41 protein-coding genes, 1 tRNA gene, 2 rRNA genes and 1 other RNA gene are annotated in these 42,654 nt (G+C 43.4%); 31 read left to right on the top strand and 14 right to left on the bottom strand.

Annotated features, from left to right (window positions below; translation table 11 throughout):
* Positions 1–66 precede the first annotated feature (66 nt).
* From rrf (CAG58_RS02025) to rrf (CAG58_RS02015), 3 genes are all read left to right on the top strand, one after another.
* Positions 67–182 (top strand): 5S ribosomal RNA (gene rrf, locus CAG58_RS02025).
* 79 nt (positions 183–261) lie between these two features.
* A tRNA-Thr gene (locus CAG58_RS02020) sits at positions 262–337 on the top strand.
* A gap of 31 nt (positions 338–368) precedes the next feature.
* Positions 369–484: ribosomal RNA gene (gene rrf, locus CAG58_RS02015) — 5S ribosomal RNA — on the top strand.
* A gap of 41 nt (positions 485–525) precedes the next feature.
* On the opposite strand, the gene CAG58_RS02010 is transcribed toward rrf (CAG58_RS02015), so the two are convergent.
* The 5 genes from CAG58_RS02010 to leuA all read right to left on the bottom strand — a co-directional run bounded on the left by CAG58_RS02010 (position 526) and on the right by leuA (position 6,231).
* Positions 526–1,278 (bottom strand): DUF547 domain-containing protein, encoded by a 753-nt coding sequence (locus CAG58_RS02010; protein WP_237665961.1) that lies wholly within the window; start codon positions 1,276–1,278, stop codon positions 526–528.
* Positions 1,279–1,435: 157 nt separating this feature from the next.
* Positions 1,436–2,038 (bottom strand): 3-isopropylmalate dehydratase small subunit, encoded by a 603-nt coding sequence (gene leuD, locus CAG58_RS02005; protein ID WP_158138910.1) that lies wholly within the window; start codon positions 2,036–2,038, stop codon positions 1,436–1,438.
* A 15-nt stretch (positions 2,039–2,053) separates the two neighbouring features.
* A complete protein-coding gene (gene leuC / locus CAG58_RS02000) occupies positions 2,054–3,460 on the bottom strand; it encodes a 3-isopropylmalate dehydratase large subunit (protein ID WP_161426604.1) in 1,407 nt (468 codons plus the stop codon).
* Between the two features lie 63 nt (positions 3,461–3,523).
* Positions 3,524–4,615 (bottom strand): 3-isopropylmalate dehydrogenase, encoded by a 1,092-nt coding sequence (gene leuB, locus CAG58_RS01995; protein WP_158138908.1) that lies wholly within the window; start codon positions 4,613–4,615, stop codon positions 3,524–3,526.
* Between the two features lie 65 nt (positions 4,616–4,680).
* The gene (gene leuA, locus CAG58_RS01990) at positions 4,681–6,231 is read right to left on the bottom strand and encodes a 2-isopropylmalate synthase (RefSeq protein ID WP_158138907.1); all 1,551 of its coding nucleotides are present in this window, start codon (positions 6,229–6,231) and stop codon (positions 4,681–4,683) included.
* A gap of 450 nt (positions 6,232–6,681) precedes the next feature.
* Between leuA and CAG58_RS01985 the strand changes: the two genes are divergently transcribed.
* From CAG58_RS01985 to ilvN, 6 genes are all read left to right on the top strand, one after another.
* Positions 6,682–7,218: a phosphatase PAP2 family protein gene (locus CAG58_RS01985; protein WP_161426605.1), complete on the top strand. Its 537-nt coding sequence runs from the start codon at positions 6,682–6,684 to the stop codon at positions 7,216–7,218.
* Positions 7,215–8,261, top strand: a complete 1,047-nt coding sequence (locus CAG58_RS01980; RefSeq protein WP_161429636.1) for an MJ1255/VC2487 family glycosyltransferase — start codon at positions 7,215–7,217, stop codon at positions 8,259–8,261. Before CAG58_RS01985 ends, CAG58_RS01980 begins: the two co-directional genes overlap by 4 nt.
* 353 nt (positions 8,262–8,614) lie before the next feature.
* Positions 8,615–9,574, top strand: a complete 960-nt coding sequence (gene leuO, locus CAG58_RS01975; RefSeq protein WP_161426011.1) for a transcriptional regulator LeuO — start codon at positions 8,615–8,617, stop codon at positions 9,572–9,574.
* Between the two features lie 177 nt (positions 9,575–9,751).
* Positions 9,752–11,557, top strand: a complete 1,806-nt coding sequence (locus CAG58_RS01970) for an AMP-dependent synthetase/ligase (RefSeq protein ID WP_161426010.1) — start codon at positions 9,752–9,754, stop codon at positions 11,555–11,557.
* Positions 11,558–12,075: 518 nt separating this feature from the next.
* A complete protein-coding gene (locus CAG58_RS01965; RefSeq protein WP_040903847.1) occupies positions 12,076–13,815 on the top strand; it encodes an acetolactate synthase 3 large subunit in 1,740 nt (579 codons plus the stop codon).
* Position 13,816: 1 nt separating this feature from the next.
* Complete coding sequence (gene ilvN / locus CAG58_RS01960; protein ID WP_004394349.1) at positions 13,817–14,311, top strand: acetolactate synthase small subunit; 495 nt, start codon at positions 13,817–13,819, stop codon at positions 14,309–14,311.
* Between the two features lie 58 nt (positions 14,312–14,369).
* On the opposite strand, the gene serA is transcribed toward ilvN, so the two are convergent.
* The 5 genes from serA to zapA all read right to left on the bottom strand — a co-directional run bounded on the left by serA (position 14,370) and on the right by zapA (position 17,863).
* The gene (gene serA / locus CAG58_RS01955; protein ID WP_004394348.1) at positions 14,370–15,599 is read right to left on the bottom strand and encodes a phosphoglycerate dehydrogenase; all 1,230 of its coding nucleotides are present in this window, start codon (positions 15,597–15,599) and stop codon (positions 14,370–14,372) included.
* A gap of 343 nt (positions 15,600–15,942) precedes the next feature.
* Positions 15,943–16,599 (bottom strand): ribose-5-phosphate isomerase RpiA, encoded by a 657-nt coding sequence (gene rpiA, locus CAG58_RS01950; protein WP_004394347.1) that lies wholly within the window; start codon positions 16,597–16,599, stop codon positions 15,943–15,945.
* Between the two features lie 163 nt (positions 16,600–16,762).
* Positions 16,763–17,353 carry a 5-formyltetrahydrofolate cyclo-ligase gene (locus CAG58_RS01945; RefSeq protein ID WP_154170107.1) on the bottom strand — a complete coding sequence of 197 codons (591 nt, stop codon included), beginning with the start codon at positions 17,351–17,353 and terminating at the stop codon, positions 16,763–16,765.
* A 1-nt stretch (position 17,354) separates the two neighbouring features.
* Positions 17,355–17,538: non-coding RNA, 6S RNA (gene ssrS / locus CAG58_RS01940), on the bottom strand.
* Positions 17,539–17,560: 22 nt separating this feature from the next.
* Entirely contained in the window at positions 17,561–17,863 is a 303-nt protein-coding gene (zapA, locus tag CAG58_RS01935; RefSeq protein ID WP_040903846.1) for a cell division protein ZapA, read from the bottom strand.
* 240 nt (positions 17,864–18,103) lie between these two features.
* Between zapA and CAG58_RS01930 the strand changes: the two genes are divergently transcribed.
* The 3 genes from CAG58_RS01930 to CAG58_RS01920 are packed head-to-tail and all read left to right on the top strand — an operon-like array spanning position 18,104 to position 21,128.
* The gene (locus CAG58_RS01930) at positions 18,104–18,679 is read left to right on the top strand and encodes a YecA/YgfB family protein (RefSeq protein WP_040903869.1); all 576 of its coding nucleotides are present in this window, start codon (positions 18,104–18,106) and stop codon (positions 18,677–18,679) included.
* A gap of 11 nt (positions 18,680–18,690) precedes the next feature.
* Positions 18,691–19,869: a 2-octaprenyl-6-methoxyphenyl hydroxylase gene (gene ubiH, locus CAG58_RS01925; protein WP_161426009.1), complete on the top strand. Its 1,179-nt coding sequence runs from the start codon at positions 18,691–18,693 to the stop codon at positions 19,867–19,869.
* An 11-nt stretch (positions 19,870–19,880) separates the two neighbouring features.
* Complete coding sequence (locus CAG58_RS01920; RefSeq protein WP_154170734.1) at positions 19,881–21,128, top strand: FAD-dependent 2-octaprenylphenol hydroxylase; 1,248 nt, start codon at positions 19,881–19,883, stop codon at positions 21,126–21,128.
* A 100-nt stretch (positions 21,129–21,228) separates the two neighbouring features.
* Here the strand turns inward: CAG58_RS01920 and CAG58_RS01915 are convergent, their stop codons facing one another.
* The 3 genes from CAG58_RS01915 to ygfZ form a co-directional block, all read right to left on the bottom strand.
* Positions 21,229–21,435, bottom strand: coding sequence for a DUF1107 domain-containing protein (locus tag CAG58_RS01915; RefSeq protein WP_040903845.1), 207 nt, complete (start codon positions 21,433–21,435; stop codon positions 21,229–21,231).
* Between the two features lie 559 nt (positions 21,436–21,994).
* Positions 21,995–22,471 (bottom strand): aminoacyl-tRNA deacylase, encoded by a 477-nt coding sequence (locus CAG58_RS01910; RefSeq protein WP_158144672.1) that lies wholly within the window; start codon positions 22,469–22,471, stop codon positions 21,995–21,997.
* Positions 22,464–23,435 (bottom strand): tRNA-modifying protein YgfZ, encoded by a 972-nt coding sequence (ygfZ, locus tag CAG58_RS01905; protein WP_161426008.1) that lies wholly within the window; start codon positions 23,433–23,435, stop codon positions 22,464–22,466. Before ygfZ ends, CAG58_RS01910 begins: the two co-directional genes overlap by 8 nt.
* Positions 23,436–23,582: 147 nt before the next feature.
* On the opposite strand from ygfZ, the gene CAG58_RS01900 reads away from it, so the two are divergent.
* A complete protein-coding gene (locus tag CAG58_RS01900) occupies positions 23,583–23,843 on the top strand; it encodes an FAD assembly factor SdhE (RefSeq protein WP_004394337.1) in 261 nt (86 codons plus the stop codon).
* On the top strand, positions 23,812–24,216 hold the full coding sequence (locus CAG58_RS01895) for a protein YgfX (protein ID WP_332396535.1): 405 nt from the start codon (positions 23,812–23,814) through the stop codon (positions 24,214–24,216). The genes CAG58_RS01900 and CAG58_RS01895 overlap by 32 nt, the downstream gene beginning before the upstream one ends.
* 5 nt (positions 24,217–24,221) lie before the next feature.
* Here the strand turns inward: CAG58_RS01895 and nadB are convergent, their stop codons facing one another.
* Complete coding sequence (gene nadB / locus CAG58_RS01890; protein ID WP_004394336.1) at positions 24,222–25,826, bottom strand: L-aspartate oxidase; 1,605 nt, start codon at positions 25,824–25,826, stop codon at positions 24,222–24,224.
* Between the two features lie 327 nt (positions 25,827–26,153).
* Here nadB and rpoE point away from each other — a divergent pair, with 327 nt between their 5' ends.
* From rpoE to CAG58_RS01810, 17 genes are all read left to right on the top strand, one after another.
* On the top strand, positions 26,154–26,726 hold the full coding sequence (gene rpoE / locus CAG58_RS01885; RefSeq protein ID WP_040903842.1) for an RNA polymerase sigma factor RpoE: 573 nt from the start codon (positions 26,154–26,156) through the stop codon (positions 26,724–26,726).
* A 31-nt stretch (positions 26,727–26,757) separates the two neighbouring features.
* Positions 26,758–27,384: a sigma-E factor negative regulatory protein gene (locus CAG58_RS01880; RefSeq protein ID WP_161426007.1), complete on the top strand. Its 627-nt coding sequence runs from the start codon at positions 26,758–26,760 to the stop codon at positions 27,382–27,384.
* Positions 27,381–28,343, top strand: a complete 963-nt coding sequence (gene rseB / locus CAG58_RS01875; RefSeq protein WP_154170117.1) for a sigma-E factor regulatory protein RseB — start codon at positions 27,381–27,383, stop codon at positions 28,341–28,343. Before CAG58_RS01880 ends, rseB begins: the two co-directional genes overlap by 4 nt.
* Entirely contained in the window at positions 28,340–28,810 is a 471-nt protein-coding gene (locus tag CAG58_RS01870; RefSeq protein ID WP_040903838.1) for a SoxR reducing system RseC family protein, read from the top strand. The genes rseB and CAG58_RS01870 overlap by 4 nt, the downstream gene beginning before the upstream one ends.
* A gap of 113 nt (positions 28,811–28,923) precedes the next feature.
* A complete protein-coding gene (lepA, locus tag CAG58_RS01865; protein ID WP_154170735.1) occupies positions 28,924–30,717 on the top strand; it encodes a translation elongation factor 4 in 1,794 nt (597 codons plus the stop codon).
* Between the two features lie 84 nt (positions 30,718–30,801).
* Positions 30,802–31,698 carry a signal peptidase I gene (lepB, locus tag CAG58_RS01860; RefSeq protein ID WP_004394329.1) on the top strand — a complete coding sequence of 299 codons (897 nt, stop codon included), beginning with the start codon at positions 30,802–30,804 and terminating at the stop codon, positions 31,696–31,698.
* A 37-nt stretch (positions 31,699–31,735) separates the two neighbouring features.
* Positions 31,736–32,413 carry a ribonuclease III gene (gene rnc / locus CAG58_RS01855; protein WP_154170121.1) on the top strand — a complete coding sequence of 226 codons (678 nt, stop codon included), beginning with the start codon at positions 31,736–31,738 and terminating at the stop codon, positions 32,411–32,413.
* Positions 32,406–33,371, top strand: a complete 966-nt coding sequence (gene era / locus CAG58_RS01850; protein ID WP_161426006.1) for a GTPase Era — start codon at positions 32,406–32,408, stop codon at positions 33,369–33,371. Before rnc ends, era begins: the two co-directional genes overlap by 8 nt.
* Positions 33,372–33,513: 142 nt before the next feature.
* Positions 33,514–34,239: a DNA repair protein RecO gene (gene recO / locus CAG58_RS01845; protein ID WP_004394321.1), complete on the top strand. Its 726-nt coding sequence runs from the start codon at positions 33,514–33,516 to the stop codon at positions 34,237–34,239.
* Positions 34,236–34,967 (top strand): pyridoxine 5'-phosphate synthase, encoded by a 732-nt coding sequence (gene pdxJ, locus CAG58_RS01840; protein WP_161426005.1) that lies wholly within the window; start codon positions 34,236–34,238, stop codon positions 34,965–34,967. The genes recO and pdxJ overlap by 4 nt, the downstream gene beginning before the upstream one ends.
* A 6-nt stretch (positions 34,968–34,973) precedes the next feature.
* The gene (acpS, locus tag CAG58_RS01835; protein ID WP_161426004.1) at positions 34,974–35,351 is read left to right on the top strand and encodes a holo-ACP synthase; all 378 of its coding nucleotides are present in this window, start codon (positions 34,974–34,976) and stop codon (positions 35,349–35,351) included.
* Between the two features lie 291 nt (positions 35,352–35,642).
* A complete protein-coding gene (gene kdpF / locus CAG58_RS17120; RefSeq protein ID WP_083797734.1) occupies positions 35,643–35,723 on the top strand; it encodes a K(+)-transporting ATPase subunit F in 81 nt (26 codons plus the stop codon).
* An 11-nt stretch (positions 35,724–35,734) separates the two neighbouring features.
* Positions 35,735–36,532, top strand: a complete 798-nt coding sequence (locus CAG58_RS16890) for a potassium-transporting ATPase subunit KdpA (RefSeq protein WP_237665960.1) — start codon at positions 35,735–35,737, stop codon at positions 36,530–36,532.
* A 14-nt stretch (positions 36,533–36,546) separates the two neighbouring features.
* Positions 36,547–37,488, top strand: a complete 942-nt coding sequence (locus CAG58_RS16885; RefSeq protein WP_337247257.1) for a potassium-transporting ATPase subunit KdpA — start codon at positions 36,547–36,549, stop codon at positions 37,486–37,488.
* Positions 37,489–37,490: 2 nt separating this feature from the next.
* Entirely contained in the window at positions 37,491–39,512 is a 2,022-nt protein-coding gene (gene kdpB, locus CAG58_RS01820; RefSeq protein WP_161429634.1) for a potassium-transporting ATPase subunit KdpB, read from the top strand.
* 11 nt (positions 39,513–39,523) lie between these two features.
* Complete coding sequence (gene kdpC / locus CAG58_RS01815; RefSeq protein WP_161429633.1) at positions 39,524–40,180, top strand: potassium-transporting ATPase subunit KdpC; 657 nt, start codon at positions 39,524–39,526, stop codon at positions 40,178–40,180.
* A gap of 84 nt (positions 40,181–40,264) precedes the next feature.
* Positions 40,265–42,654 (top strand): DUF4118 domain-containing protein (locus CAG58_RS01810; protein ID WP_161439690.1); only part of this gene is annotated, 2,390 nt, incomplete at its 3' end.

Here is a 42,654-nt window from a genome sequence, read left to right as displayed (position 1 = left end):
TGGACTCAAAGAAGTGCATTGAATGTGTAGAGAATGAAAAACAGCTTTCCGAATTAACCAAATTTGCTTGGCGACCATAGCGTTTTGGACCCACCTGACTCCATGCCGAACTCAGAAGTGAAACGAAACAGCGTCGATGGTAGTGTGGGGTCTCCCCATGTGAGAGTAGAACATCGCCAGGCTTTAATTTCTACTTCTTCTTACGAGAAGAAGTCACTCTAGCGCTGATAATAAGCGGACTAGCAGTTTAAAAATAGATCTGCTGATATAGCTCAGGCGGTAGAGCGCATCCTTGGTAAGGATGAGGTCCCCAGTTCGATTCTGGGTATCAGCACCAGTGATTCAATAGCATTAGCTATAAAAATTCACTTGGCGACCATAGCGTTTTGGACCCACCTGATTCCATGCCGAACTCAGAAGTGAAACGAAACAGCGTCGATGGTAGTGTGGGGTCTCCCCATGTGAGAGTAGAACATCGCCAGGTACTCATTTAAAAAGCCTCTGTAGCAATACAGAGGCTTTTTGCTATTTGCTATTTAGTCGCCAGTCATACTCATAACGGATTGTTCCACGATAGGTGGTAAGTTCTGGACGATACAGCGAAAGATGAGCCATCAACTCTGCTTGAGAACCAAAATCATCGGCATACCATTGATAGATGGAAGATAGAATAAGCTGGTCTTTGGTTATCTTGGCACCTTTCTCGCTGTTGATAAATTCATGGGTAGATTTCTCAAGTAATCGATCGATATTCTGTGCCGTAAAGGCTTCACTTTGCAGGTTTGGGCAACCGAGACTAGCACAATTAACGACGTAGTGAATTCTAGGATCTTGCCATATTGGTCTTAAAATTCGATGTTCAATATCATTAAGAGTGAGTTTTTGACTGGCGATCTCTAATAATGGTAGGTTCCAAGGACCAAACCGAAACCACCCTCCAATTTTAGTGATTGACGAGACTGGATAGTGCTCAAGAATGATATTAACGGTTAAGGCGTTGTACAAGTTTATCCAGTAAGCATATTGCTGCTGCTTGTTTAATGTTCTCGGATCCAATCTTGCCAATTGGTTAATATAAGTCTGTAATTTTTCTCGGTCGGAGATTTCTACATTGGCGTAATCGAAAAGGGTGTGCATACCTTGTTGATAAAGATAGCGATCGAGAAGTTGTTGCCATGCTTGATGAGATACCTCTTGTGTATTAGCTTCATTACTTTGATTCCAGAAATCCCATAATTCTGATTTAGGCGCAGCACTAATCGATAATGACCAGGACAAGGATCAGAGTGATAGTAAAAATTTCATAGGTTCCTTGGTGAAAGTGAAATAAGTAGGATGATGTTGGAAAATAGTGTCGGTGATATTCGAAGATAGCCATGGATATTGAACAATAAAATTAGGGCTGTATGATCAGCCCTAATTTTAGTTGTCGGATTTAAGCTAGAAAATGCGGTATCTTGGCTTCATATTCGGCGATTTTAGCTTCATGTTGCAGCGTTAAACCAATATTGTCTAATCCATTGAGTAAGCAGTGTCGACGAAAATCATCGATTTCAAAGCAGTAGGTTTTGTTGTTGGCGACGACATTGAGCGTTTGCAAATCGACGTCAATCGTTGCTCCTGGTGTGTTCTGAACATAGTGAAACAGCTCCTCTACCTCATGATCGGATAAGCGGACAGGGAGCATCTGATTATTTATTGCATTACCATAAAAAATATCGGCAAAGCTTGGAGCAATGATGACTTTTATCCCGTAATCAGCGAGTGCCCAAGGGGCGTGTTCTCTTGACGAACCACAACCAAAGTTTTCACGTGCGAGTAAGATGCTTGCTCCCTGATAACGAGGTTGATTCATGACAAAATCAGGGTTAGGGGTTAATCCTGCATCATCTAAAAACCGCCAATCATGGAAGAGGTGTTGTCCAAAGCCGATACGATTGACCTTTTGCAAAAACTGCTTTGGGATAATCGCATCAGTATCAATATTGGCTGCATCAAGAGCAACAGCTAAACCAGTGTGTTGTTGAAAACCTGACATATCACTTGCTCCTTATTAGCTAAATTGACGAATGTCGACAAAGTGTCCGGCAATCGCTGCGGCGGCTGCCATCGCAGGGCTGACTAAGTGAGTTCTTCCCGCTCGCCCTTGTCTGCCTTCAAAGTTTCGATTGGATGTCGAAGCACAACGCTCTTCTGGCCCTAAGCGGTCATTATTCATTGCGAGACACATCGAACAGCCGGGTAAACGCCATTCAAACCCTGCATCGAGGAAGATTTTATCGAGACCTTCTGCTTCAGCTTGTGCTTTTACTTGCTCGGAGCCAGGGACTATCAATGCTTGTACATGAGGGGCGACTTTTTTACCTTTTGCAACGGCTGCGGCAGCACGAATGTCTTCGATTCGTGAATTAGTACACGATCCAACAAATACTTTATCGACTTTGTATTCAGATAGTGAGCGGCCTGCTTCTAAGCCCATATAAGCCAGCGCTTTTTCAGCGGATGTTTTTTCGACCGGATCACTAAAGCTCTCTGGTGATGGGATTACCTCATCAACAGCGATAACCTGTCCTGGATTGGTTCCCCAAGTGATTTGTGGTTTTATTTCTGAGGCATCTAAAGTGACGATTGCATCGTATTGTGCATTGGGATCGGTCGTCAGTGTTTTCCAATACTCGACAGCGGCATCAAAATCAGCGCCTTTCGGTGCGAATTTACGTTGTTTAATATAATTAAAGGTTGTTTCATCAGGAGCGATCAGTCCTGCCTTTGCCCCTAATTCAATCGCCATGTTACACACGGTCATGCGTCCTTCCATAGAAAGATCGCGAATTGCTTCACCACAGAATTCTACGACATAACCAGTACCTCCGGCAGCGGTTGTTTTGCCGATGATTGCTAGAACAATATCTTTGGCGGTGATGCCAGGAGCCACTTTACCTCGTACTTCGATTTTCATTGTCTTAGCACGGCCTTGCTTCAAGGTTTGGGTTGCTAATACATGTTCAACTTCAGAGGTACCAATACCAAACGCGAGTGAGCCAAAAGCGCCATGTGTCGCGGTGTGTGAATCCCCACAAACAATCGTCATGCCAGGTAGCGTGATACCAAGTTCTGGGCCCATAACATGGACAATGCCTTGATATTTATGGTTTAAATCGTAGAGAGTTACCCCAAATTCAGCGCAGTTTTTTGAGAGGGTTTCCATTTGAATCCGCGCCATTTCCCCTGACGCATTAATATCTTTGGTGGTGGTAGAGACGTTGTGGTCCATGGTCGCGAAGGTTTTGCTGACTTGGCGTACTGGACGACCTTTTTCTCTTAATCCATCAAAGGCTTGTGGTGAGGTTACTTCATGGACCAAATGGCGATCGATGTACAAAATAGGCGTTTCACCGGGGGCGGCAACCACCACATGCGCATCATAAATTTTTTCATATAACGTTTTTGCTGATGACATTGCTTCTTCCTTGAGCTCTTTGAGCTGCATAGTGTGCTCGTATCGTTAACCGAGCACGACTTATTATGAGTGTAAAATATAACCAGCGATTTTATCGCCCATTTCTGAGGTAGAGAGTGCCGGTTTGTTGCCTGCAAGATCCGCTGTCAGTTCTCCGGCGGATAGTGCTTTTGATACGGCATTTTCAATATCTTGTGCTGCTTGTTCTTCACCTAAGCTATAACGTAACATTAATGCAGCAGAAAGAATTTGTGCTACGGGATTGGCAATATTTTTACCGGCAATATCCGGTGCTGATCCACCGGCTGGTTCATAAAGGCCAAAGTTACTCTCATTCAGGCTTGCAGAAGGCAGCATCCCCATTGAACCGGTGATCATTGCACACTCATCGGAGATGATGTCGCCAAAAATATTCGAGCACAACATCACATCAAACTGAGCAGGATCTTTGATAAGTTGCATAGTCGCGTTATCTATATAGAGATGAGAAAGTTCAATATCTGGGTAGTCTTGAGCTACCTGTTCAACCACTTCACGCCATAAAATAGAGCTTTGTAAAACGTTAGCTTTATCTACCGAACAGACTTTTTTACGACGTAAGCGAGCCGATTCAAAAGCAATTTTTGCGATACGTTCGATTTCATAACGATGATAGACTTCAGTATCAAAGGCTTTTTCATTGGCGCCTTCTCCTTCACGTCCTTTCGGCTGTCCAAAATAAATACCGCCAGTCAGCTCACGAACGACCACAATATCAAAGCCTCGCTCAGAAATATCGGCACGCAAAGGTGAAAAGCTCTCTAATCCAGGATGAATTTGTGCAGGGCGCAAATTACAAAATAGCTGGAAATGTTTACGTAAAGGCAGTAATGCACCACGCTCTGGTTGTTCGTTTGGTGGCAGATGCTCCCATTTGGGGCCGCCAACAGAACCAAAAAGTACCGCATCAGCTTCTTCACAGGCATCTAAGGTACTTTGGGGTAATGGGCATCCATGATTATCAATGGCAATTCCGCCGACATCATGATATTCGCGGCTAAAGGTGAATGAGTACTTTTGTTCAATAGCATCAAGCACTTTGTCGGCTTGTTGCATTACTTCTGGTCCAATGCCATCACCGGGTAAAACAGCAATGCGGTAGTGTTTGTCTGTCATGGTCGTCCTTTATCTATTTGTCTAATTTTTATTGATCTGTGTTTGCGAATCCGTCGTTGCGGGATTTATACCGTGACGACGTTTTTCTTTTGTTTAATTTGGTCAATCTGGTTTGCACGATGAATGCTATTGATCACATGCAGTAGTGCTTGACCTGATGCTTCAACGATATCCGTAGAAACCCCTGTGCCGTGGTATTTTCTATTTTTATAGTTGGCAATAATGTCGGCTTGGCCAAGGCCATCCTCTCCTTCGCCTTTTGCGGTTAAATCGAATTTATCCAAGACGATGTCATAACCTGTGAGACGATAAATACATTGATAGAGCGCATCAACCGGACCATTACCGACGGCGGCTTCGCAATGTTCTTCATCACCACACTTAAGTTTAATTGTGGTGGTGGCCATGACACTACCAGATTGCACACTAAGATAATTCAACTTATAGAAATCGTCTTCTTCACGTAAATTCGAAAAGTGCATTAAGGCTTCTAAGTCGTAGTCGAATACCTGACCTTTACGATCAGCCAATTTGAGGAAGTCTTCATATAACGCATCTAAATTATACTCATGTTCATGATAGCCCATCGATTCCATATGACTTTTCACGGCCGCCCGACCACTACGACTGGTCAAATTCAGCGCTTGGTTTTTCAAACCAATCGATTCAGGGGTAATGATTTCGTAGGTATTCTTATTTTTTAATACCCCATCTTGATGAATACCCGATGAGTGGCTAAATGCATTCGCTCCAACAATCGCTTTATTGCTTTGGATAGGCATATTACACAGTTGGCTGACTAATTTACTTGTCCGACTGATTTCTTCATGACGAATATTGGTTTTAACGCCTAATAGGTCGTGACGAGTTTTCAATATCATGGCGATTTCTTCTAGGGCACAGTTACCAGCACGTTCACCGATACCATTGATCGTGCCTTCTATCTGCCTTGCACCGGCTTGAACCGCTGCAATCGAGTTGGCAACCGACATGCCTAAGTCATCATGACAATGAACGGAAATTATCGCCTTGTCGATGTTGGGAACACGATTAAATAAGGTTTGAATGATGCTACCAAACTCGCTAGGTACGGTATAGCCAACCGTATCGGGAATATTAATGGTACGTGCTCCAGCATTGATCGCTGCTTCTACCATGCGACAAAGGTTATCTATGGGAGTGCGTCCAGCATCTTCACAGGAAAATTCGACGTCATCGGTATAGTTTCTGGCATGTTTGACGGCTTGCACCGCCATGTCCACCACATCATCGTAACTGCGGCGCAATTTATCTTGTACGTGAATCGTGGATGTTGAAATGAAGGTGTGAATACGAAAAGCGTCGGCGACTTTTAATGCTTCGGCGGCAGCATCGATATCTTTCGCAACGGCACGCGAAAGGGCACAGACTCGGCTATTTTTGATGTGTTTAGCAATGGTTTGGACCGATTCAAAATCACCAGGAGAGGAGACAGGAAATCCGGCTTCGATTATATCAACGCCTAAGCGCTCAAGAGCATAAGCGATTTGTAGCTTTTCTTTGACGGTTAGACTCGCTGATAACGCCTGTTCGCCATCACGTAATGTGGTATCGAAGATAATGACCTGATCACTCATGTTTGCTCCCTGATAGTTGTTGTGCCTGTCGGTTTAATTTAGCTAGACTGATATTTTTGGGGTCTTAGCACTGGATTAAGCCGATGGTTTCTGGTTGACTTCCTGAATATTGATATAAAAAAACCCGCATCTCTGTGCGGGTTCTATGTAATCAGTGTGTTATTTTTCTTCCACAAGCTACCCGCGCGATTGGTTCACGATCAGAAGTAGGCCTAGCAGAAGAGAAATACGTAATATCATTATTAACATTCCACACGATTAAGTTAACAAATTAGTACCGCACTCCACTGAACTCGTCAACCCCTAAATCTATTTTTATTGATTAACGGTGATATTAAGCGATTAGAGTGAGGTCGGTCTGTCATCTATTTTCAAACAAAGGATCACGGTGTTGTCATTTGCCTTACCTATGCTCAATAAACATTGAGTAGATTAAGCAAGGAATAGAGCATGCGCACCATTGAACCACTGATTAAGTTAGATTTAGCTTTATCGACCTATTGTTTACGACATCAAGCGACTTCATCCTTAACGAATGTAAGTAAGGCGGTCTCTCATACGGGAGATGGCCATCTTTATTTAATATTAGGCTTATTGGCTTGGGGGCTTGATAGGAATCATGGTAGTCAATTTCTCATTATTGGTATGGCGGCTTTTGCCATCGAATTACCGGTTTATTGGGTGGTGAAAAATGCGGTTCAGCGACGTAGACCACAAGACTATTCGCCTTGTTTTACCGCCTCTATTACTCCCTCTGATCGTTACAGCTTACCCTCAGGCCACACCGCCGCCGCTTTTTTAATGGCGACATTGATAGGGCAGTTTTACCCGAGTCTTTATCCTGCTGCTCTGATTTGGGCAGGATTGATCGGTAGTTCGCGTATTGTATTAGGCGTTCATTTTTTTACAGATGTCGTCGCTGGTGCGTTGTTGGGGTATTGCTCGGCTGTGATAGCGATGATTATTCTCGAGGGGGCATTATTATGAAAATACTTTATGGTGTCCAAGGAACGGGAAATGGGCATATTGCTCGCGCACGCGCGATGAGCAATGCCTTTAAGCAACGCCATATCGAAGTCGACTTCTTGTTTTCTGGTCGAGATGCCCAACACTATTTTTCGATGGAGTGTTTTGGTCATTATCAGACACGGCATGGTTTGACTTTTATTTCTCAGCGAGGAAAGGTGAGTTACTTAAAGACGCTTTGCGCGAATCGTCTTGGACGATATTACCAAGAGGTAACAAACCTTGATTTAAGTGGCTATGATTTAGTGATCAACGATTTTGAACCAGTGACGGCTTGGGCGGCGAAACAACAAGGGATTACGTCTATTAGCTTAAGTCACCAGAATGCGTTTCGTTATTCAGTACCTATTAAAGGAGCCAGTTGGTTGGACAAATCGATCATGCAGCATTTTTCTCCGGCTAATTATTATCTCGCTTTGCATTGGTACCACTTCAATCAGCCTATTTTGCCGCCGATCATTCATTCGTCAAATCAATCGATTACTAATCAGGGATTTATCTTGGTTTATTTGCCTTTTGAAGACTTGGAACAAGTGTGTGAATTATTGACCCGCTTTACTCACCAATCTTTTATCTGCTATCACCCAGCGATTGAGCAGAGCCTGCAAGTTGATAATCTGCATTTAAAGCCATTGTCTCACCAATCATTTCAGATTGATTTACACCGTTGTTCAGGTGTTATCGCTAATGGTGGGTTTGAATTACCTTCTGAAGCCTTATCGTTAGGAAAAAAGCTCCTGTTAAAGCCATTAATCGGTCAATTTGAACAACAAAGCAATGTGGCCACTTTAGAGTTGCTTGGACTTGCAGCGAGTATGAACTCATTGGATGCTTTTGTGATCAGTGAATGGCTGAATGAACAAGACATTGAGCGCATACATTATCCCGATGTGGCGGGGGCAATCGTTGACTGGTTGCTTAACGGAAACTGGGCTTGTCACTCGGAATTATCACAACAGCTTTGGAAGCAAGTCGATTTCCCTAATTATGCAGCGTTAAATTAATTCACTAAATTATTCTTACATCGAATGATATTTATCGTGTGAATATTAGTTTTTGTTTACGTCTTAAAGTATTCGCGAGGTCAATGTTTTATAAAAAACACAGGAAAATAAACTTTATCTTTTTTTATAAAAAACTAACCAATTGAAATTAAAGGTGGTTTATTTGCTTATGGTAAAATTTACTGACTTTTTCTCAATCCTATTGCTATTAGTTAAATGAATCGTTGATAGTAGGTCTCACCAGAAATTATCTGGGTAATAAATACTTCTGCATTCTTTTTTTGCTTGAGATGGGTTACCACTCATTGCGGTGAAATTTGAGGTAGATGATAATAAAAAAAGAGGCGTACTTTATGCTTAACAAAAAAGATCCAATGAGCGCAATTGCTAGTTACCGTATGGAAAGCACTCTGCGTAGCGTTGATTTAAATTTACTCACTGTGTTCGATGCGGTGATGCAAGAGCAAAATATTACTCGAGCTGCCCATAATTTAGGCATGTCTCAACCTGCAGTGAGCAATGCGGTTGCGCGTTTAAAAGTGATGTTTAATGACGAACTGTTTATGCGCCAAGGACGAGGGATTCAACCCACACCACGTGCTCGTCAGTTGTTTGGCCCGATTCGCCAAGCACTACAACTCATTCGTAATGAATTACCAAGCTCGGTGTTTTCTCCTCTGACCTCGACTCGTTTATTCAAACTAGCGATTTGTAGTCCTTGTGATATTCGTTTTGCACCGCAAATTATGGCGACCATTCATGAGCAAGCGCCTCACGTTCAATTGCATCTTGATGCGGAGTTTGATCGTCAATTAGCTGAGCGCATGCGTTATCAAGAGATTGATTTTGTTATTGACTACGCCCGATTTGATGAACAAGGTTTTTCCAGTACCGAAATATTCCAAGATGAGTTAGTGGTGGTCGCTGCCAAATCTCATCCACGAATTCAAGGATCGATCACTCGTGAGTTACTGGCGAGTGAACAACACGCTAAGCTGTCAAAAGTTCATGGTCAACGCAGTTTTTCTGAGCAGGCATATCGTGAATTAGATTGCCAAGCAAACTACGAAGGAACCAGCTTGAGCAATGTACTTTATGTCGTTGGTCAATCTGAACTTATAACGATTGCTCCACGTTGGGTCGTTGAACACGCAGCGAATAAAGAGCAGTTGCAAATTCTAGATTTTCCATTTGATCATGCAAGTATCAGCGGTTATTTAAGCTGGCACGAATCAAGTGAAAAAGACAAAGGCCATATTTGGTTACGTGACCAATTAATGATGACTTGTGGCAATGTCGTTGCCTTGTCGTAAATAATATTGGCGTGGCGTGAACTTCAGGTTAGGGAAAGCCTTAACCTGAAGTTCTTTTTGTTTTAAGAGGCAATCTTTTCGTAAAAGTTTGATACCGTGCCATTGTCTTTTCAACGGTTAAATGTACACTTGTTCGCTCAAAAAATAGCTTACAAGTGTAAGCCATAGGTAAGAGACATGGTCAATTTAGATTTTCATATCGTTAACTGTATTCGTGAGCAAATTTCGCGCGGTGGCAATCGTATTGCATTACAGCATAAAGTGGATAAAGCGTGGCAGGACATTACTTGGCATCAATTTGGTCAACAAATGGATCAACTGTCCTTAGCATTATTATCGTTAGGTTTGGATGTTCAAGATAAAGTCGCAATTTGTTCCCCCAACATGCCACGATGGACAATTGCCGATTTTGCTGCCTTGCAAGCAAGATTGGTGACGGTGCCGATTTACCCAACCAATACACCAGAGCAGTGTGCTTATATTTTGCACAACGCGGATGCCAAAGTATTATTTGTCGGTGAGCAAGCACAGTATGATGTGGCTCTCGCTATTTTTGAACAATGTGAGACCTTACAATTGATCATCGCCATGAGTGATGACATTGATTTACAGGGTTTTTGCCATGCTTTTACTTGGAGTGATTTTATTGCTCAAGGTTCTACTGCTCAGCAAGCTGAGCTATCGGCACGTATCGCAAAGGCTAACTATGATGATCTTTATACCCTAATTTATACATCAGGCACGACCGGACAACCTAAAGGGGTGATGCTTGATTACCGTAACATTGGTGCTCAATTAGAAGGGCATGATCAACGGTTAACTCTTTCTGATCAGGACATCTCTTTGTGTTTCTTACCACTTTCGCATGTCTTTGAGCGCGCGTGGAGTTGTTATGTTCTGTATAAAGGAGCGACCAACGTTTATTTGCAAGAGGTATCTCAAGTCCGTGAGGCATTGAGTGAGGTGCGCCCTACCGTGATGTGTGCTGTGCCGCGTTTTTACGAAAAGATTTTCTCTGCTATCCATGAAAAAGTCGCGAAAGCGCCATTTCATCGCAAAGCCTTGTTTACTTGGGCGGTCAACATGGGAGCCAAAATGGCCTTATGTCGTCAAGAGAATCGTCAACCGTCATGGTTGTTAGTGCGTAGCTATCAGCTTGCGGATAAATTGGTGTTGGTTAAGTTAAGAGCTTTATTGGGCGGACGAATCCATTTTATGCCATGTGGTGGCGCAAAATTGGATGAAACGATCGGACGCTTTTTCCATGCGATTGGCATCAATGTCAAATTGGGTTATGGCATGACGGAAACCAGTGCCACCGTCTCTTGTTGGAACGATCACCAGTTTAATCCTGATTCTATTGGTATCAGTATGCCGAATGTGCAGCTTAAAATTGGTGAAAATAATGAAATTTTGGTTCGCGGGCCGATGGTGATGCGTGGTTATTACAAAATGCCGCAAGAAACCGCGAATAGTTTTGATGAACAAGGCTTTTTAAAAACTGGTGATGCCGGACATATTGATGAATACGGTAACGTTTTTATTACCGATCGTATTAAAGAGTTAATGAAAACCTCGAATGGTAAATACATTGCACCTCAGCTTGTTGAAGGCACGATAGGCAAAGATCATTTTATTGAACAAATTGCCGTAATTGCCGATACGCGTAAGTTTGTTTCTGCATTGATTGTTCCGTGTTTTGATACACTAGAGAGCTACGCGAAAGAATTAAATATTAAGTATCACGATCGTCTTGAACTGATCAAACATAGCCAAGTGTTGGAAATGTTCGAAAAACGAGTTCATGATTTACAACAAGGCTTGGCTAAATTTGAGCAGGTAAAACAGTTTAAACTGCTGCCTAAAGCCTTTTCTATGGATGAAGGTGAATTAACCCCAACCCAGAAACTACGTCGTAAAGTGATTAATGATCGCTATCAACACGAAATTGAAGACATGTATCGTGATAAATCAAAAGAGTAAATTCTCGAACGCCTTGTCACGCGATATGATTATCCGTTAAGCCAGAATGTTCTCCGCCCCGATCGCTCGATGACAGGGGCGGAAGTAATGATAGCTTATAGCCACTGTATTTTGATTGACTACGTTTTCTAGTGCTTTAAACCATTTTGCGTGGCGTTCGCGTGTGAATCTGGATGTATTGCTGCATCAAGAAGAGAGCGATGGACTAACGTAACAAAATATTACTCTGTTTTTTATCCCCTTTCTGCCTCTCTACTCTGTGTATGATGATAAATTCAACATTGAGCGCCTTTTATACATTTATTTACCTTATCTTATTGTTTGCTGGCGTTTTATGCCATTAGACCTAATGAAAATAAACCGTTACAGTTGTTGCGTTACCTTAGCACTTGTTATGACCGGTGCGGGACATAGCGGAAAGCGGAAGGCTTCCACATCAGGCTACAAATAAGCCCTAGACTATGTAAAACCAGCTTTATGCACTGACCCGGTGTAGAAGATTGGTCAAGGAGAAGAAAATGGCAGAATTACCCAATAGAGCGATGTTATCTGGCGCTGAAATGGTCGTGCAATCGCTGATAGAAGAAGGGGTGGAGCAGATTTTTGGCTATCCCGGTGGCTCCGTATTAGATATTTACGATGCATTACATCTCAAAGCTGATCAAATTAAGCATGTATTGGTTCGGCACGAACAAGCCGCCACGCACATGGCGGATGGTTATGCTCGAGCCACAGGAAAGACGGGAGTGGTATTGGTCTGCTCTGGACCTGGTGCGACCAATACCATCACCGGTATTGCCACCGCGTATATGGATTCCATTCCAATGATTGTTATCTCTGGTAACGTTGCCACCAATTTAATTGGTAATGATGCTTTTCAGGAGTGTGACATTGTTGGTGTGTCAAGGCCGATTGTAAAACACAGTTTTTTAGTTAAAAAAGCGCAAGATATCCCAGAAACGATCAAAAAAGCGTTTTACATCGCTGCCACTGGACGTCCTGGTCCTGTGGTGATTGATATTCCCAAAGATGTAATGAACCCTTTGGTTAAATTACCCTATCAATACCCAGATTCTATCCATCTACGCTCCTATAACCCAACGACTGCTGGTCATAAAGGGCAGATTAAAAAAGCCTTGAAAGCGCTGCTCGCTGCTAAAAAACCGGTACTGTATATCGGTGGTGGGGCGATCATTTCACAAGCCGATAAACCTATCAGAGCCTTAGCCGAACAGCTCAATCTTCCTGTGGTCAGTACATTGATGGGATTGGGCGCTTTTCCTGGTACCCATAAAAATAGTTTAGGCATGTTGGGTATGCATGGTTTGTATGAAGCCAATATGGCGATGCATCATGCGGATTTAATTTTTGGGGTCGGAGTTCGGTTTGATGATCGTACGACGAATAATTTGGAAAAATATTGTCCTAATGCCAAGATCATGCATATCGATATTGATCCATCTTCTATCTCAAAAAATGTCAAAGTTGATTTACCGATCGTCGGCTCAGCTGAACAAGTTTTAACGACCATGCTCAAATTATTGCACGAGCAAGAAGAAGCTAATGATCATCAAGCATTAGCCTTGTGGTGGCAAGAGATAGAGCAGTGGCGAGAGCGTCAATGTTTACGCTATGAAACTTCTGCCGAACGTATCAAACCTCAGCAAGTGATCGAAAGTTTATTTCGGCTTACCGAAGGCAATGCTTATGTAGCCTCTGATGTTGGTCAGCATCAAATGTTTGCTGCGCTTTACTATCCATTTGATAAGCCGCGTCGCTGGATTAACTCTGGTGGTCTTGGCACGATGGGGTTTGGTTTACCCGCGGCGCTTGGTGTTAAGTTTGCGCTTCCAGAGGAAGAAGTGGTGGTGGTGACGGGTGATGGCAGTATTCAAATGAATATCCAAGAGCTTTCTACCGCATTGCAGTATGGTATTCCGGTCAAGATCATCAACCTCAATAACCGTTTTTTAGGCATGGTCAAACAGTGGCAAGATATTATTTATCAAGGCCGCTACTCTAACTCTTACATGAGTTCAGTCCCTGATTTTGCCGCGATAGCGGAAGCGTATGGCCATGTTGGGATGCGCATTTCATCCCCTGATGAACTGGAATCAGGACTGGCTAAAGCCCTCGCGATGAAAGATCGTTTAGTGTTTGTTGATATTAACGTTGATGAGACCGAGCATGTTTACCCAATGCAAATTAAGGGTGAAGGCATGGATAAAATGTGGTTAAGCAGAACGGAGAGAACCTAAAATGAGATATATCATTTCCTTACTGTTAGAAAACCAGCCTGGTGCGCTTTCTCGTGTGGTTGGCTTGTTCTCTCAGCGTGGTTATAACATTGAAACGTTAAACGTCTCGCCCACGGATGATGCAACATTGTCGCGTTTGAACATCACCACGAAATCGGATCAGATGCAGTTAGAGCAGATTCAAAAGCAACTGCATAAATTGATCGATGTTTTGAAAGTGCAAGAAGTCTCGGAGTTTGAGCATATCGAGCGTGAATTGATGTTGGTTAAAGTCAAAGCCAGCGGTTTTGCTCGGGCTGAAGTTAAGCGCACGGCTGATATCTTTCGTGGTCAGATTGTTGATGTGACTGCTGCGCAATATACGGTTCAATTAACCGGAACCAGCGATAAATTGGACGCCTTTATCGCGGCGATCACCGAAGTCACGGAAGTGATTGAAGTGGCGCGAAGCGGTGTGGTTGGCATGACTCGTGGCGAGCGAGCGCTGCGCGGTTAAGGCAAGCTAAAAACGAAAAAAACCAGCCTCGGCTGGTTTTTTTCGTTGTATGGTTTGATTAATGAAGAATACGCGCACGAATGGTGCCATCAATAGCCTTAAGCTTGATTAAGGCTTCTTCGGAGCGTGCCGTTTCGACATCGATAACCACATAGCCAATATTGGCGCTAGTTTGTAAATATTGCGCGGCAATATTGATCCCATCTTGGGCAAAAATGGTGTTGATTTGGGTTAGGATACCGGGGCGATTCTCATGGATATGCAATAAACGAGAACAATCACGATGCTGAGGTAGTGATACTTCAGGGAAGTTAACACTCGATAGGGTTGAGCCGTTATCTGAGTATTTGGTGAGCTTACCAGCGACTTCGATACCAATGTTTTCTTGCGCTTCTTGAGTTGAACCGCCAACGTGTGGGGTAAGAAGGACATTATCAAATGCAGTGAGTGGTGACTCAAAGCGTTCTTTGTTTGACGCCGGCTCCGTTGGGAAAACATCAATCGCGGCTCCGGCAATATGGCCAGATTCAAGAGCGCCACACAGTGCAGGAATATCAACCACGGTACCCCGAGCAGCGTTGATAAATATAGCGCCTGGTTTCATGCGGGCGAACTCTTCTACGCCCATCATATTTTTGGTTTCCGGCGTTTCTGGAACATGCAAAGAGATAACATCACACTTATTGAGTAGCTCACTCATGGTATGCACTTGAGTGGCATTGCCCAAAGAGAGTTTATTCTCAATGTCATAGAAATAGACATGCATACCGAGGTTTTCAGCAATAATTCCGAGCTGAGTACCAATATGACCATAACCAATAATCCCTAAGCGTTTACCGCGCGCTTCATAGGAATTGTCGGCACTTTTTTTCCAGATGCCACGATGAGCCAAAGCATTTTTCTCTGGGATACCGCGCAACAACAAGAGGATTTCGCCTAAAACCAATTCGGCCACACTGCGTGTGTTAGAAAAGGGAGCATTAAATACCGGAATACCACGTTGGGCTGCGGCCTTTAAATTAACTTGGTTGGTGCCAATACAAAAACAACCGATAGCAACCAGCTTATTAGCGGCGTTAATCACCGACTCAGTGAGATTGGTTCGCGAGCGAATACCGATAAAATGGACGTCTTTGACGGCTTCCAGTAGCTCGGCTTCTTCGAGCGAACCTTTGTGATATTCAATATTGCTGTAACCAGCAGCTTGTAAAACTTCGACGGTTGAAGGGTGTAATCCTTCCAGCAGTAAGATTTTAATTTTATCTTTTTCTAGTGAAACTTTGGCCATGATACTCGTCCTTAAATATGGGAAATGGGCTTATTGAGTGAACCACAAGTATCCCCATTCCGTTTGAAGTCACCGCTTCACGTCGTTGATGATTGCGTGATAAATCGGTCATAGAGCTATTTTTCAAATGGTTTGGGTATCAAACGTCAATTATTGGACTTATTTTATTCAACGCAAACGTTTTCCTTGTGTGTCTTTGCTCCAATAAACTAACAAATATTTTCCGGTTTGGGTAAGAAAATTACGGAATAAGCGAGAATATTCTTTAATGAAAAGCAATAAAAACGGCACTCAAGGTGCCGTTTGTAATCAAATAACCAAAAAGGTGGTGATTTTCTCAATCTTATTCTTCGATTTTGGCACCTTGCTCGGTTCCCGTGATCACCACATCGGCACCACGATGAGCAAATAAACCATTGGTCACGACACCGGTAATCGAGTTAATTTTATCTTCCAGCGCTTTGGCTTGAGTAATGTGCAGATCGTGCACATCCAAAATAATATTACCGTTATCAGTAATCACCCCTTCACGATAGACAGGTTTTCCGCCCAATTTGCTTAATTCACGGCTAACGTAGCTACGTGCCATTGGGATAACTTCAACTGGCAGTGGAAATTTCCCTAGCACGGGAACAGCTTTACTGCCATCGACGATACAGATAAATTGTTTAGCAATCGCTGCAACAATTTTTTCTCGCGTTAAGGCCGCACCACCGCCCTTAATCATTTCGCGTTGAGCGTTGATTTCATCAGCCCCATCCACGTAAACATCTAATGCTTCAATGTCATTACAGTCATAAACTTTGATACCAAGTGCTTGGAGTTTTTCTGTTGAAGCCAATGAGCTCGAGACTGCGCCTTGAATATCATCCTTAATAGAGCCTAAGGCATCGATGAAGTGATTAACAGTTGAGCCTGTACCGACACCAACAATACTGCCTTTTTTGACATAGTTAAGTGCAGCCCAGCCGGCGGCTTTTTTCATTTCATCTTGAGTCATGCCTATCTCCTGATTGTGAGTCATTGAATGTTGATTGGTATTGAACAAGTAACCCTGCCAATACATTAACCATAAAGGGGGAATAAGGGCGAGATTATATACTCAAATGGTGTTCAGCTGTACTGAGAGAAGGCAACTATCGAGTCGTTTATGTCTACGCTGATCACGCTTTCCACTGCCAAAGTCGGGTGGGAGTGACGATTTTAGGTAATGGGACATCCCAACTTTCGTGAGGTAATTGCTCTAGATATTGGCAGTCATGCGCAAGACCAATCGGTGTGGCTCCTTGCCCAGTTACAAACCAATTAGCGAGAGTGCGATCATAATATCCTCCGCCCATCCCTAAGCGTTGACCATGAGCATCAAAGGCCACTAACGGGGTGCAAATCAGATCCAGCTGTTTCAGTGGTTGAATCAGCTGTTGATTGAGTCGCGGCTCAAGAATCGCAAAACGATTACGCACCATGGGCGTGGTCGGTTGATAACGTAAAAAAAGAAGGTGACCGGGAGAAAATGGGTGCAATACCGGTAGATAAACATATTTACCTTGGGCCCATAACCGTTCAATCAGAGGTTGAGTATTTAATTCGCCATCAGTAGCCAGATATAGGGCAATATGTTGGCTTGTTTGCGCTTCAGGAAGCTCGATAAAGCGTTGGATTAAGGCTTGACTGGCTTGTTGCTGCTCGGCCTGAGACAGTTGATTGCGTCGTTGACGAATCAATCCACGCAGCTGTTGACGGGTGTGTAACATTAGGAACCCCAGAGTGCCGTTGAGGACTGTGGCCCTTGAACCAGCTGGTTCAAGGCGGATTAGCAATGGCTACCGTAGGCTTCTCGGTACAAGCCGAGCCTGCTCAATAGTGACCAAGTACCAACCCTTATGTGTTGCTTATCGGCTCAGGGACGTACATCCTCTGACAAACACTCCAGGGTAAAACTTGTGCAGATAAAAATAACACTATCCGTGTGGTACTTTATTGAGTACTGCTTGTAGCGATGCAGTCAGCTCTTCCACTCGCTCACTGATTTGTTGCTGTTGTTCATTCTGCTTTTGCCGTTCCGTTTGTAGCTCATAGCAGATATTGAGAGCGGCAATGGTAAGTAGCTTAACCTCATTAGTTACCTTAGTACGTTCAGCCATATCTTTCAATCGTTGATCGAGATCTTGTGCGGCACGTATTAACGATGCTTCTTGTCCAGAGGGACAATTGACACGCGTTGTTTTGCCTAAAATTTCAACGTCAACCGCTTGATTACTCATGATAAGTGAACTCTATTCGCGTAACTAATGATGATTCTATCTGAGCAACCATCGAGGGGCAAACTATAGGTAAAGTGGTCACAAGATTCAAGCTTTTCACGTGGATAAATAGTAATTGGTAAAGCAAACACCGACTTATTAACCAATTTGCGTTAAAGCGAAGCACAAACCCTACACTGAGGATTTTCCCGATGACCTTGAAGTGATAGGATGGCAATTATTTACCATGATGAAGTGACCATGAGCGATACAACGTTTCCCAGTTATAACCAACTAGCCAGCGAACTCCAAGCGGCATCGTTAGCGATAAATCCAGCTGAACTGCATGGTTTGATCGCAGGGATGTTAGCCGGAGGCTTAACTTTGAACGATCAAAGCTGGCAGCCGCTGCTTTTTGATTATACCAATGATGGCATGGGCTGGCCGACGAGCGCATTAGAAAAAGCCAAACAGTTACTGTTAGCGACTCAAGCCGAGCTCGCCAGTGACGATTTTAAGTTAACCTTGTTGGTACCGATCACCGATGATACGAATGCCTTATTTCAGTTTGCGGATGGCGTCGCTGATTGGGTTAATCACTTCATTTCTGGACTGGGTTTAATGGCCGTTACGATGTCCGGTTTATCTGCACATGCCAAAGAAGCACTGCAAGATTTAGAAGAGATTGCAAAATTAGGTATTGATGAAGAAGATGATCTCGATCAGCAAGCACAGTTACTTGAGCATGTGATTGAACATATCAAAGCGTGTGTGTTTATGTTGTACATCGAGTTCAAAGGAACCGTGAATCCTGATACCAAACCTATTGTGCATTAAGTGAGGAAGCTGTGAGAGAGGTGCAATCTTTTGATGTGATTATTGCTGGTGGTGCAATGGCGGGGTCGACATTGGCGTTAGCGCTGAACGCGTTAAGTCAGCAACCCCTATCGATCGCCATCATCGAACCGTTTCAAACGGACCATCATGCACATCCTGGGTTTGATTCTCGCTCGATTGCATTGGCTCATGGTACGGTAGAATTATTAAAAAGCTGGGGGGTGTGGGATAGCCTATATCCTTTTGCAACACCCATCTCCCAGATCCACGTTTCTGACCGCTCTTATGCTGGGATGGTTAACTTCGATTCCGCGCAGCTTGGTTTAGACGCTTTAGGGTATGTGGTCGAACTGTCTAAAGTCGGTCAACAGTACGCTGAGAAAATTAACGCCTGCGATAATATAACTTACTATTGTCCGCTTAGCGTTGAGCATGTTGAGCGGACGTCGGAACAGGTTAGCGTGACCTTATCTGATCAGCAGATAATTACAGGGAAGTTATTGGTTGCCGCCGATGGTGCGCTGTCGACATCTAGTTCCCAAATAGGATTCGTTCGCCAAGAGCATGATTTTGAACAGGTGGCCTTAATTGCCAATGTACTTTCTGATCAGGCACATCAGGGACTAGCATTTGAACGTTTTACTTCATCTGGGCCTTTAGCGCTATTACCCATGAGTGACAATCGTTTATCGTTAGTCTGGTGCTTATCTGCCGAGCAAGCTGAACGGATGCAGCATGTCTCAGACAGTGAGTTTCTTACCCAATTACAAGCGACGTTTGGTTGGCGTTTGGGGCGATTTTTACAGGTTGGACAGCGTTCTACTTACCCATTACTCCTACGTTATCATCCCCAGACTATCGCGCATCGATTTGTCACCATTGGTAATGCAGCGCAAACGCTGCATCCGATTGCCGGGCAAGGTTTTAATTTGGGGATCCGAGATATTGCCACACTGGCGCAAGTGCTTAGCGAAGAAGATACTCGGTTGATGGGGGACTATCGCCAATTAGCGACGTTTCGTCAGCGCCGTGAAACGGATCGTCAAGCAACGATTCAATTAACGTCGACATTAGTTCATCTATTTTCTAATGATTGGCTGACATTACGAGTGGGACGTAACCTGGGATTAATGGCGATGGAAATGCTTCCCTTGCTAAAAACCCCCTTGCTCAATCGCACTTTAGGATAAAGGTAATGAATATGATGCAAAGTGTGGATATTGCCATCGTCGGTGGCGGTATGGTTGGGTTAACACTTGCGGCAGCGCTAAAAGATTCCGATTTGAGAATCGCGATCATTGAAAGTAAAGCCCCCGACACTCAGCTTGATGCCTTGCCAGACGTTCGAGTGTCTGCTTTGAGCCGCGCGAGTGAAACGGTATTGAAAAACCTTGGCGTGTGGTCGGGGATCCTCGCTCGTCGAGCGACACCATACTTGGGTATGGAAGTGTGGGAGCAAGATAGCTTCGCTCAGATAGCGTTTTCTGCGCAGCAGATTACCCAGCCCAACCTTGGGCATATTGTTGAAAATAGAGTAATTCAATTGGCACTGCTGGATGAAGTAAAAAAACAAGCCAATGTCAGTTTATATATGCCAGCCAATTGCCAACAATTGGCTATTGGTGAGAATGAAGCGTGGCTAACTCTCAGTGATGGCCAAGCGTTGACCGCGAAACTGGTCGTGGGGGCGGATGGTGCTCACTCTTGGGTGCGTCGCCAAGTCGATATCCCCTTAACGTATTGGGATTACGGGCATCATGCTTTGGTTGCTAACGTGCGCACTGAGCTGGCGCATCAGGCGATGGCTCGACAGATTTTCACTCCCCAAGGGCCGTTAGCCTTTTTGCCGATGAGTGAAGAGCACATGAGTTCGATTGTGTGGTCAACTGAATCGAGTCGTGCGCAGCGATTGATGGCGCTAGATGATCTGGAATTTAATAAAGCACTGACGGTTGAGTTTGACGCTCGTCTTGGGCGATGTGAAGTCGTCGGAATACGACATGTGATTCCTTTGACGGCGCGTTATGCTCGTGATTTTGCTAGACCGCGTATCGCGTTAGTGGGTGATGCGGCGCATACGATTCATCCTCTTGCTGGGCAGGGCGCTAATTTGGGGCTACTTGATGCGGCAAGTTTAGCTGAGCATATACTGATCACTTGGCAGCAAGGATTTGATATTGGCCATCATCGCCATTTACGACCTTACGAACGTTGGCGTAAAGCAGAAGCCGCCAAAATGCTTGCTAGTATGCAAGGTTTTAAAGAATTATTTTCCGGGAGTCATCCGGCTAAGAAATGGCTGCGTGGTATGGGCATGCATTTGGCTGGTCAGCTTCCCGGGGGGAAACAGATGATGATGATGCATGCGCTTGGTTTAAAAGGTGAACTACCTAAAATTGCCCAGTGCTTTAATGCGGATCATCACCGTGATCACAACCCATGTCGCTAGCGGAGCGGTTCGCTTAACCAGAGTTTCGCGTGTCGATGACGCATAAAAAAGGGTTGGCCTTAAAGCCAACCCTTTTTCGATGAATGAGGTAATGAGGGAATTAAGCGTAAGCACAACGTAAGCGACGGATTTCTTGGTTGACCTCATTGACGGTCTGGAAATGTCGTTGTTCAGCACGTTCAGGTAAAATCAGTTTTCCATGGTCAAACTCAAATCGACCGACACCGTAGATATAGATTCTTCCTTTAAAAAGACGACTTACGTGCTTAGCAATCATACTGGGTGTATAGCGCTTAAACAGTCTCATATTTCGATCCTTTCTTTGTTTCCATATTAGTAAGTATAAGTTAAATCACAGAAAAATAGTGTGATGAAGGCAGCTATACTTACTGCATTGACTGACGAGTTTAATAATTTGCCGTACTACCTATCCCGTTTCGGTTGATGATCATTTGGCGATAGGATAGACCATGGTTTAGGTATCGACAGCAGTAATGATTTTTTTGTGGCACCTATTGAGCCAAATGAATATGACAGTAATAAGAATAGCGGAAGAAAATAAAAACGAGTGATAGGTGAGTGATTTTTTTGTAAAAAACGCCCGCAAGGTTGCGGGCTAAATAATCACAGATGCATTACACACAAAGCGAGTTACAGGCAAACCCTGCTAATCACTTTTTACTGACGATGCTACTGAACACTTAATCGGTACTTTGATATCAAGTGAACGGACTGACCTTCATCAGTAAAATTAGGGTAACTGAAAATTACACCATTAACTATTTATGATTGAAAAGTGATTTAATATTCATGTGGATACACTGAATAATTTAGATGTGATCACACTATTTTGACCATGAATAGCGCTAATCGCGAACAATATCTGCAAATTGAGGTTGGCATAATTTCACTAAGTCATTCAGTGCTAACGCTATCCCAGCATACGCTGAGCCACTGCTGATGGTTACCAGCGTGTGTTGCATTAATGAATAATCAAAAATAATCGGCAGCGATAGGCTCAAGCATAATGGAGTGACGGTCCCTATCGTATAGCCTGTTAACGCTTCAACTTGAGATCGGTCGACACAAGTCATTCTTCGCCAATCCAATATTTTGCGAACTAGCTTAGGATCGACAGAGCGATCACCTGGTACACAAGCTAAAGCTAAGCGGTTACTCATGTCGCGCAATAAAAGACATTTGACCATTTGACTAGGATGGATGCCGCGCTGACGAGCGGCATCTTCGATGCTGATTGCGGCTGACTGATGGTGCAGTAGCTGATGATCGATTCCTTGTTGCTCTAGATAGCGGATGATTGGGGTTGAAAGTGGTTTAAGCATTATCCAGTGAATAAGGTAAAGGTTGCAGTGTCCAACGTGTCTCTGGCTGAGACTTGATGCGTAACAGAGTATCAGCCTCTAGGTTATTAGGCAGAACGATAAGCCCGATGGCACGCTGATCAGTAAAGGTGTAATGAGCCATGAGCACTCCAGCGCTGCGCCAGTTATCACCAACCGCTCGCTCTAATTCTATGCTTTGATTGGCGTTTAACGGCTGATGGATATCACCGGCGACCAGACATAAAGCCCGTTTGTTGATCCCACGATATTTGGCTCGTGCTACGGTTTCTTGCCCGGTATAGCAACCTTTATTAAAACTGATGCCACCTAAAGCCTGTAAGTTTAACGCTTGCGGGATATGTTCATTTTGCTGCTCTTGAGTGACGATCGGCAGTGCTTCTTGAATCTCAAAACGAGTCCAGATCTCTGAGTTGACCCGTTGGGCCGGCATGCTTTCCAGTAAGGCTTCTACAGAATCCGGCTTAACTAACAATAACCAACGTTGAGCACTGATTTTTACCGCTGTGCCTTGCTCTAAAACGCGTACGTCATCGCGACAATCATTGAATTGGTTGAGCCACAGCTCAGCTTGTTTCCCGATCAGGCCTAAAGCGACATCTTGGCTTTGCTCGATGGTCACTTTAGAAAAAATCGCGTACTTTTTGAGTTCTCGTAATTCGACGTCAACCGCTGAAGCGGGTTGGAACATGGCGTAGCCATCTCGATGATGAAATAAACGAAAAGCGCTCCATACTTTGCCTTTCGCGTCGCAGTGGGCGCCGTAAACCATTTGTTGTGCAGGTAATGCAACCACATTACAGGTGAGCTGTCCTTGTAAGTAAGGTTTACTGTCGATGCCTGAAACGTAGATTGCGGCCCATTGTTCGAGATGGGTCACCATCAATTCAGGCAATCGATCGTTGGCGGTCACTAAAAGAGGGGTAAATGTATTTTTCCAGCTCATATCCTTCACCTAACTGAAATGATTTTCACTATGTTAATCTGGATCAAGTTTTTTGTCAGCTTGAATAGGGACTGTGACTAAGCTACTAGTTGTATTGAGGGTTGCTTGTTACACTTGCTGAAAATCTACCTAAGGTGAGGAAAGTCGATGTACACTACGCAAGAGAAAGCACGAGTGAAATGGGCATGCCGTCGTGGCATGTTAGAGCTTGATGTGGTTGTCATGCCCTTTTTCGAGGAGTGTTTTGAAGCCTTGAGTGAATCAGAACAGCAAGATTTTGTCTCTTTACTTGAGTGCGATGATCCGGATCTTTTTACTTGGATCATGGGGCATGGTCGCTCAGAAAATCTCGGTCACGCTGCCATGGTAGACAAGATTGTCGCTTATAATCTCAGCAAAGTTCGTTAAGCTTGCTTTAACTTCTTCCCTGTTTGCCCATATTACCGCGTGGTGTCTGTTGATGCTGCTGATATGGGCATTATTAATTTCACCCATCCCTCTCGTGGCCGCAGTGGTTATTCTGTGTTATTGGTTAAAGACACCTTTATTAGATTGGCTGCCAGTCACCTTGTCAGAAGAGATCGAGATTGATTTTTCCGGACGGCTGCGATGGGCAGACCAAGAGTTTTCCTACCAAGGTGTATCGTTATTGTATCGAGGATTATTCATTCGTTTTTATGGTCGACAGCGATCAGTGCTTTTATGGCGAGATAGCTGTTCTGAAACGGATTATCGTCAGTTGCTGGGGCGCTTAAAACGGGAGCACTCAGGCTCCCGTTGACGCTATCATCTTGGTGAGAGAATGGTTGGGCCACTCTTTTCTAGTGGTTGCGGATAGTCTAACGTGTAGTGTAACCCTCGGCTCTCTTTGCGTTGCATCGCACAGCGGACCATAAGCTCTGCGACCTGCAATAAGTTACGTAGCTCAAGGAGGTTATTGGATACTCGGAAATGGCTGTAGTATTCATGGGTTTCTTGCTGCAATAACTGAATGCGTCGTAAAGCTCGTGCTAAGCGTTTATCGGTACGAACAATGCCCATGTAATCCCACATAAATAGACGGAGTTCATGCCAATTGTGTTGAATGACGACTTCTTCATCCGAGCAAGTCACTTTACTTTCATCCCAATGAGGTAGTGACGGCGGCATCTGGGCTTGAGGATGCTGACGTAAAATATCCTGCGCCGCAGACCAAGCATAAACCACACACTCTAACAAAGAGTTAGACGCCATGCGGTTGGCACCATGCAAACCGGTATAACTGACTTCACCAATCGCATACAACTGTTTAAGATCGGTTTGGCCCTGTTGATTGATAACCACACCACCACAGGTGTAATGAGCCGCTGGGACAATCGGGATCGGTTCTTTGGTCATATCAATGCCCAAATCCATCAGTCGGCTATGTATGGTTGGAAAATGCTTCTCTATAAACTCAGCAGGCTTATGGCTGATGTCAAGATACATACAATCAGCGCCTAAGCGTTTCATCTCATAGTCGATGGCTCGAGCGACGATATCCCGTGGGGCCAGTTCTGCCCGCGGATCAAAATCGGTCATAAAGCGGCTGCCATCGGGGCGACGTAAATAAGCGCCTTCACCGCGCAGTGCTTCGGTAAGCAGGAAATTACGAGCCTCTGGATGATACAAACACGTTGGATGAAATTGGTTAAATTCCAGATTGGCGACTCGGCAACCTGCGCGCCATGCCATTGCGATACCATCTCCCGAAGAGACGTCTGGATTTGAGGTGTATTGATATACCTTTGATGCTCCGCCGGTCGCGAGCACAACAAATTTAGCTCGAATCGTCTCAACGTGTTCATCGTTACGATTCCAGACATAAGCCCCGACCACTTTATCCGCATCGCCACCAATTTTATCTTCGGTGATCAAATCGAGCGCATTGTAGCGCTCAAACAGGCGAATATTAGGATGATGGAGAATATTATCTTGCAGCGAGGTTTGCATCGCCATGCCGGTGGCGTCAGCGGCGTGCAAAATACGTCGATGGCTATGACCACCTTCACGGGTTAAATGGTAACGTGGCTGCCCCGCGGGATCGTTCTCTTCTCTATCAAAAGGAACGCCGCCATCGATCAGCCACTGAACACACGCTTTGGCATGCTCGGCGATAAATTGTACCGTCTCTTGGTCGCAGATCCCTGCGCCAGCGATCAGCGTGTCTTGCACATGAGATTCGATACTATCGGATTCGTCAAACACCGCCGCAATACCGCCTTGTGCGTAATAGGTCGCCCCTTCACTACGAGGTCCTTTGCTCAATACAATCACATGACAGTGCTCGGCTACTTGCAGCGCTAAAGATAAGCCTGCCGCGCCACTACCTACTATCAATACGTCGCATTGATGTTCTCGAGAGTCGTTCATAAGATGGTTTACTTCCTGAATTTTAAGTGGAACACACCCACTTGAAATTAAACTAAAGCTGACAAGGTATTTACTTGTTGTAAACGTGACTAACCTTTAAGATCTTTATACCTTGCTGCCTATACCTCAAGTAATCTAACTTAGGTATCCGTTGTTCATTACAGCATAATGCGCAGCGTAAAGGAAAATTTTACCTGGCATTGAACTTTCTGTGTGTAATTGAGTCACAATAGTGCTCATGTAAGCAGTGGTGTCAAGCAAGCATTCTGCATAATTAGAGCCCATATCTGAGAAGGTAGGGGGATAACAATAGGAGTAACCGCTCGAATGAACGAGCAGCTGACCGATCAAGTGTTGATTGAGCGAGTTCAGAACGGAGATAAGCAGGCATTTAATCTTTTGGTGTTGAGATACCAAAATAAGGTGTGCAATCTTATTTCGCGGTATGTGAGCAACGCTGGAGACGTGCCCGATGTCGCACAAGAAGCGTTTATTAAAGCGTATCGTGCGATTCCGACGTTTCGCGGTGAGAGTGCGTTTTATACTTGGTTATATCGCATTGCTGTCAATACTGCGAAAAATCATATCGTCGCTCAAAGCCGCCGGCCACCCGCGAATGATATTGATGCTGAAGACGCTGAATTTTACGAAACTAATAATGCATTAAAAGAAATATCGAACCCTGAAAACATTACGCTGTCCAAAGAGTTGAAGCAGGCGGTGTTTAATGCGATAGAGGCGTTGCCTGAAGATTTAAAAACTGCGATGACGTTGCGAGAGCTGGAAGGTTTAAGCTACGAAGAGATCGCCGAAGTCATGGATTGCCCCGTTGGTACGGTGCGTTCTCGTATCTTCCGTGCTCGTGAAGCGGTCGAAAAGCGGATTAAACCGCTTTTGTAACCGATAATGAGCAATAAACATGGTGAAAATAATGGCTGACAAAGAAAAGCTTTCAGCGCTTATGGATGGCGAAGTGGTCGATAAATCGTTGTTACAAACGATCGCTCACGATGATGAAAGTCTCGATACGTGGAAAAACTACCACTTGATCGGTGATGTCATGCGTGGCGATGCCCCCGTGAGTTCAGAATGGAATATTGCTGGAAGCGTCGCTTTCGCTCTAGAAAATGAACCAGCTCATACTCGGTTAAGCGCCGTCACAACAAGTGAATCTGCTGAGCCTCGACTTGAGGAGCAGCCTTCAGCGCAAAAAGCTCGTCGTCAGTTGCCTGCTTGGCTTAGCCAGCTTGGACAAGTGGCGATTGCGGCCAGTGTGTCGTTAGCGGTGATTATTGGTGTTCAGCAATACGGTGGCAGCGATACTGTTGGCGCGCAAGATGATCAAATTCCGGTTTTACAGACGATCCCATTTTCAGGCAGCGCTGAGCCAGTGAGTTTGACGCGTGATTCCGTCAATCGACACTCCAGTAATGAAGCCAGCATGCAAGAGCAGCGTCGGCGAATTAATGCGTTACTGCAAGATTACGAACTACAGCTAAGATTAAACAGTGATAATCTAGCCCCTCACACTCACCTAACTGAACCGGTAGTGGAATGAAAAAAATCCTGATCAGTGTGCTGGCACTGTTCAGTTTGCATGTAACTCAGGCCTTTGCAGAGGAATTATCTGCGGAGGCTTTGTTGCATCAGATGAACGACGCAAGTCAGCATCTTAATTATGAACTCTCTTATATTCTGCTGAAGAAAAACAGCATTGAGCCTTTGCTGTATCGTCACGCTCGGCAAGATGACCAACAATTTGCACATTTAATTTATCTGAGCGGTCCTGTACGAGAAGTGATTCGCCGTGGTAATGAAGTCAGCTACATCGAACCCGGTGTTGAGCCTTTTACGATTGAATCTGGCACGATGGTCGCTCCGACCATCCCGATGCTCAATAGTGATGTGGCTAAACTTGGTCAATACTATGATTTTGTTAAGATGGGGCGCGCTCGTGAAGCTGGGGCCGCCTGCCAAGTATTACGGATTGTCCCTAAAGATGGTTTGCGCTATTCCTATGTATTGTGGATAGATGAGCACAGTTCGCTACCTTTACGTGCCGATTTAGTCGATCGTGATGGAGAAGTGCTTGAACAGTATCGTACCATTTCTTATTCGATTAATGATCAATTAGCTACGCTGATGTCTGGACTGAATAAGGTTCAACTGCCTGAAGTGTTGTCATTACCTAAAGGCAATATTCAGCAAACTTTTTGGACCGTGGGCTGGAAGCCTGATGGGTTTCAACCTCTTGAGCTAAATCGCTATCGGATGGCGATGACGGAACGTTTAGTCGAGAGCCAGATGTTTTCCGACGGTCTGTTTAATTTTTCTGTGTATGTCTCCGTTCGTGATGATCACTCACTAAAAGGCCAGTTGGTTCGGCAAGGTCGACGTACCTTACACAGTGTGATTAATGGCGACAATGAAATTTCTGTGGTCGGTGATATCCCTCCAGCAACCGCGCAGCGTATTGCTCAGTCGATCACGTTTAGTCGTACTGAGGTTTCACCATGATGACCGCGCTAGCCACCGTGACTGAGGTAAAGCCCCAACCCAGTGGTTATCTCGTTGCGTTGAGTTGTGATCAGCAAACCAGCTGTAACCAATGTGCTTCGGTTAAAAGCTGTGGGACGGGGATAGTCTCAAAAGCGATAGGCAATAAAGCCTTATTTTGGCGCTTAGTGACTGATAAACCAGTCACCATCGGACAAATCGTCGAGATTGGTTTACCCGAAAAAAGCCTGCTGCAGTCGGCAGCCTTGGTCTACTTAGTCCCATTATTGATGATGATTGTGGGAGCGGTATTGGGAGAACTGTGGTTTGCGCCATTGTTAGGAGCATCGGAAGGCATCGTGATCGCTTGCGCACTGCTGTTTATGGGCTTAGGTGTTGTGATCGCGAAATATTTTTCTACTCAGTTGGAAAATGACTCATCACAGCAGGTGATCTTGCTGCGTGTCCTTGGTGAGCCGATCGCCTAAATTATGGTGCGAAGCCTAGCGAAATTGGGTAGAATCGGCCAACTTAAATGAAATGCCACTTCGGTGGCGTTTCTTATTCCCTAATCAGCAAAGAGTTTAGTCATCCCAAGCCTATGAAGCACATTCGTAACTTTTCGATCATCGCCCATATTGACCATGGTAAATCGACGTTATCTGACCGATTAATCCAAGTTTGTGGCGGATTAACCTCGCGTGAAATGTCAGAGCAAGTTCTTGATTCCATGGATCTTGAGCGTGAACGTGGTATCACCATCAAAGCGCAGAGTGTGACACTCGATTATCTCGCTAAAGATGGCCAAACCTATCAGCTTAACTTTATTGATACTCCGGGACACGTTGACTTCTCTTATGAAGTATCGCGTTCTCTTGCCGCTTGTGAAGGTGCCCTGTTGGTGGTGGATGCTGGTCAAGGGGTTGAAGCTCAAACCTTGGCTAACTGTTACACAGCCATTGAAATGGATCTTGAAGTCGTTCCTATCCTCAATAAAATCGATCTACCTGCTGCAGAGCCTGAGCGGGTTGCAGAAGAGATCGAAGACATTGTTGGGATTGATGCCATTGATGCCGTTCGTTGTTCCGCTAAAACCGGTTTAGGTGTCGATGATGTATTAGAGAAAATTGTTTCTCAAATACCGTCACCAGAAGGGGACCCTGAGGCACCGTTACAGGCGTTGATCATTGACTCTTGGTTTGATAACTACCTTGGTGTGGTTTCTTTAGTGCGTATCAAAAATGGCAGCTTGAAGAAAAACGACAAGATCAAAGTCATGAGCACTGGCCAAATCTGGGGCGTGGATCGAATTGGTATCTTTACTCCAAAACAGGTGGATACCAACGGATTGGGTTGTGGTGAAGTAGGCTGGGTCGTCTGCGGTATTAAAGATATTTTAGGTGCTCCTGTTGGTGATACATTAACGCTCGCCAAGAATGGCAGTGAAAAACCGTTACCGGGTTTTAAGAAAGTAAAACCACAAGTCTACGCAGGACTTTTCCCTGTTTCATCGGATGATTATGAAAACTTCCGTGATGCTTTGGGTAAATTGAGCCTCAATGATGCGTCACTGTTTTATGAACCAGAAACGTCTGCGGCGCTAGGGTTTGGTTTCCGTTGTGGCTTCTTAGGAATGCTGCACATGGAGATCATCCAAGAGCGTTTAGAGCGTGAGTACGATCTGGACTTGATCACGACGGCACCAACCGTTGTCTATGAAGTGCTTAAAACCGATAAAGAGACACTCTACGTTGATAGTCCGGCGAAATTACCAGCGATCAATGACATAGAAGAAATTCGTGAACCGATTGCGCGTTGTAATATCTTAGTGCCATCGGATTACCTAGGTAGTGTGATCACCTTATGTATTGAAAAACGCGGTACTCAGGTGGATATGATTTATCATGGTAATCAAGTGGCGTTGACCTACGATATTCCTATGGCAGAAGTGGTTTTAGACTTCTTTGACCGTTTGAAATCGACATCACGTGGTTATGCATCACTGGATTATGGTTTCCAACGTTTTGAAGAATCGAGCATGGTTCGAGTCGATGTACTCCTTAACGGAGAGAAAGTCGATGCGTTGGCAATCATCACCCATAAAGATCTTGCTCAAAATCGTGGTCGTCAGTTGGTCGAGAAAATGAAAGAGTTCATTCCTCGTCAGATGTTTGATATCGCAATTCAAGCGGCGATTGGCAACCATATTATTGCCCGTTCAACGGTTAAGCAGTTACGTAAAAACGTATTAGCGAAATGTTACGGTGGTGATATTAGCCGTAAGAAAAAACTGTTGAAGAAGCAGAAAGAAGGTAAGAAACGCATGAAGCAGATTGGTAACGTAGAGTTACCACAAGAAGCGTTCTTGGCTATCTTGCACGTAGGTAAAGATTAATCTTTTACTCGTGCGTTCAGCATTTGCTCTCAAGTGAAAGGGTCTTGGCCCTTTCACTTTCGTATTTTTAGATAAGGGAAGTCAATGGCGAATACATTTTCACTCATTTTGGTGATCGTTACTCTCGTGACCGGGATCATCTGGGCGTTGGAAAAGTGGCTGTGGTCAAAAAAACGTCTACAAAAACAAGCTCAAGTGCAGAACGAAACCAATGGGATTGATGCGGCAGTGGTTAGCAAAATCGCGCCACAACCTTGGTGGGTAGAAAATGCGGTCTCGATTTTTCCAGTGATCGCTTTTGTCTTAGTATTACGCTCGTTTATTTTTGAACCATTTCAAATCCCATCCGGCTCGATGATGCCAACGTTATTGGTTGGGGATTTTATTCTGGTTGAAAAATACGCCTATGGTCTTAAAGATCCTGTATGGCGCACACAATTAGTGGAAACTGGCAAGCCTGAGCGCGGCGATGTGGTGGTGTTTAAATACCCACCTAACCCAAGTATTGACTATATTAAGCGTGTGGTTGGTATGCCGGGCGATATTGTTCGCTACAGCCCTACGAAAGAGATTTGCATTCAGACTCAACAAGATTCCCGTTGCCAAACGGTAAAATTATCTAATGTGCTTGAAAGTGAATTTGTACAGAATAATATTCCATTAATGCAGATGGATGAACAGCTGGGCCAGCAGGCACACAGTATTTTAGTTAACCCGTTACGGATGGATAATATTCGAGATTATCAACCTCGCGCGGGTGTTAATGAGTGGATTGTTCCACAAGGGCACTATTTTGTGATGGGTGATAACCGTGACAATAGTGCTGACAGCCGTTTTTGGGGCTTTGTACCAGAAGAAAACTTAGTGGGTAAAGCCGTTGCTATTTGGATCAGTTTTGAATTTGAACGATCTGCAGATAGCATCTTGCCAGCTTGGATCCCAACCGGAGTGCGATTTAATCGTATAGGTGGCATTAATTAGGTCAGCATTTCGCTGACCCGTAACACATCGAGAGAGCATGAATTCTCCAATTAGTAGATTAGAACCCAAACTCGGTTATCAATTTAATGATCCCGAGTTTATGGAATTGGCGCTTACCCATCGTAGTGCCAATGGTAAACACAATGAACGTCTTGAGTTTCTGGGCGATTCAATTTTAAGTTTTGTCATTGCTGACGAATTATATCGTCGCTTTCCTAAGATCAATGAAGGTGATATGAGCCGCATGCGTGCCACACTCGTACGCGGCAATACCCTTGCGGAGTTAGGCCGAGAATTTGGCTTGGGAGATTACTTAAAATTAGGTCCAGGTGAACTGAAAAGCGGCGGTTTTCGTCGTGATTCAATTTTAGCTGATGCCGTAGAAGCGATTATCGGTGCGATTTATCTGGATAGTGATATCGAGATGGTGCGCGGTATTATCTTAAATTGGTATCAGCCGAGATTGGATGCCATCAAACCCGGCGTATCGCAAAAAGATCCTAAAACGCGTTTACAAGAGTTTTTACAAGGTAAACGTAGCCCGCTCCCTATCTATATTGTGACTAATATTAAAGGGGAAGCACACAACCAAGAGTTTACGGTATCGTGTGATGTTGCTGGCATTGCCACACCCGTTATAGGTAAAGGCACTAGCCGACGTAAAGCCGAACAAGCAGCGGCTGAAACCGCTCTGGAGCAATTAAACCATGGCTGATAAAGAATTCGATATTGATGCGTACTTTTCATCAGATCAACAACCGAGCTCATCACCGGATAACCAACATTGTGGTTTTATCGCTATTGTTGGTCGCCCTAACGTTGGTAAATCGACGCTATTAAATAATATTCTTGGGCAAAAAATTTCTATTACTTCACGTAAACCACAGACCACTCGCCATCGTATTATGGGTGTAGACACCAAGGGCGATTATCAAGCGGTTTATGTTGATACTCCCGGGCTGCATATTGAAGAAAAGCGGGCGATCAACCGTTTAATGAATCGTGCCGCCAGTAGCTCACTCAGTGATGTCAATTTAGTACTGTTTGTGGTGGATGGGACGCACTGGACTGCCGATGATGAGATGGTGCTCAATAAACTGCGTCAAGCCAATTTCCCGGTCGTGCTGTGCATCAATAAGGTCGATAACGTCAAAGATCGTAACGATGTGATGCGACACATGCAGGATCTTTCCAGCTTGATGAACTTTGTCGATATTGTGCCTATTTCGGCTAAGTTGGGGAAAAATATTGATGTGCTCCATCAGCATGTTCGTCATCATTTACCGAAAGCAAAGCACCATTTCCCTGAAGAGTATGTGACCGATCGTTCACAGCGTTTTATGGCTTCGGAAATTATCCGCGAGAAATTAATGCGCTTTACGGGGGAGGAATTACCTTACTCGGTTACCGTAGAGATTGAGCGTTTTGATTACAACCCAGAAACCGATGGTTTCCATATTAATGCCCTGATTTTGGTCGAACGGATTGGCCAGAAAAAAATGGTCATTGGTAAAAAGGGTGAGAAAATCAAAACCATTGGTCGTGAAGCCCGTCTCGATATGGAAGAGTTGTTTGGACGTAAAGTCTATTTAGAAACGTGGGTCAAAGTGAAATCTGGTTGGGCTGATGATGAGCGAGCTTTACGTTCATTAGGCTATATTGACGATTTATAAATCGTTTCTGGTGGGTTAAACGGCGCACCAGAAGATGATCCACAATGAGCTTAACGAATAAGACAGAGTCGCTTTATGCGGCTCTTTGCATCGTACATTTGGCCTTCTACGCTGTACTTTGATTGGAGTGGTTGGTGTCGTTATGATTGATGGTTTTCAGCGTTGCTTTGTCCTTAATCGCCGTCCTTATAGCGAATCAAGCTTAATTTTAGATGTATTTAGTGAAGAGTATGGTCGATTAACGTTGATGGCGAAGGGGGCTCGTGGCAAGCGCTCTCAGCTTAAAGGCGCTTTACAGCCGTTTACTCCACTATTGCTGAAATGGTCTGGCAACAGCACCATGAAGACATTACGTCAGGCTGAGTCGATAAGCTTAGGTCTTCCTTTAAGTGGCATCAGTCTCTACTCGGCGATGTACGTCAATGAATTGGTTGGCCGGGTCTTGGCGAATGACGTTCCCAGTCCCGCACTATTTCATGATTATTTGTTTGCGCTGACTGAGTTAGCGCAAAGTGATAATCCTGAGCCAGCTTTGCGTCGTTTCGAACTGGCATTATTGTCCTCTCTTGGCTATGGCGTTGATTTTTTACATTGTGCGGGCACGGGTGAGCCCATCACTCCGACGATGACCTATCGTTATCGTGAACAAAAAGGCTTTATTGCGTCGGTAAGACGCGATAACTTGACTTTTTATGGTGATGAGCTGATTGCGATCAGTGAACGACGCTTTACCACCAAAAATCAATTACAAGCCGCAAAGCGCTTTACACGTATTGCTTTAAAGCCTTATCTTGGCGGTAAACCTTTAAAAAGTCGGGAGTTGTTCCGACCCACAACGCTATCTAGAGCACGGAGTATAGAAACATGAGCTCAATTCTTTTAGGTGTCAATATTGACCACGTTGCCACGTTACGTAACGCGCGTGGTACCCGTTACCCTGATCCTGTGCATGCGGCAGAGATCGCTGAGCGAGCAGGTGCGGATGGCATTACCATTCACCTGCGAGAAGATCGTCGCCATATTCAAGACCGTGATGTGCGTATTTTGCGTGAAACCTTGCAAACGCGGATGAACCTTGAGATGGCGGTAACCGATGAGATGCTCGAAATTGCTTTAAACACTCAGCCTGAATTTGTCTGCTTGGTACCAGAAAAACGTGAAGAGCTGACCACTGAAGGGGGGTTAGACGTACTAGGACAGTTAGATAAAGTGAAAGCCGCGACCGAAAAATTGACCGCTGCAGGAATTAAAGTCTCTCTATTTATCGATGCCGATCGTGAGCAAATTGACGCCGCGAAAGCATGCGGTGCGCCTTTTATTGAATTGCACACTGGGCATTATGCAGAAGCCTCTAATGAGATAGAGCAGCAAAACGAACTGAAAAAAATCGCGGCAGCGGCAGCCTACGCCAGCGATCTTGGTATTACGGTCAATGCTGGACATGGTTTGACGTATCACAACGTAGCGGCAATTGCTGCTATTCCTGAAATTTATGAGCTGAACATTGGTCATGCGATTGTTGGCCGAGCGGTGTTTGATGGTTTGAGCAAAGCGGTCGCGGATATGAAAGCCATCATGGATAACGTGCGTCGTTAATCGTCGATGATTGTTGGCTTAGGTACAGACATTACTGAGATTGAACGCATTGAGAAGGTGCTTACCCGTAGTGGTAGCGCCTTTGCGGCGCGGATCCTCACTCCTGAAGAGCAGGTTAAATGTGCGGCTTTAAAACAGCCCGCGCGCTTTTTAGCCAAACGTTTTGCCGCTAAAGAAGCGGCGGCCAAAGCCTTAGGTACTGGTATCGCTTGTGGTGTTACGTTCCATGATTTTCAAATCACCAACGATACTCAAGGTAAACCTCATCTAATTCTGCATGGCCGAGCGAAACAACTCGCCGAAGCCATGCAAGTCACATCCATTCATCTATCGCTTTCCGATGAGCGACATTATGCTGTCGCTACGGTGATTTTTGAGTCATAAAATTTCTCTCGTTTCTGAATCAATGCTTTGACTACGTTCGTTTTACTCAATCACATCATTTATCTGCGCTTTACCTACTGTCTACTGGTCACTCCAATTAGTTTAGGTATAGCTGTATGATATCTGCCATCCATCAAATACTGACGAAAATCAGCGTAAGACATTCTCACACTTTTGGGCTTATTATTGAGTATCTTTACGAATAATTTATGCTTTTTTAATGTTGTAATCTAGAGAATTTACTTCAATCCCTTTTATCTTAGCTTTGTTCATTTATTGAGGAAACTAGAGATGGAATGGTTGCTATTACTTCTTTCTATTGCGTTATTTATTTATTTGTCAGTGGCAATGTATGCCCCTGAAAAATTTTAACGGTGGGCAATATGTTAGAAATATTTATAATTTGTTTATTAGCGTTTGGCTTAGCATTACCTTTAGGGTTATATATGACGAAGGTGTTTTTGTACAAAAAACATTTCCCTGATCATATATTTAACCCAATCGAGCGGTTGATTTATCGCTCAATAGGAATTGATGCAGATAAATTAATGACATGGAAACAATATGCGTTTTCTTTTCTTGTTAGTAATTTAATGCTAGGAATTGTTGCTTTTCTAATTTTGAAGTATCAGCATATACTCCCATTAAACCCTGATGGTATTGGCCCTTTATCTTGGGATTTAGCGCTTCATACTGCTATTTCATTTTTAACGAATACGAATCAACAGCACTATTCGGGACAGGCTCAGTTAACTTATCTATCGCAAGGAACTTTGATTGTAACCTTACAATTTATTACTCCTGCGATGGGATTAGCTGTGTGTGTGGCAATTATCAAGGCTATGACTGGTGGCGTTAATAATGATTCCGCCAAAGAGGGCGAGGAGCGTCTACTGGGTAATTTTTATGTTGATACTATAAAAGGTACATTACGAGTTTTGATTCCTTTGGCATGTATATTTGCCTTGGCATTATCCTGGCAAGGTGTTCCGAGTACATTTTCTGCTTCTCAAACGATACAAACTATTGATTCTCAATCTGAGCTGACCCATCAAACTATACCTGTCGGGCCAGTTGCTGCGATGGTCGCAATTAAGCAACTAGGTACAAATGGTGGGGGTTGGTATGCGCCAAACAGTAGTAATCCATTAGAAAACCCAACACCAGTAGTAATCCATTAGAAAACCCAACACCAGTGAGTAATGCGATTGAAACTATTGCTTTGGTGCTGGTTCCGATGGCCATCGTTTTTATGGCTGGTGGATTGATGAGACGCAAATCTTTTTCAGTGATGACTTTTGTCGTTATGAGCATTATTAGTGTTAGTTTTATTACATTAACAGTGTATAGCGAACTTCAGCCAAATGCTGCTTTTCAGGGGTTAAGTCAAAGTGGCCCTAATATGGAAGGCAAAGAGGTACGATTAGGGGTAGGACCTTCGGCACTATGGGCCACTTTTACTACTCAAACTTCCAATGGTTCCGTTAATGCTATGCATGATTCGTTTAATCCTTTGGGTGGCTTGATCACTCGGAGCGGTATGCTTATCAGTGCCATTTGGGGGGGGATTGGTGGTGGGTTTGTGACCTTTATGGTCTATGTTTGGTTAGCTGTTTTTCTTTCTGGTCTGATGATTGGTCGAACGCCCGAGATATTTGGTCGTAAGATTGAAACAAAAGAGATAACGATGCTATCCAGTTTAATTTTACTACCAGCACTGACGATTTTATCATTTACTGCAATAACGCTGACTTTTCCTAGTTTGACTGGAAATTCCAATCCCGGATTCCATGGTATATCTCAAGTCTTTTATGAATATACATCAGCGTTTGCGAATAACGGCTCCGGTTTTGAAGGACTATCAGATGATACGATTTGGTGGAATATTTCCTGCTCAATTGTATTACTTCTAGGTCGTTATTTACCTTTAATTATTCCATTAATGATCGCTGGATCTTTAGCTAAGAAACGAGTCAGTCCGTCAAATGCAGGTAGTTTGCGTTTAGAATCCCCGACTTTCGCAGCTACTCTTATCGCCGTTATTCTAATCATTAATGTTTTATCATTTTTACCTGCTGCCGTTATTGGGCCGATTGGAGAAGCTCTTGAATTAACGACATCAGTAGTAGGGAATTAATTATGAATCAATCTATTGCAAGTAACGATACTTATATTGAATGGAAACATATTTTAGTCGATTCGTTAAAAAAACTATTACCACAAAAAATGTGGTCTAATCCTATTATGTTTGTGGTTTGGGTTGGAACAGTACTTTGTATCGGTATCACTATTCATAATCTTGTCCATGAAAAGTCATATATTATGCCTTTTATCACGACATTGATCCTATTTTTTACAGTATGGTTTGCTAATTTAGCTGAGTCTGTGGCTGAAGCGAAAAGTCGTGGTCAGGCAGCTAGTTTACGTTCAGCTAAGCAATCATTAAGGGCTCGTCGTATCGATGGAGACTTTGAGCACTGGGTTGCTGCAACAAATTTAGCGAAAGGGGATCGGGTTCGTGTTGTTCAAGGTGATTATATTCCAGCAGATGGCGATATTGTTATAGGAGTGGCAACGGTTAATGAATCGGCAATAACAGGAGAGTCCGCAGCCGTGCTGCGTGAAGCTGGTACTGATCATTCAAGTGTGATTGGTGGTACAAAATTATTGACGGGAGAAATAATTTTTGAAGTTTCTAATGATCCCGGCCACAGTTTTTTAGATCGTATGATTGGTCTGGTTGAAGGTGCTAAGCGTCAAAAAACGCCTAATGAGATGGCATTAACGGTATTGTTATCAGCATTAACTGCCGTGTTTCTTCTGACCGTAATGACTCTTCATGCTATGGCAAACTTTATGGGTAGTGAATTAGATTATATTATGCTTATTGCTCTATTGGTTTGTTTGATCCCTACGACGATAGGAGGTTTATTACCTGCGATAGGTATTGCAGGGATGAATCGAGCATTAAAAGCAAATATTGTTGCAAAATCAGGTAAAGCTGTTGAAGTTGCTGGGGACATTGATACTTTATTAATCGATAAAACAGGAACAATAACCTTTGGTGATCGCCAAGCGACAGAGTTTTTACCTGTTGATGGAGTGACGGAAAGCGCTCTTATCGATGCTGCAGTATTAGCCTCATTAGACGATCCAACACCAGAAGGAAAGTCGATCTTAAGTTTGGCTTTGAGTAAAAGTATTCAAATAAATGCTAAACCTAAAGGAAGTGAATTCCTGCCATTTTCTCCTAAAACTCGAGTATCAGGACTCAGATTAGCCGATAAGTCTCTTAAGTTAAAAGGAGCGAGTGATGCAATCAAAGCGTGGAGCGCAGATAAAAATCTCAGCTGGCCTCAGGATACCGATACATTAGTTCGTAGGGTTGCTCAAAAAGGAGGAACGCCTTTAGTTGTTGCGTCAAATGAACGTGTATTAGGTGTTGTCGCACTATCTGATGTTGTTAAACCTGGTGTTGCAGAGCGTTTCTCTCGATTAAGAGCATTAGGTGTTCGAACTATTATGGTGACCGGAGACAATCCCATTACGGCTGGTGTTATTGCTGCGGAAGCTGGTGTTGATGATTTTATTGCAGAAGCTAAACCTGAAGATAAGTTGGCTTTAATTCGTCAAGAGCAAGCTAAAGGACGTTTAGTGGCGATGGTGGGGGATGGAACGAATGATGCTCCGGCATTAGCTCAAGCTGATGTCGGTTTGGCGATGAACTCTGGAACTCAAGCGGCTAAAGAAGCAGGTAATATGGTTGATTTGGATTCTGATCCATCAAAATTATTGTCCGTTGTTGAAGTCGGTAAACAGCTACTGATAACAAGGGGAGCATTAACGACGTTTTCACTAGCCAATGACGTTGCAAAGTATTTTGTTATTATTCCTGCAATCTTTGCTGGGACAATTCCAGCGATTGGAATGCTTGATTTTTTACGACTCAATAGCCCTGAAACTGCGGTTATCGCTGCGTTAGTTTTTAATGCACTGATTATTCCTGCTCTTATTCCACTGGCAATGAAAGGTGTCAAAGTTAGCGTTGCCTCCGCCGACAAATTATTGCGAAATAATATGCTGATTTATGGCTTAGGTGGGATGGTATTACCATTTTTTGTGATCAAAGCATTAGATATGTTGATTGGAACACTTTATTAGGATAAGTAATAATGAAGACAGATGTTAACTATTATTATCAGAGAGAGTTGAATATTTCACAAACTGGTATGGTAGCTTACTGGAAACAACAAATTATATGTGCTATTCGTGCAACCTTCGTATTTTTATTACTTTGTGGTGTAGTTTATACAGGGTTGATTACTTTATTAGGTCAGGCACTTTTTCCTTATCAAGCATCAGGAAGTTTAATAGAAAAAAATGGTAAATTAATTGGTTCAGAATTAATTGGTTCAGAATTGATTGGTCAGCACTTTGTATCAGACTCATATTTTCATGGACGTCCAACCGCTGTAGGGTATGACCCCATGGAAACAGGTGGGAGTAATTTAGCACCAAGTAATCCTGAATTGAGAGAGCGAGTTAAACAAGATAGTATCATTCAGCAAAATCTGAATAGTATTTCTACAGAAAATATTCCTGTGGATCTATTGGCAACCTCTGGGTCTGGCGTTGATCCTCATATTTCTTTATCGTCGGCTAAAGTTCAAGCTGCAAGAATATCTGCTAATCGTCAATTACCATTAGAGGTTGTGATGCAGGTTATTCATGAATATACAGAGAGTCCTCAATGGGGAATCTTTGGACAAGAACGTGTAAATGTTCTCAAATTAAACTTAGCACTTGACAGATTAACTACTCGTTCTTAAGTTACTTGTCAAAAATAAAACATGCCCATTTTTATAATGGGCATGTTTTTATGCTTCTATTATTAAGAGGTTATATCATTATTTATGCATGAAGAGCATCGTTCACAAAAGGCTGAAGCATTACTCTGTCAAATCCAGAAAGAAAGCAAAGGAAAGTTGACGATTTTCCTTGGTGCGGCTCCGGGAGTTGGTAAAACATACGCTATGCTTAATGCTGGTAAGGAGTGTTTACAACGCGGTGTTGATGTCGTTATTGGATTAGTCGAAACTCATGGCAGACAAGAAACTGAATCGACGATGAAAGGGCTAGAAATCCTCCCTCGTAAGAGTATTCATTACCAACATACGCCACTCACTGAGTTTGATTTAGATGCAGCGTTGCAACGTAAACCATCACTTATTTTAGTTGATGAGTTAGCTCACACCAATGTACCAGGCAGCCGTCATATACGAAGGTGGCAAGATATTTCTGAGTTGTTATCCGCAGGAATTGATGTCTATACAACGGTTAATATTCAGCATATTTCCAGTTTAAATGATGTCATTGCACAAATTACAGGTGTGACTGTGCGTGAGATTGTGCCTGATAACTTCATTGATGATGCCTATGAAATTCGATTTATTGATTTGCCGCCAGTTGCTTTAATTGAAAGGTTACACCAAGGTAAAGTGTACTTACCTGAGTATGCTAAGTTGGCATTAGATACCTTTTTCTCGATTGCTAATTTAACGGCATTACGAGAATTGGCGATGAAGCGAGTGATCTCGAAGGTTGATAGCCATTGGAACACTATGGTTGATGCTGAACAGGGAAAAATAAGTTACACACTTCAAGATAATCTTGTTGTATTGGTCAGTGCGAATAGTGATCACCGTTATCTAATTAGAATAGGTAGGAAAATTGCTGAACGGCGTCAAATATTATGGAGCGTTGTATGGGTTGATAAAGGAAGTCCGTTGACCTCTCAACAAAGAAAAATGCTTAACGATGCATTGAATCTTGGGAAAGATCTTGGTGCTAAAGTGGAGATTATGCGTGGTTCAAGTTGTTACGATACCGTTTATTCTTATTTAGTTGACCAACGAGCAAGTACCGTTTTAGTTGGAGTTGGTGAACGTTATCGTTATTTATTCTGGCGTAAGCGTTTATATCAGCGTTTGATTGAATCTGGATTACCTTTAGAGGTATCAGTTTATCACTCCCCTGAATCAAAAATAAAAATAGTAAAGTCTAATCCAATAGATCCAATTTACAATCGTATTAAAAAACATATTTATGCATTGATTAATGTAGGTTTGGCTTCTTTACTAGCACTTGCCCTTAAAGAAGTATTGAGTAGTGGCAATTTGGTTTTAGTGTTTGTTTTATCAATCATATTAACAGGATTAAAATTAGGAGCGAGACCAGCTATTGCTGCTGCTATTTATTCATTTTTAAGTTTTAATTTTTTGTTAACGGAGCCATTGTTAACATTTAAAGTATATAGTCAAGATGATATAGCGACACTTGTTTTTTTAATTATAATTGGATTAGTAAGTGGCCCTACAGCATCTCGTATTAGAAATCAATTTATTTTATTAAAAGAGTCTAATCGTTATGCGGAAATTTTACGTGAGTTGGCCCAGCAGCTTTCCATTGTTGAAAGTGAAAAAACATTATGGTCTACAGTTTGCAAAAATATATCTTCCCTAGTGCAAGCCCCTAGTTGGTTTGTCACTCAACAGAATGATGAGATTATTTTTCCTTCAACGTTTATCAATATTAAATTAAAAGCATGTGATGAGTCGGCGATCAGCTGGTCATTAGCAAATGCTAAGCCAGCCGGGCGATTTACCGATACTTTGAATGCTTCACAAGTTACCGTCATTCCTATTGTTCATCATGAGCTAACGATTGGTGTTGTTGTTATTGGTTGGAAAAAAAATCATCGAGATTTTACGCAGTTTGATAAGGACTTAATAAATTCGATGTTAAACCAAGCATCAAATACTTGGCAGAGAATCCGATTGAGTACCGATCTTGAAGCATCACGTGTAAAAACAGAAGTTGAGCAAATTCGGTCTTCGCTACTTTCATCGGTATCCCATGATTTAAAATCTCCCTTGTCTGCAATGATGGGGGCTGCTGAAACATTAAAAGAATTTGATGATAAATTGATTAAATCTCAAAAAATAGAGATGTTAGATACTATTCTTCAAGAAAGTCGTCGTTTAGAAAGTTATATTCAAAACCTTCTGGATATGACAAAGTTAGGCTATGGTGGGCTAAAAATAGAAAGAGATTGGGTTTCTATTGATGATATTGTTTCTAGTGTAATATCAAGATTAAGACGCTATTTCCCAAACACTAAAGTTAATTATTTTTCTCAAGAAGATGCGCCCTTACTGTATGTTCACGCTGCTTTAATTGAGCAGGCTATATTTAATATATTAGAAAACTCATCTCGTTATACATCAGATAAAGAATCTATAGC

The organism is Vibrio sp. V31_P5A7T61 (genome assembly GCF_009904895.1).
GTDB classification, from domain to species: Bacteria; Pseudomonadota; Gammaproteobacteria; order Enterobacterales; family Vibrionaceae; genus Vibrio; species Vibrio metschnikovii.
This window is presented reverse-complemented; position numbering and strand designations above follow the sequence as displayed.

What these genes read in the sequence shown, in the direction of transcription:
- leuD (WP_158138910.1), bottom strand. Translation starts at nt 2,038, where the DNA reads ATGTCAGGTTTTCAACAACACACTGGTTTAGCTGTTGCTCTTGATGCA.
- leuC (WP_161426604.1), bottom strand. Translation starts at nt 3,460, where the DNA reads ATGTCATCAGCAAAAACGTTATATGAAAAAATTTATGATGCGCATGTG.
- leuB (WP_158138908.1), bottom strand. Translation starts at nt 4,615, where the DNA reads ATGACAGACAAACACTACCGCATTGCTGTTTTACCCGGTGATGGCATT.
- leuA (WP_158138907.1), bottom strand. Translation starts at nt 6,231, where the DNA reads ATGAGTGATCAGGTCATTATCTTCGATACCACATTACGTGATGGCGAA.
- CAG58_RS01985 (WP_161426605.1), top strand. Translation starts at nt 6,682, where the DNA reads ATGCGCACCATTGAACCACTGATTAAGTTAGATTTAGCTTTATCGACC.
- CAG58_RS01980 (WP_161429636.1), top strand. Translation starts at nt 7,215, where the DNA reads ATGAAAATACTTTATGGTGTCCAAGGAACGGGAAATGGGCATATTGCT.
- leuO (WP_161426011.1), top strand. Translation starts at nt 8,615, where the DNA reads ATGCTTAACAAAAAAGATCCAATGAGCGCAATTGCTAGTTACCGTATG.
- CAG58_RS01970 (WP_161426010.1), top strand. Translation starts at nt 9,752, where the DNA reads ATGGTCAATTTAGATTTTCATATCGTTAACTGTATTCGTGAGCAAATT.
- CAG58_RS01965 (WP_040903847.1), top strand. Translation starts at nt 12,076, where the DNA reads ATGGCAGAATTACCCAATAGAGCGATGTTATCTGGCGCTGAAATGGTC.
- ilvN (WP_004394349.1), top strand. Translation starts at nt 13,817, where the DNA reads ATGAGATATATCATTTCCTTACTGTTAGAAAACCAGCCTGGTGCGCTT.
- serA (WP_004394348.1), bottom strand. Translation starts at nt 15,599, where the DNA reads ATGGCCAAAGTTTCACTAGAAAAAGATAAAATTAAAATCTTACTGCTG.
- rpiA (WP_004394347.1), bottom strand. Translation starts at nt 16,599, where the DNA reads ATGACTCAAGATGAAATGAAAAAAGCCGCCGGCTGGGCTGCACTTAAC.
- CAG58_RS01945 (WP_154170107.1), bottom strand. Translation starts at nt 17,353, where the DNA reads ATGTTACACACCCGTCAACAGCTGCGTGGATTGATTCGTCAACGACGC.
- zapA (WP_040903846.1), bottom strand. Translation starts at nt 17,863, where the DNA reads ATGAGTAATCAAGCGGTTGACGTTGAAATTTTAGGCAAAACAACGCGT.
- CAG58_RS01930 (WP_040903869.1), top strand. Translation starts at nt 18,104, where the DNA reads ATGAGCGATACAACGTTTCCCAGTTATAACCAACTAGCCAGCGAACTC.
- CAG58_RS01920 (WP_154170734.1), top strand. Translation starts at nt 19,881, where the DNA reads ATGATGCAAAGTGTGGATATTGCCATCGTCGGTGGCGGTATGGTTGGG.
- CAG58_RS01915 (WP_040903845.1), bottom strand. Translation starts at nt 21,435, where the DNA reads ATGAGACTGTTTAAGCGCTATACACCCAGTATGATTGCTAAGCACGTA.
- CAG58_RS01910 (WP_158144672.1), bottom strand. Translation starts at nt 22,471, where the DNA reads ATGCTTAAACCACTTTCAACCCCAATCATCCGCTATCTAGAGCAACAA.
- ygfZ (WP_161426008.1), bottom strand. Translation starts at nt 23,435, where the DNA reads ATGAGCTGGAAAAATACATTTACCCCTCTTTTAGTGACCGCCAACGAT.
- CAG58_RS01900 (WP_004394337.1), top strand. Translation starts at nt 23,583, where the DNA reads ATGTACACTACGCAAGAGAAAGCACGAGTGAAATGGGCATGCCGTCGT.
- nadB (WP_004394336.1), bottom strand. Translation starts at nt 25,826, where the DNA reads ATGAACGACTCTCGAGAACATCAATGCGACGTATTGATAGTAGGTAGT.
- rpoE (WP_040903842.1), top strand. Translation starts at nt 26,154, where the DNA reads ATGAACGAGCAGCTGACCGATCAAGTGTTGATTGAGCGAGTTCAGAAC.
- CAG58_RS01880 (WP_161426007.1), top strand. Translation starts at nt 26,758, where the DNA reads ATGGCTGACAAAGAAAAGCTTTCAGCGCTTATGGATGGCGAAGTGGTC.
- rseB (WP_154170117.1), top strand. Translation starts at nt 27,381, where the DNA reads ATGAAAAAAATCCTGATCAGTGTGCTGGCACTGTTCAGTTTGCATGTA.
- CAG58_RS01870 (WP_040903838.1), top strand. Translation starts at nt 28,340, where the DNA reads ATGATGACCGCGCTAGCCACCGTGACTGAGGTAAAGCCCCAACCCAGT.
- lepA (WP_154170735.1), top strand. Translation starts at nt 28,924, where the DNA reads ATGAAGCACATTCGTAACTTTTCGATCATCGCCCATATTGACCATGGT.
- lepB (WP_004394329.1), top strand. Translation starts at nt 30,802, where the DNA reads ATGGCGAATACATTTTCACTCATTTTGGTGATCGTTACTCTCGTGACC.
- rnc (WP_154170121.1), top strand. Translation starts at nt 31,736, where the DNA reads ATGAATTCTCCAATTAGTAGATTAGAACCCAAACTCGGTTATCAATTT.
- era (WP_161426006.1), top strand. Translation starts at nt 32,406, where the DNA reads ATGGCTGATAAAGAATTCGATATTGATGCGTACTTTTCATCAGATCAA.
- recO (WP_004394321.1), top strand. Translation starts at nt 33,514, where the DNA reads ATGATTGATGGTTTTCAGCGTTGCTTTGTCCTTAATCGCCGTCCTTAT.
- pdxJ (WP_161426005.1), top strand. Translation starts at nt 34,236, where the DNA reads ATGAGCTCAATTCTTTTAGGTGTCAATATTGACCACGTTGCCACGTTA.
- acpS (WP_161426004.1), top strand. Translation starts at nt 34,974, where the DNA reads ATGATTGTTGGCTTAGGTACAGACATTACTGAGATTGAACGCATTGAG.
- kdpF (WP_083797734.1), top strand. Translation starts at nt 35,643, where the DNA reads ATGGAATGGTTGCTATTACTTCTTTCTATTGCGTTATTTATTTATTTG.
- CAG58_RS16890 (WP_237665960.1), top strand. Translation starts at nt 35,735, where the DNA reads ATGTTAGAAATATTTATAATTTGTTTATTAGCGTTTGGCTTAGCATTA.
- kdpB (WP_161429634.1), top strand. Translation starts at nt 37,491, where the DNA reads ATGAATCAATCTATTGCAAGTAACGATACTTATATTGAATGGAAACAT.
- kdpC (WP_161429633.1), top strand. Translation starts at nt 39,524, where the DNA reads ATGAAGACAGATGTTAACTATTATTATCAGAGAGAGTTGAATATTTCA.